This is a genomic window from Allobosea sp. 05T438 (assembly GCF_056396025.1).
Genome location: NZ_JBFTKQ010000002.1, coordinates 778763 through 833772, shown reverse-complemented (window position 1 = coordinate 833772; position 55010 = coordinate 778763). Strand labels below are relative to the sequence as shown.

The window sequence follows — 55010 nt, the reverse complement described above, 5'->3', positions numbered from 1 at the left end:
GCGAGCACGGAACTCGTCGCCTCGATCGGCGAGATCGGCCGCAACGCCGGCCATTCCGCCGATGGTGCGAAATCGGCCGCGTCACTGGCGCGCCACGCCAGCGACGAGATCGAGAACCTCGCCCATAGCAGCGAGAATGTCGGCGCCGTGGTCGAGATCATTCGCGGCATCGCGGCACAGACCAGCATGCTAGCGCTCAACGCCACGATCGAGGCGGCGCGCGCCGGCGAGATGGGGCGCGGTTTCGCAGTCGTCGCGAGCGAGGTGAAGACGCTCTCGGCCCAGACCGCCAAGGCGACGGACGAGGTCTCGCACCAGATCGGCGCGATGCAGCAGGCGTCACAGCGTTCGCTCAAGGCGATCCGCGAGATCGTCGAGGCAATCGGCGAGGTCGACAGTGTCGCCGACGCAATCGCGCGGTCCGTCGGCGAGCAAGGTCGGGCAACCGCCGAGATCGCACATCAGGTTCGCCTGTCCTTCGAGGGGGCGCAACGGAGCGCCGACGTCGCCGGTGGCTTCGAGGTCATGACGCAGCAGACCCATGGCGCAGCGCAACAGCTTCAGGGCGCTGCGAATGCGCTGGCTCAGCAGGCGCAGGAAATCCGCCGCGAGGTTGCGAGCTTCTGCAACCGGGTCGCGGCCACCTAGAGTATCGGACCGAAAGGTGGAAGCCAGCTTTCGGAAAAATCCGATGCCGAGACTAAGCGATCGATCGCTACTTCGCGTCGGCTAGGACGCGTGGCGTAAGCTACCAGTGGCGGCCGGGGCCGACCGGCCCGATGCCGAGGAAGATGCCGAGGCTCGCCGCGATGTCGGCGAAGCTTTCGCGCCGGCCGAGCGGCACGGGGGCAATTCCGGGGCCGAAGGCGAGGATCGGCACATGCTCGCGGGTATGGTCGGTGCCGCGCCAGCTCGGATCGTTGCCGTGATCGGCGGTGATGACGGCGATGTCGCCCGGCCTCAGTGCCGCTTCGATATGGGGCACAAGCCGGTCGAAGGCCTCCAGCGCCGCCGCGTAGCCCGGAATGTCGCGCCGATGGCCGTATTCGGTGTCGAAATCGACGAGGTTCACGAAGCAGAAGCCGCCGTCGTGCAGTCCCTCCCAGGCTTCGAGCATCGCCTCGACCATGGCGGCATTGCCGAAGGGCTTGATCTCGGTGCCGGTGGCGCGATGGGCGAAGATGTCGCCGATCTTGCCGACGGTGACGACCGTGCGTCCCTGCGCCGCCAGCCGGTCGAGGATCGTCTCGTCCGGCGGCGGGATGGCGAAGTCCTTGCGGTTGCCGGTGCGGGTAAAGCCCTCCTCCGGCGAGCCGACGAAGGGCCGCGCGATGACGCGGCCGATCCGCAGCGGATCGACGAGGCCGCGCACCGTCTTGCAGAGCGCATAGAGCCGATCGAGCCCGAAATGCTCTTCATGCGCGGCGATCTGGAGAACGGAATCGACCGAGGTGTAGCAGATCGGCTTGCCCGTCCGGATATGTTCCGCCCCGAGCTCCTCGATGATCACCGTGCCTGAGGCGTGCTTATTGCCGAGGATGCCGGGCAGGGCGCCTTCCTTGACGATGCCGGCGATCAGCTCCGGCGGAAAGGAGTTCTCAAGGTCGGTGAAATAGCCCCATTGGAACGGCACAGGGCAACCGGCGATCTCCCAATGGCCGGACGGCGTATCCTTGCCTTGGCTGACCTCGACGCCATAGCCCCAGCGCCCCTCCGGCCGCGCGGGCTTCGCGATGCCGGCGAGCGGCCGGCCGGTCGAAATCTCGCAGGCATGGGCGAGGCCAAGTCTCGCGAGGTTCGGCAGCTGTAGCGGCCCGCTGCGCACACCCTCGCGGTCACCGCGGCCTGCCGCGCAGGCCTCGGCGATGTGGCCGAGTGTGTCCGAACCCGCATCGCCATAGGCAGCCGCATCCGCGGCGGCGCCGCAGCCGACCGAATCCAGCACCATCAGGAGAGCGCGGGCCATGCTCAGTCCCTCACCGCTGTGGCGTTGGCGGTTTCGAGATTGAGCGCGGCCGCCAGCAGCGCCTGGGTATAGGCCTCGCGCGGCCGGGCGAAGATCGCCTCCGCCGGGCCTTCCTCGACCACCTTGCCGTTCTGCATCACCACCACCCGATGCGAGAGCGCCCGTACGACCTTGAGATCGTGGCTGATGAAGAGATAGCCCAGTTTGCGCCTGGTTTGCAGGCCGCGCAGCAATTCGACGATCTGCGCTTGCACGGACATGTCGAGTGCCGATGTGGGCTCGTCGAGCACCACGAATTTCGGATCGAGCGCCATCGCCCGTGCGATGGCAATGCGCTGGCGCTGGCCGCCTGAGAATTCGTGCGGATAGCGGTCCATCGCCGCCGGATCGAGCCCGACATCGGCGAGCGCCTGCGCCACGATCTCGCGGCGGCGCTGATAGGTGAGGTCGGGCTGCTGGATGGCGAGCCCTTCCGCCACGATCTCCGCCACGGACATGCGCGGCGAGAGCGAGCCGTAGGGGTCCTGGAAGACGACCTGGAGGTTCTTGCGCTTCGGCCGGACCTGCTTGCTGGAGAGTCCGTCGATGCGGTCGCCGAGGAAGACGATCGGCCCCTCAGAGGCGATCAGCCGGAGGATCGCCAGCCCGAGCGTGGTCTTGCCCGAGCCGGATTCCCCGACGATACCCAGCGTCTCACCCTCGCGGACCTTCACCGAGATGCCGTCGACGGCCTTCACATGCCCGGTGACGCGGCGCATCAGGCCGGACTTGATCGGGAACCAGACCTTGACCGGCCCGGCTTCGAGCAGCGTCGCAGCATCAGTCGGAACAGGGGAGGGTCGGCCCTTCGGCTCGGCGGCGAGCAGCCGCTTGGTATAGTCGTGCTGCGGATTGGCGAAGATCTCGCTGACCGGCCCCTGCTCGACGATCTTGCCCTTCAGCATCACGCAGACGCGGTCGGCGATGCGGTGGACAATGCCGAGGTCATGGGTGATGAACAGCATCGCCATGCCGAGCCGGGCCTGAAGCTCCTTGAGCAGCTTCAGGATCTGGGCCTGCACGGTGACGTCGAGGGCCGTGGTCGGCTCGTCGGCTATCAGCAGTTCCGGCTCATTGGCGAGCGCCATCGCGATCATCACGCGCTGGCGCTGGCCGCCCGAGAGCTGGTGCGGATAGGCATCGAGCCGGCTCGCGGCCTCGCGGATGCCGACGAGTTCCAGCAGCTCCAGCGTGCGGGCGCGCGCCTTCTCGCCGCGCAAGCCCTTGTGCAGTTCGAGGATCTCGCCGATCTGCCGCTCGATGCTGTGCAGCGGGTTGAGCGAGGTCATCGGCTCCTGGAACACCATTGTGATGTCGTTGCCGCGGACCTTGCGCATCGCGTCCTCGTCGGCGGCGATCAGGTCCTGCCCGTTGAACAGCACCTTGCCCGAGGGGTGATGCGCCGCCGGATAGTTCAGCAGCTTCAGGATCGACAGCGCCGAGACCGACTTGCCGGAGCCGGATTCCCCGACCAGCGCCAGCGTCTCGCCCTTGGCGATGGAGAAGGAGACATGATCGACCGCGAGCGTCTCCCGCCCGCCCTGGCGGAAGGCGACGGAGAGGTCTTCGACGGAGAGGAGCGGTGCTGAGGTCAAACGTCGAACTGCCGTGTCAGTGTCTCTATTGCGGCGGCTTCGAGTGGGACAAAGCTGAACTTGCCGCTGGCCGTTTGCCATGCTGGGTCTCGTTCAATCCCTTTTATCAGGCGCTGATCGCCGCTGATGAAATGAGTGCAGCTGGATTCGTAGGCGGTAGCCGCGTGGATCGCATCGGGAGACCGCAAGGATTTGACGCGTGCTCGCATGAGGGCGGCTCTGGTCAAGACCGATCTGGAGACGGAGAGGGTACGAATGAGGCGGCTGTTATCTGTCAGATTGGCCAGATACCAATCATGGTGGTCTCGGCTGAACGGAGCGCCTTCTTGCCAAGGCGTGATGTCCATCAAGCCGCGGATGGGTTCGACAAGGACTTCGGCGAGTGTCAGTTCGCTTGTGAGGAGACGTGTCGGATTGCCCGCTGTCACCTCCAGCAAGGAGCCCAGCGCCGACGATTCAGTCGTGCGCTTCTCAAGCAATTCAATGATCGCGCAGGCGTCGAGATACACGAGCTTGGGTTGCGTCACCGATCCCACTCGTCGCGTAGCTTGCTGATGCGCTCGACAGAGTCGGATGGAGTGATCGGCAGCCGTGCTCTGTAAGCCTTGAGCTCCTCGATCGCCTGCCGGACCGACGGATCGGTTTGGCGGGACGCGGCCTCCGGCTCGATCACGACGGTCACCGTCCGGGCAAGGCCCAACTCACCCCGGAGATCCTCGGGCAGCCGCTCGACGGGATAGCGCTCGCGCACGATCTTGTTCATCGCCTCTCTCCTCGCCACCGATATTATCACATTCGTCATGCGAAGGTCTTCCGCGGGTCGAAGGCGTCGCGCACGGCTTCGCCGATGAAGATCAGCAGCGACAGCATCAGCGCGATCACCATGAAGCCTGAGAGGCCGAGCCAGGGCGCCTGGAGGTTCGCCTTGCCTTGCGCCAGCAGCTCGCCCAGCGAAGGCGAGCCCGGCGGCAGGCCGAAGCCCAGGAAGTCGAGCGAGGTCAGCGTGGTGATCGAGCCGTTCAGGATGAAGGGCAGGAAGGTGAGTGTCGCCACCATCGCGTTCGGCAGCAGGTGCCGGATCATGATCGTGCGGTTGGAGAGACCCAGCGCGCGCGCCGCCCGCACATATTCGAAGTTGCGCGCCCGCAGGAACTCGGCGCGCACCACGCCGACGAGGGCCACCCAGGAAAACAGCAGGAGGATGCCGAGCAGCACGAAGAAGCTCGGTGTGATGATCGCGGCGACGATGATCAGCAGGTAGAGCGCCGGGATCGAGGTCCAGATCTCGATCAGGCGCTGGACGATCAGGTCGGTCCAGCCGCCGAAATAACCCTGGATGGCGCCGGCCGCGATGCCGATCACCGAGGAGAAGGCGCAGAGGATCAGCCCGAACAGCACGGAGATGCGGAAGCCGTAGATCAGCCGCGCAACCACGTCGCGCCCCTGATCGTCGGTGCCGAGCCAGTTCCATTCGAGGTCGCGGCAGGTCGATCCGCCGGTGCGCTCGGCGATCGGCTTGCACTGCGCGTCGCTGAGCATCCAGGTCGGCGGCGCCGGGGCTGGCACCGGCAGGTCGAGATTATGCGTGCGGTAGCTGTAGCGGATTGGCGGCCAGATCGCGAAGCCGTTGGCGGCGATCTCCTTGGCGATGACCGGGTCGCGGTAGTCGGTGGTCGCGAGGAAGCCGCCGAACTTCTCTTCGGGATAGTTCACCGCGATGGGGAACAGCCACTCGTCCTTGTAGCGCACGACGAGGGGGCGGTCGTTGGCGATGAACTCGGCGACGAGCGAGAGCAGGAACAGGGCGAGGAAGAGCCAGAGAGACCACCAGCCCCGCTTGTTCGCCTTGAAGTTGTTGAGCCGGCGCCGGTTGATCGGCGAGAGCTTGAGCCAGCCCTGCTTCGCCTCGGCCGGCGCGAGCAGAATGTCGCTGCGCAGGGCCGACGGCGGGGCGTCGATCAGCGTGTCCATGCTCACGCCTCCCGGCTCTCGAAATCGATGCGGGGATCGACCCAGCTATAGGTCAGGTCGGTGATCAGATGCACGACGAGGCCGATCAGCGAGAAGATGTAGAGATTGGCGAAGACGACGGGATAGTCGCGGTTGACGATCGCCTCGAAAGACAGCAGCCCAAGCCCGTCGAGCGAGAAGATCGTCTCGATCAGGAGCGCGCCGGCGAAAAGCGCATGCACGAAGGCGCCGGGGAAGCCGGCGATCACGATCAGCATCGCATTGCGGAAGACATGGCCGTAGAGCACGCCGCGCTCGCTGAGACCCTTCATCCGTGCGGTCAACACGTATTGCTTCCGGATCTCGTCGAGGAAGGAGTTCTTGGTCAGAAGCGTCGAGGTGGCGAAGGCTCCGAGCGCCATCGCCAGGACCGGCAGCGTGATGTGCCAGAGATAGTCCATCACCTTCCCGAAGAGGCTGAGTTCCCCCCAGTTGTCCGAGGTGAGGCCCCTGAGCGGGAAGATCTGCCAGAACGAGCCGCCGGCGAAGAGCACGATCAGCAGGATCGCGAAGAGGAAGCTCGGGATGGCGTAGCCGACGATGACGACGGCACTCGTCCAGGTGTCGAAGCGCGAGCCCTCCTTCACCGCTTTGCGGATGCCGAGCGGGATCGAGATCGCGTAGGACAGCAGCGTCATCCACAGGCCGAGCGTGATCGAGACCGGCAGCTTCTCCTTGATGAGCTGCAGCACCGGCGCGTCGCGGAAATAGCTGCGGCCGAAATCGAAGCGGGCGTAGTCGCCGAGCATCTTCAGGAAGCGCTCATGCGCCGGCTTGTCGAAGCCGAACTGCTTTTCCAGCTCCTTGATGAAGGCGGGGTCTAGCCCCTGCGCTCCGCGATAGGCTGATGCCTCGCCATGCGCCCCGGCATCGCCCATCTGGCCGCCGCCGACGCGATCGGCTGCGCCGCTGTTGGGATTCTGGAGCTGAGAGATCACGCGCTCGACCGGCCCGCCCGGCGCGAACTGCACGATGACGAAGGAGACGAGCAAGATGCCGAACAGCGTCGGTACCATCAGCGCGAGGCGCCGGGCGATGTAGCTCAGCATGCCCCGGTCACGCCTTTCCGATCCGTTTGGCCTTTTCGGCGTCGTACCACCAGATCGCAGGTGCGCCGGAGGAGTATTTCGGCTTGGTCGCCGGCCGGTCGTACATGTCCCAATAGGCTAGCCATTCCTCGTCGTTCCACCACATCGGGATCCAGTAGCGCCCGGCGCGCAGTAGCCGGTCGAGGCATTTCGCGGCGACGACGACCTCGGCATAGCTCTTGGCCTGGCCGATCTTCTCGATCATCGCATCGATGGCGGGATCGCTGATGCCGGCGGCATTGCGCGAGCCCTTGGTCCTGGCTGCTTCCGAGCCATAGATGATGCTGAGCGTATCGCTCGGGATCGCGCCGCCCGACATCGCACGGCTGATGATGTCGAAATCGAACTCGTCGAGGCGGCGCTGATACTGCGCGGGGTCGACGAGGCGCGAGGTGGCGTTGATGCCGAGGCGCTTGAGATTGGCCTGGAAGGGCTGCGTATGCGGCTGCAGGGCCGGGCTGGAATCGAGAAACTCGATCTCGAAGGGCTGGCCGTTCGGCAGCTTCAGAACATTGCCGTCGCGCCTGCAGCCGGCGGCGCGCAGCATCTCGTCGGCCTTGCGCAGCAGGGCGCGATCGCTGCCCGAGCCATCCGAGACCGGCGGCAGGAAGGGCTCGCCGAAGACCTCGTCCGGCACCTTGCCGCGCCAGGGCTCGAGCAGCGCCAGCTCCTCCGCCGAAGGCTTGCCGACTGCCTTGGAGTCCGAGTTCTCGAAATAGGACGTCATGCGCTCATATGAGCCGAACATGATGGTCTTGCGCGTCCATTCGAAGTCGAAGGCAAGTCCGAGCGCCTCGCGGATGCGCGGGTCGGCGAATTTCTCGCGCCGGGTGTTGTAGATCCAGCCCTGCGAGCCGACAGGCTCTGTCTTCGGCAGGGCTTCCTTCTTGACCTTGCCCTCGTGGACGGCAGGGAAGTCGTAGCCCGTCGCCCAGATGCGCGAGGTGAACTCCTCCTGGAACGTGATCACGCCGCTCTTGAAGGCCTCGAAGGCGACCTGCCGGTCGCGGAAATACTCCCAGCGTACCCGATCGAAATTGTTGGTGCCGATATTGACCGGCAGGTCCTTGGCCCAGTAGTCCGGCACGCGCTCGAACTCGATGAAGCGGCCCTGCTCGAGACGTCCGACCTTGTAGGGGCCGGAACCCAGCGGGGGCTCCAGGGTCGAGGCGGTGAAGTCCCGCGTCGACCAGTACTTTTCCGAGAAGACCGGCAATCCGGCGACGACGAGATGGAGGTCGCGCCCGCGCTTCGGCGATAGCTTCACGACCAAGAGGTCGTCGCCCTCGGCTTCCGACGAGACGAGTTCGTTGAGCAGGAGCCGGTAGGAGGGATGGCCCTTCGCCTTCAGGATGTTCATCGAGAAGGCGGCGTCGCGGGCGGTGACGCGCGAGCCGTCGTGGAAGCGTGCCTCCGGCCGCAGGCGAAAGCGATAGGTCAGCTTGTCGGCGGAGGCGGTGACGCTCTTCGCCAGCAGCCCGTAGAGCGAGCCCGGCTCGTCGCCGGAGCCGGCCATCAACGTGTCGAAGCAGGCATCCATGCCGGCGGCGCCGTCACCCTGCAGGACGAAGGTGTTGAGCGTATTGAAGGTGTCGAAGCTCTGGTTGCCGCCGCCGCGCTTGATCTGGACGGTAAGCAGGCCGCCCTTCGGCGCCTTGGGGTTCACATAGGCGAAATGCGGGAAATCCGGCGGCAGGGCGAGTTCGCCGAAGGTCGACAGTCCGTGCGATTCGACATCCTGCGCCAGCGCCGCTCCGGGAAGACCGGGCAGGGCGCCCGCCACCGCGGCAGTGCCTGCGGCTTCCAGCAATCTGCGGCGTGTGATGCGCATCGCCATCGTTTCGCGTCTCCGTCTGATTCGCCGCTTTTCTATCTCGCCTGCGCGGCGGGTTACGGCAATGGCCGGCGAGACCTGGCGGGGTCGGCAAGCGGCGATTGTGCGGGCAAGCCGAAGGCGGGAGCAAGGCGGTACCAAACAAAAAAGCCGGGCAAAGGCCCGGCTTTCTGAAGCAAATGGTCGCAGCTTCGGCCGATCAGGGCTTCGGCAGCGGCTGGGGCGCATCCGCCAGCGAATTCAGATAGGCGACGACGTCGGCGCGGGTCTCGGGCTTGCTGATGCCGGCGAAGGCCATCGCGGTGCCCGGCACATAGGCCTTCGGGTTCTTCAGGAAGTGGTCGAGCGCGTCGGCGTCCCAGGTCTTGTCGTTGCGGCCCTTCATCGCGGCCGAGTAGCCGAAGCCGTCGACAGAGCCCTCGTTGCGACCATAAACGCCGAACAGATGCGGGCCGACCTTGTTGGCGCCGCCCTTCTCGAAGGTGTGGCAGGCCTTGCAGGCGCCGGTGGCCTTCTCGCCCTTGGCGGGGTCGGCCTTGGCGAGGCGCACGCTGATCGGCTCTTCAGCAGCGGCTGCAGGGGCGCCACCGCCGGCAGCGGCCGGCTCTTCGCTCGGCAGGTCGAAGCCCGGAACGGCAGGCTTCTTCGGCGCGAAGACGATGCCCGCCGCCATGTTGAGGCTCATCACGACAAGCAGCGTGGAGAGAACCGCGCCGGCGATCTTGTTGGCTTCGATATTCATCGTATCCGAACCTTGGTGCCCTCCGCGGCCGAGGCCCGGGAGACGAGATAGCGCATAGCCGGAGTCTCGAAAGCCTCCAGCCTCCGCCGTTGCTTAACCGCTTTGCGCGCTTCATTGCAACTCGTATAAGCACGCACCGCTTTGAGACCTTTTGACGCCGCCCGCCGCACCCAACCGCATCCCTGCCGAGCCCGCCCGGAAACATGTCGAATCCGCTGATCCTGATCCCCGCCCGCATGCAGGCGACCCGCCTTCCAGGCAAGCCGCTCGCCGACATCAACGGCGAGCCGATGATCGTTCATGTCTGGCGCCGGGCTGTCGAATCCGGGGCCGGAGACGTCGCGGTGGCGACGGATGCGCCGGAAATCGCCGCCGCCATCGAGGCCGCTGGCGGCCGGGCGGTGATGACCAGCGTCAACCACCAGACCGGCTCGGACCGCATCAAGGAAGCCGCGGACATCCTCGATCCGCAGCGGCATTACGACATCATCGTCAATGTGCAGGGCGATTTCCCGACGCTGGAACCCTCGGCCATCGCCGCGGCGGTGAAGCCGCTCGCCGATCCGGCTGTGGATATCGCGACGCTTGCAGGCGTGATTACCGACGAAGAAGAGAAGATCGCGCCGAGCGTCGTGAAGCTTGTCGGGAGCGAGATCGCGCCCGGCCATATGCGTGCGCTCTATTTTACGCGCGCGGCGGCACCGGCGGGCGAGGGGCCGCTCTATCACCATGTCGGCCTCTACGCTTATCGCCGTGCCGCGCTCGATCGCTTCGTCAGCCTGCCGCAGTCGCCGCTGGAGCTGCGTGAGAAGCTGGAGCAGCTGCGCGCGCTCGAAGACGGCATGCGCATCGACGTCATGGTCATCGACCATGTGCCGCGTGGCGTCGACACGCCCCCCGATCTCGATCGCGCCCGCGCGATCCTGAAGTCCCGCTAAGCAGCTCCGAACGCAAAGCGGCATGGCGGCTTTGCGTTCGGAGCTGCGTTAAAGCAAGAAGCTGAGGAGCCTGAGAATCCCCATGTCCTTCGTCGTGTCCTACCAGGGTGAGCCCGGCGCTTTCTCTTCGCAGGCGGCTCTCCAGGTGTTTCCGGACTGCGAGCTGCTGCCCTGCCCCACCTTCGAGGATGCGCTCGCCGCCGTCAGCGACGGCAAGGCGCGCTACGGCATGATCCCGATCGACAACTCGATCGCCGGCCGCGTCGCCGACATCCACCATCTGCTGCCGCGCTCGGGCCTACACATCATCGGCGAGCATTTCCTGCCGATCCGCTTCCACCTGATGGGTGTCGCGGGCGCGACGCTGGCGACGGTGAAGACCGTGCAGAGCCACATCCATGCGCTCGGCCAGTGCCGCAAGATCATCCGCAAGCTCGGCCTCAAGGCCGAGGTTGCGGCCGATACGGCCGGCTCCGCCCGGCAGGTCGCCGAGGCCGGCGACGTGACCCGCGCGGCGATTGCCCCGCGTATCGCGGCGGATGTCTACGGCCTCAACATCCTGATGGAGGACATCGAGGACGAGAAGCACAACACCACGCGCTTCGTCGTGCTCTCGAAATATCCGGAATATGCCCGCCAGGGTGGGGCCAAGACCGTCACGACACTGATGTTCCGCGTCCGCAACATCCCGGCGGCGCTCTACAAGGCGATGGGCGGCTTCGCCACCAACGGCATCAACATGACCAAGCTGGAAAGCTACATGGTCGACGGCCTGTTCTCGGCGACGATGTTCTATGCCGATGTCGAGGGCCATCCCGATGATCCGGCGCTCCGGCGCGCGCTCGACGAGCTCTCCTACTTCTCCAAGGAGATGAAGATCATGGGCGTCTATCCCGCGAGCGAGTTCCGCTCCACCATCGAGGAGCCGGCGGAGTAGGATAGGCCGCCCCGTGAGCGCCCCATCCTCTGCGGGCGCTCACGTCACCGGGCTCTGCAGCGGCTCGGGCACGTCGTATCCCTCTGCGGTATAACTGTTGATCTTGTTGCGCAGAGTGCGGATGGCGATGCCAAGCAGATTGGCGGCATGCGTGCGGTTGCCACCGGTTTCCCGCAGCGTGGCGAGAATCAGGTCGCGTTCGACGTCGGCGACAGGCAGGCCGACGAGTTGCTCCACGATGGCCTGTTCGGGATCGAGGTCGTGCATGGTCGCGGTCCTTTCCGAGCCCCCGGAAGCCCCATCGACCCTGCAAGGGGACGCCCTCGATGGTTAAGGAGTGGTAAAGACGAGGCATGCCGGAACCGTCGTCGGCCGCCGCCGCGCGCCGCTTCGCTTGCGGCGACAGGCGTCAATACCGCTCTTTCGCCCTTACCAGGGGCGCGGACCCTCCATCGTCGAGACATGGGCCGAGACGACCTTCCAGCCGAGATCGGGGAAACGCACCCAGGTCTGGCTCTGGCGGCCGATGATCTCGCGTCCGCGCACCTTGAACTCGAGATTCACCGTGGCGAGGTCGCGGCCGAGCGTCAGGATCTCCAGGCGGATCCGCTTCTCCTTGATGCCCGGCCCCGGTGGGCGCGCGACGCGGTGCGCATGGATCTCGGAGAAACCGTAGCCGTTTTCGCCCAGCGCATAGCGGATGGTATGCGGGCTGTTCCAGAACGAGGCGTCGAGCACGTCGACATCCTTGTCGACCAGAGCCTGCTCATAAGCCTCGAACAGGGCGCTGATTTCGGCGACAACGTCGGGCAAGTTCGGGGTCAGGTCGGTCACGCGAGGGCCTCCATGGCTTGGGCGACGGCGATCAGGCTGGCATCGGTGCCGCGCCCGCCGATGATCGAGAGACCGACCGGCGCGCCGTCCACCGTCGCACCGGGCATGCTGACCTGCGGTGAGCCGGTGAGACCGCCCTGAGCGCAGAGGCAGGTGATGCGGTCGCGCATCGGCTGCAGCTCAGGGATCGGCAGGCCGCGCAGCGGCGCCGGGAAGGGCGTGGTCGGCAGGCACAGGATCGTGCCGGGCGGCAGCAGGTAGCGCAGTCGTGCCCGCGCCTCGTCGCGCATCAGCGCTGCCCAGTTGCGCTCGTTCGGCGGGACCTGGGAACCGGCGATCAGCCCGGCGGCGACGCTGAAGGCCATGCGCGGATTGTGCCCCTCGATCCAGGGCTTGAAGGTCTGCCAGGCCTCGACCGGTTGCAGGCTGCGCTGTGCCTGTGCCCAGACCGAAAGCCCCTGAGGCGCCATGATCTCCTCACGCGCCGGTCCGACGATCCGTTCGAGCTTGCGGACCATCGGAAGCAACGCATCGGCGACTTCCGGATCGGCGATGCCGAAGGCGTCGACGGCGAGCAGGAGCTTTGTCGGGAGCGGTCCAGGGACCTCGCCCAGCATGACGCTGCTCACTCGCGCGAAGGTCTCTGCATCCCGCGCGAACCAGCCCGCCGTGTCCGAGCTTGGAGCTTGCGGCATCAGCCCGGTCAGGTCGAGCCGGCCATGCGTCGGCCGGATGCCGTAGAGGCCGCAGAAACTCGACGGCACCCTCACCGAGCCGCCGGTGTCGGTGCCCAGCGCGGTGTCGCACAGGCCAGCGGCGACCGCGGCGGCCGAGCCCGAGGACGAGCCGCCGGGCACGCGCTCGGGCGCAGCGGTATTGGTCGGCGTGCCGTCGAATGCGTTTTCACCGAGGATGCCGAGCGAGACCTCGTCCGTGATCGTCTTGCCGACGAAATCCGCTCCTGCGTCCAGCAGTGCCTGCACCGCCCAGGCATTGCGCGTCGGGATGGGGTTCGCCTTGGCCCAGTCGTGGTTGCCGCCACCGGTCGGCAGGTCGGCGACGTCGAACAGGTCCTTGACCGCGAAGGTCAGCCCGGAAAGCGGCCCAGCGGGATTGCCGGCAATGCGGGCGCGGGGCCCGGGTACGAAGGCGTTGACCGGGTCCGTCATGGCAGGCTCCGCAAAGGCAGTTCGTCAGTGAGATCGTGCGCAGGGCTGCGTCAGATCCGCTCGCCCTCGAGCGCCCAGGCCCGCACCAGCGTGTTGGCGATGGCGATATGCTGGGGGCAGGCGAGGCCGTCCGGGTGGGCGCCGTCGAGCATTTGCAGCACCTCCTCGCGCGGGAACCAGCGTCCGGCCTCGAGCTCGGTCATGTCGAGGGTGATCTCGTCGCCGAGCGCCTCGGCGATGCAGCCGACCATGATCGAGGAGGGGAACGGCCAGGGCTGCGAGGCGACGTAGCGCACTGCACCGACGCGCAGACCGGCCTCTTCCCAGCTCTCGCGGCGCACCGCGTCCTCCAGCGTCTCGCCCGGCTCGACGAAGCCGGCGATGCAGGAATACATGCCGGGCGCGAAGCGGGCCTGGCGCGCCAGCAGGCAGTTCTCGCCGCGCGTCACCAGCATAATCACGACCGGGTCGGTACGCGGGAAATGCATCGCACCGCAGGCGGTGCATTCGCGTCGCCAGCCCGAGGCCCCGGCAACGGTCGGCCCGCCGCATTGCGCGCAGAAACGGTGACGGGCATGCCAATCCAGCACGGCCTTGGCCTCGCCGAGCGGCCCGACCTCGTCCTCCTGCACGATGCGCTTGAGCGCGACGGAGCGCAGATCGGTCAGGAAAAGCTCGGATCTCTCCTTCAGCGGCTCGATCAGCGCCTTGTCGAGCAGGCGCGCGAAGCGCGGCGTGCCGTCCTCGGCCATGCCGAGGAAGATTTCCTCGGCGGCGGGGCCGAGCATCTCGGTCTCGCCATGGGTGAACCAGACCGAAAACGCATCGCCGTCGAGCCGCTTCAGGACCGGCGTTTCGCCGGCCACCGCGACGATCCGGGTGTCCGAGCGGTGGCGGAGCGCCGTCACCGCGTCGGGTTTGCTGCGCAGATCCTCGCGCCGGTCGAGCCGATTGATCGCGAACCCGGTGAGGGAGGAGCGTTCGCGGCGGAGCGGGGCGTCGTTCATGCCTTGGGTCTAGACCCGCGACACCCTGCCGCGCAAGCGCCTCTCAGGCCTCTCCGCGACCGCGCAGCAGATGGATGATGCCGGAGAAATCGGTGCCGCCCTCGCCCCAGGCATTGTGCAGCCCGAAGAGTTGCGCCGCCGCCGCGCCGAGCGGGGTCGAGGCCCCGGCCGTCTGCGCGGCCTCCTGCGCCAGCTTCAGGTCCTTCAGCATCAGCGCCGAGGCGAATCCCGGCTTGTAGTCGTTGTTGGCGGGCGAGGTTGGCACCGGCCCCGGCACCGGGCAGTAGGTCGTCAGCGACCAGCACTGGCCGGAGGACGTCGAGGCGACGTCGAACAGCGCCTGGTGCGAGAGGCCGAGCTTCTCGGCGAGCACGAAGGCCTCGGAGACGCCGATCATCGAGATGCCGAGGATCATGTTGTTGCAGATCTTGGCGGCCTGCCCGTTCCCGGCGCCGCCGCAATGCACGATCTTGCGGCCCATCTTGGCGAGGATCGGCTCGCCCCTGTCGAAGGCGTCGGTCGCACCGCCGACCATGAAGGTCAGCGTCGCGCCCTTGGCGCCGCCGGTGCCGCCCGAGACCGGGGCATCGAGCGAGAGGCAGCCGCGCTCGGCCGCCAGCGCATGCGCCTTGCGGGCGCTCTCGACGTCGATGGTCGAGGAATCGATCAGCAGCGTGCCGGGCTTCACCGCCGGCAGGATATCGGCCCAGACTGCGAGCACATGCTTGCCGGCCGGCAGCATGGTCACGACGATCTCGGAATCCGCGACCGCGTCCCGGGCGGAAGCCGCAATGCCGACGCCGAGCTCTGCGGCAGCGTTGCGCGAGGCCTCGACCAGATCGAAGGCTTTGACGCTGTGCCCGGCCTTGACGAGGTTGCCGGCCATCGGGCCGCCCATATTGCCGAGGCCGATGAAGGCGATGTTGGTCATGCTGCGCTTCCTTCCATTCTTCTTGACGGAATACTCTTTGCGGAATATCTTGGTGACCGATGATACGATCCTTCGCGCAGCGCGATGCCGAGCTGCTCTTCAACGACAGGCCGGTCCGGCGCTTCGCGGCGATCGAACGTATCATTCGCCGCAAGCTTCTGCTGCTTCATGCAGCCGCCAGGCTGGACGATCTGCGCATTCCGCCGGGCAACAGGCTGGAGGCCTTGCGCGGCGATCGGGCGGGGCAGCATTCGATCCGCGTCAACGATCAATGGCGGGTCTGTTTCATCTGGAAGGACGGAGAGGCGCATGATGTCGAAATCGTCGACTATCACTGATCCGCAGGACCATGCCGATGAGGCGGCGCTCGCTCCGCTTCCACCCGGTGAGATTCTGCTGGAGGAGTTCATGAAGCCGCTCGGCATCACCCAGAACCGCCTGGCGCGGGACATCGATGTGCCGGTCAGCCGCATCGCCGGCGTGGTCAAGGGCGATCGGGCGATCACGGCCGACACGGCGTTGCGTCTCGCGCAGTTCTTCGCGACCTCGCCGGAGATGTGGATGACCCTGCAGAGCGATTACGACCTGCGCATCGCGCGACAGGCATCGGGCCGCGAGATCGAGAGCCGGGTGAGGCCGCTCGCCGCATAGGCTCAATTCCCCTTCGCGCGTCCCACCAGCCCGCGCGCGACGATCATCCGCATCACTTCGTTGGTGCCTTCGAGGATCTGGTGGACGCGCAGGTCGCGGACGATCTTCTCGATGCCGTAATCGGCGAGATAGCCGTAGCCGCCATGGATCTGCAGGGCATCGTTCGCGACCTCGAAGCCGGTGTCGGTGGCGACGCGCTTGGCCATGGCACAGAGCTTGGTCGCGTCCGGCGTCTTGGCGTCGAGCGCGGCGGCCGCACGCCACAGAAAGGTGCGGGCCGCCTCGAGCTCCGTCGCCATATCGGCGAGCTTGAACTGCATGGCCTGGAAATCGGCGATAGGGCTGCCGAAAGCCTTGCGCTCTTTGGCATAGGCTAGCGCCTTGTCGAGTGCGCCCTGCGCCCCGCCGATCGAGCAGGCGCCGATGTTGAGCCGCCCGCCGTCGAGGCCGGCCATGGCGATCTTGAAGCCGATGCCCTCCGGGCCGAGGCGGTTCGCCACCGGCACGCGGCAGTTCTCGAAGATCACGGCGCGCGTCGGCTGGGCGTTCCAGCCCATCTTCTTCTCGTTGGCGCCGAAGGAGAGGCCGGGCGTGTCCTTCTCGACGACGATGGTCGAGATGCCCGAAGGGCCGGGCTCGCCGGTGCGCGCCATCACGACATAGATGTCGGAGACGCCGGCGCCCGAGATGAACTGCTTCTGGCCGTCGAGGACGTAATGGTCGCCATCGAGCACGGCCTTCGTCTTCAGCGCGGCTGCGTCGGAGCCAGCACCGGGCTCGGTCAGGCAATAGCTGGCGAGGTGCTCCATGGTGCAGAGCTTCGGCAGGAAGCGCTGGCGCTGCTCGCCCTCACCGTAGCGGTCGATCATCCAGGCGCACATGTTGTGGATCGAGATATAGGCCGCCACCGTCGGACAGCCGGTCGAGAGCGCCTCGAAGATCAGCGCCGCGTCGAGCCGCGTGAGGCCGGAGCCGCCAACATCCTCCTGGATGTAGATGCCGCCCATGCCGAGCGCAGCGGCAGCGCGCATCTCTTCGACCGGGAAATGCTTCTCCTCGTCCCAGCGCGTGGCATGGGGCGCGAGCGTTTCGGCAGCGAAATCCTGCGCCATGTCGCGGATGGCGATCTGGTCTTCGGTGAGAGCGAAGGCGTTCAAGGCTGGCCCTCCTGATCAATGAGATAGTCCCGTCGCGCAGTCGCGCGCAATCGCGACGAAAGGCAGGGCCTGTTCGCGTCGTCGGATCGGAATGGGGAAGGGTGGCCGGCACATCGCGATGCGCCGGCAGCATTCATGGCAGGTCGGGCCGCGCGGGGAAGGCCGGAAGCGGCATTGCGATGATCCGCAGCGCTCGCTCCATGGCCTCCTCCGGCGGTTCCGTGTCAGTTCATCGTCGGGATGACGAAGCTGGCGCCGTCCTTGATGCCGCTCGGCCAGCGGGCCGTCACCGTTTTGGTCTTGGTGTAGAAGCGGATCGAATCCGGGCCGTGCTGGTTGAGGTCGCCGAAGGCGGACCGCTTCCAGCCGCCGAAGGTGTAATAGGCCAGCGGCACGGGGATCGGCACGTTGATGCCGACCATGCCGACCTGCACCTTCGACGCGAAGTCGCGCGCGGCGTCGCCGTCGCGGGTGTAGATCGCGGTGCCGTTGCCGTATTCGTGGTCGTTGGTGAGCTTCAGCGCCTCGTCATAGCTGTCGGCGCGGACGACCGAGAGCACCGGCCCGAAGATCTCTTCCTTGTAGATCCGCATGTCCTTGGTGACGTTGTCGAACAGGCAGCCGCCGACATAGAAGCCGTTCTCATAGCCCTGCATCTTGAAGCCGCGGCCGTCGACCACGAGCTTGGCGCCTTCCTCCACGCCGACATCGACGTAGTGTTTGATCTTCTCCATCGCCGCCTTGGTGACGACGGGGCCGTAATCGGCGGTGAGATCGGTCGAGGGACCGACCTTGAGGCTCTCGACGCGCGGGATCAGCCGCTTGACCAGTTCGTCGGCCGTCTTCTGGCCGACCGGGACCGCGACCGAGATCGCCATGCAGCGCTCGCCGGCCGAGCCGTAGCCGGCTCCGATCAGCGCATCGACGGCCTGATCCATATCGGCGTCGGGCATGATGACCATGTGGTTCTTGGCGCCGCCGAAGCACTGCACGCGCTTACCGTTCGCGCAGCCGCGAGCGTAGATGTACTCGGCGATCGGGGTCGAACCCACGAAGCCGACGGCCTTGATCTCGGGATGGTCGAGGATGGCGTCGACGGCTTCCTTGTCGCCGTTGACGACGTTGAGGATGCCGGGAGGCCCGCCTGCCTCGACGAAGAGCTCGGCGAGACGCATCGGTACGCCCGGATCGCGCTCGGACGGCTTCAGGATGAAGGCGTTGCCGCAGGCGATCGCGGGGCCGAGCTTCCAGAGCGGGATCATCGCCGGGAAGTTGAACGGGGTGATGCCGGCGACGACGCCGAGCGGCTGGCGCAGCGAATAGATGTCGATGCCCGGGCCGGCGCCGTCGGTGAACTCGCCCTTCATCAGGCCGGGCACGCCGAGGGAATACTCGATCACCTCGACGCCGCGCTGGATGTCGCCCTTGGCGTCGGGAATGGTCTTGCCGTGCTCGCGGGCGAGCAGCTCGGCAAGCTCCTCGTTGTTCTGGGCGATGAGGTCGAGGAACTTCATCAGCACGCGGGCGCGGCGCTGCGGGTTGACCGCTGCCCATTTCGGCTGCGCCTCGGCGGCGTTCTGCACGGCGGCGTCGAGTTCGGCGGCTGAGGCGAGCGCGACCTTGCCGATCACGCTGCCGTCCATCGGCTGGAAGATGTCGGAGCTGCGCCCCGACGTGCCCGCGACCTGCTTGCCGCCGATGAAATGTCCAACCTGACGCATGGCGCCCTCCCTACGAATTGCTGGTGTGTTGATCTTCCCAAGACCCTACCATTCTCGTTTGCGCACGGATATAGCGAGAGTAGAACGTTGGTCGTGCGAAAAAACAAATACGAGGAGGGGAGCCTTGGAGCGATTCGATTGGGACGATCTGCGCTTCTTTCTCGCCGTTGCGCGCTCCGGGCGCTTGACGGCTGCGGCCCGCAGGCTCGGAGCCGACCACGCCACCGTCTCGCGCCGCATCACCTCGCTGGAGGAAGCGCTCAAGGCCAAGCTCTTCGAGCGCCGGCCGCAGGGCTACACACTGACCGCGCATGGCGAGCGGCTGCTCGCCAAGGCGGAGAGCATGGAGACCGAGGCTCTCGCGATCCAGAGTGACATCGGCGGCGCTGACATGGCCTTGTCCGGCACGGTCAGGATCGGTGCGCCGGACGGTTTCGGCACCGCCTTCCTGGCGCCGCGGCTCGCAACCTTTGCGAGATCCTATCCCGGCCTCGAAATCCAGCTCATCGCGATGCCGCGACTCTTGTCGCTGTCGAAGCGCGAGGCCGATGTCGCGATCACGCTGGCCCCGCCCAAGGAGGGCAAGGTCGTCGCGCGCAAGCTCTCCGACTACCGCCTGGGTCTCTACGCGTCGCCGGAGTACCTCGCGTCGATGCCGCCGGTGACGCAGCCGGAGGATCTCTTCGAGCACCGCATCATCGGCTATATCGACGACCTCATCTTCTCGCCGGAGCTCGACTATCTCGACGAGGTCGCCAAGGGGCTGCGCGCCCATGTCCAGAGCTCCAGCGTCATCGCGCAGATGAATGCTGTGGTGGCGGGCGCCGGCATCGGCGTGATCCATCATTTCATGGCGGAGGGCGAGCCGCGCCTCGTCCCCGTTCTGCCGGAGACGGTGCAGATCACGCGCTCCTTCTGGCTGTTGGTCCATGCCGATCTGAAGGACGTTGCGCGGGTGCGCGCCATCGTCGACTTCATCGTGCGCGAGGCGAAAACGTCTCGGACCTTGCTGATGGGCGAGGGGAGGGTGGAGCATCGCGCAGCCGCCGAATAGCGCGAGCGGCGAGGCCGCGCGGATCTTTCAGCGCTCGTCCCGCGGATCGAGCGCACGGCCGCTGCGATAGGCGTCGAGGAAGCGATCGGACGCGATCAGGTCGGCAAGGGCCCGCAGACCCTTTGCGACATCGGGGCCGAGCGTGGTCTCGACGCGCCCATTGGCCGCTGCCCAGCGCGAAACGGCCTGCCGGAGGCGATCCCGGCCTGCTGCCGTCAGGCCTGCCCGCTTGCTGCGCCTATCCTCCAGATCGGGATGCAGTTCGACCAGCCCGTCCCGGACCAACGGGCGCAGAGCATGGGTGAGTGCCGAGATCTGGATGAGCTGGCGTGCCGCAACTTCGTTCAGTGTCGGGCCACTGCCGTCTTCGGTCAGGCCATCGATAGCAGCGAGCAGTCCGAACTGTGTCGCCTTCAGGCCGAGCGGTGCGATCGCATCGTCATAGAGCTGGCCCAGCCGCCGCGTGGCGCGTCGCAAGGCAGTATTGGTGCAGGCAAGCGCGAAGAACGCCTCCGGCACATCCTCCTGTCCCTCGCAGGCCTCCGGCGTCCTCTGATCGGATGTCATGTTCATACCCCTAAAATGGTTGAGCACCGCACTATTGAAAAGGGCTCGGGTGCTCCCATTTTATTGAGCGCTCAACAAAAAAGTTGAGTACTCAATTTAATAGGACGTTTCATCATGAGCACGCCTTCCCACCGCAAGCTCGCTGTCGTCACCGGCGCTTCCGCCGGCATCGGTGCCGTTTATGCCGACCGCCTCGCCGCGCGCGGATACGATCTTCTGCTGATTGCGCGCCGGCGCGACCGGCTGGAGGAGGTGGCCCGCCGTATCGCGGCCGTCCATGGCCGCGAGGCCGAGATTCTGGTTGCCGATCTCGCCGAAGAGGCCGACATCGCAGGTGTCGAGCGCGATCTCGCGGCGCGCGGAGACATCGAGCTTATCGTCAACAATGCCGGCATCGCCCGCTTCGCGCCGATCGCGAAGGCGCCTGCTTCCGACTCCGCCGCGCAGATCGCCCTGAATATCGGCGCGCTGACGCGGCTCACCCATGCCGTCCTGCCGGGCTTCGTCGCGCGGAACCGCGGGACGATCGTCAATATCGCCTCGATCCTCAGCCTGCACACACTGCCCTATAGCGCGGTCTATAGCGGTACGAAGGCCTATGTCCTCGCATTCTCGCGCGGTCTGCAGTCTGAACTTGAGGGGACGGCGGTGAAGGTCCAGAGCGTGCATCCGCCGGCGACGGCGACCGATATCTGGGAACTGGCGGGCGTGTCCCTGGAGAACTTCGACCCGGAGAAGGTGATGACCACGGAAGATCTGGTCGATGCCGCGCTTGCCGGGCTCGATCGCGACGAGGCGATCACCTGGCCTTCGGTCGCGGATGAAGCACTGTGGGCAGCGTTCGACGATGCCCGTACGGCGATCGTCACAGCGTCGCAGACCCGGAAGCCGGCGCCGCGTTACGCCGCCTGAAGCGAACCATCCCTCCGCAGGCCGCCCCGTTGTGAGATGGCCTGCCCGGGCTCAGAGTGCGTCGGCGCAGACCCGGTTCCGGCCGCTTTGCTTGGCGACGTAGAGCGCGCGGTCCGCGAGGCCGAGACAGGCGTCCAGCTCGTCCTCGGGGCCGATCTGGGCTACGCCCAGTGAAACCGTGAGGGCGAGCGTTTCGTTGTCCAGGACCAGTGGTTCCCGGGCAATCGCCTCCCGGATGTCGTCGCAAAGCCGGGTCGCCTCGGCGAGGTCCGCGCCCGGAAAGAGGATGGCGAATTCCTCGCCGCCGACGCGCGCCAGCAGGTTGAAGCCGCGCTCGGCGGCCGCGCTCAGGCCGCGTGCGACGGCTGCCAGAGCCTTGTCGCCCCCGTCATGGCCGTAGCGGTCGTTCAGGCGCTTGAAGTGGTCGACGTCGAGGATGGCGATCGAAACGGGCAACCCCATCTCGCGGGCTTCGCCCACCAGCTTCTGGCCGCGTTCGAAGAAGTGGCGGCGATTGAACAGGCCGGTGAGGAAGTCGCGCGCGGCGAGGTCCTGCAGCTGTTTGAGCTGCGTCAGCGTCTCGACATTGGACGCGATGCGGCACTGCAGTTCCTCGAGCACGAAGGGGCGCGAGACGAAGTCGTGCGCGCCGGCCTTGAGGAAGCCCGCCGAAGTCTTGCGGTCGGTCGAGGACGAGATGCCGAGAAGCCGGACATGCGGATGGAGACGCCTGATACGGCGCGCCAGCTCGAAACCATCCATGTCGGGCATGTAGTAGTCACTGACGACGAGCTGGATGTCGGGATTGCCCTCCAGGATCGTCAGCGCCTCCTGCCCGGAGCCGGCCTCGACCACGGCATATTGCTGGATCGCGAGCATGCGGGCGAGCACCTTGCGGGTGGTCCGGGTGTCGTCGACGACGAGGATCCGGGTGTTGCGGTTGTCCAGCGCCCGTTTGACCGTGTTGACGAGGTTGGGCAGCGCAAACTCGTTGTCTTTCAGGACGTAGTCGATCACCTCCCGTTCCATGATCCGCCCGCGCGTGGCGAGATCGAAGGTAGCGGTGAAGACGACGGAGGGGATGCCGTGGGTCACGGTCCAGTCCAGCGCCTCGCCGCGGGGGGCGTCGGGCAGGTTGAGATCGACGACCGCGATCGCGTAGGCGCCCGGCGCTGCGACGATGATCTCGCTCAGGTCCTTGAGCGAACCGCAGGTCGTGACGGGCAGCCCGGTCTCAGCTTCGAGGAACTGCCGTAACGCCAGCGAGAAGGTTCGGGAGTCCTCGATGACGAGAATCTTGCGGTCGTCGGCAATTGGATCTTGTCTTGTCTGAAGCATCGTAAGAGCACCCATGCTTCATCTAGGGCGCTCCCAAGCTTAATTTTTCGTCACGGCGGCGCTGCGACTGTGCCGCCGCCGGCGCGGCATCCTAGATGCGCCAGGGCAGGATGTTCTGCGGCAGGTGCCGGCCGAGCAGGTCGAGGATCAGCATCGCGACCAGGATGATGGCCGAGGCGCTGATGGCGACGGCCGCGGCCTCGCCGGCGAGGCCGGCTTCCTTCAGGCTGAACAGCACGACGCCCAGCGTCTCGGTGCCGGAGGACCACAGCAGCGCCGAGACTGTCAGCTCGTTGAACGCGACGAGGAAGACCATCAGCGCCGAGACGGCGGCTGCCGGCGCCAGGATCGGGGCGACGATGAAGCGCAGCATCTGCCAGAGGCTGGCGCCGTCGAGCTTTGCCGCCTCTTCGTGATGCGCCTCGATCTGGGCCATGGCCGCGACGGGGGCCTTCAGCGCCAGCGGCAGGAATCGGGCGAGATAGGCGAAGAGGATGATGAAGGGCGTGCCGTAGATGCTCACGCCGATCAGCGGCAGCGGCTTCAGGAAGATCAGGATGCAGGCGATGGCGAGGACCACGCCGGGCAGGGCATAGGGCAACTCGATCATGAGCTCGATCGGACGCCTCAGCTTGCCCATTCGCCGCTCCAGCCCATAGGCGAAAGCGATCGCGAGGAAGGCCAGGATCACGGCGGCGGCGCCGGCGAAGAGCAGCGAGTTGCGGAAGGCGCGCATGGTCACGGCTTGCCTGAGCAGAACTTCAGTGAACTTGTCGAAGGTCAGCGTTTGCCAGGATAGAGCGACGCCGAGCGCGGGCGTCAGCGCCTCGCTCAGCAGCGCCAGCAAGGGCAATCCGAGTTTCAGTGCCAGCAGCAGCCAGAGCCCGGCCGCGACGAAGGGGCGGGCAGAGCCCAGCAGCCAGTAGGGTTCGAGCGGCCGCTCGATCTCGACCTTGCCGCGTTGGCGCCGGGCGACCAGCGTGCCCGCGACGATGCCGAGCGCCGCCACGATGCCGACGAGCACGGCAAGCGCCGCCGTCTCGCCAAGGCTCGACGGGCCGAAGCTCGACAGCCGGCGATAGATCAGCGTCGGCAGCGTGAGATAGTTCACCGGCAGGCCGAGCAGCGCTGGGATGCCGAAATTGCCGACGCCCGCAACGAAGGCGATGAGGCCGGCTGCGACGATCTGCGGTCGCAGCACCGGGATGATGATGCGCGCGGTGATGGTGGCGTTCGACGCGCCCTCCATCTGCGCCGCCTCGACCAGCGATTGCGGTATGCTGCGCAGGCCGGTCCAGAGCGTGATCGCGACCAGCGGCGCATGGTGGAGCGCCATCACCAGGATGATGCCCCCGCGACCCAGCAATGGATTGGGGGTGCCCGGGGCGGGAGCGAGGCCGATGAGCGAAAGGATCTGCGAATTCGGCGCGAGCAGGCTGAGGAAGGCGAGCGCTGCGACCTGCGGCGCGATCATCATCGAGAAGACGAAGAAGAAGGCGAGGGGGCGTTTCCCGCGCACATCGGTGACGCCGAGAGCCAGAGCGACGATGCCGCCGACAATGAGAGCACCGAGCGCGGAAATGCAGGCGGTTTCCAGCGTATGCCAGGTCGCGGCGACGGCGGAACGGCTCGCCATCTCGGCGAAGGCGGCATCCGGCGCGAACTGCCAGCCGGGAGCGAAGGCCGCGGCGACGAGCCGGAAGAAGGGCAGCCCGCCGAGCAGCAGCGCGACCGCGACGACGAGCGCCGGCAGGCCGAGGCCGTCCGGCAGCCGCAGAGGCAGCAGAGGCGGTGCCGCGAGCGCGGGCTCCCGCTTCGTGTTCTGGTCGATGGCCAGCGTCATGGCGCCGGCGCCCCTAGCATGGAAGCGACCTTACTCGAAGATCGAGCTGAAGCGCTTGCGCGCCGCAGCCTCGTCGGCGAGCGCCTTGGCGGCGTCGAACGACATCAGCTTGATCGCGCTGCGCGCCGGGTAGCCCGCGGGCAGGGCGACATCGGGATGGGCCGCGACATAGCCCTGCTTCAGCGCGAGTTCCTGGCCCTCCTTCGACAGCAGGAAGTCGATGAAGGCCTTCGCGGCCTCCGGGTTCTTCGTGCTCTTCAGGATCGCCACGGGCTCGCTGACGGCGGAGACGCCCTCGCTCGGGAAGACGAACTCGACCGGCGCGCCCTTGGCCTTCTCGCGGATCGGCATGAAGTCGACGATCATGCCGTAGAGCTTCTCGCCCGTGGCGACCTGGCGCAGGATGTCGCCATTGGCGCCGGCGGCCAGCGTGCCGTTCTCCTTGAGCTTCTCGTAGAAGTCCCAGCCGTCCTTCAGATTCCCGGTTAGCGTGATCGTGTGGATCAGCGCGGCGCCCGAGTTCAGCGGGCTCGGCATGGCCAGCTGGTTCTTGGCTTCCGGCCTGGTGAGATCGGTCCAGCTCGCCGGCTTCATCGCCGCCTTGGTGTTGTAGACGATTCCGGTGGTGATCAGCTTGGTCGCGAACCACATCTTCTTGGGATCATGGACGCCGGCCGGGTAGGCGGCGACATCGGCCTTGTCGTGGGCGAGCAGCCTGTCGTCCTTCTTGAGGCCTTCCATCGTCACCGAATCGGCGATCAGGAGCACGTCGGCCTGCGGGGCGCCGGCCTCGAATTCCGCCTTGAGCTTCGCCATGATGCGCGGCGTTCCGTCGCGGACGAAGGAGACGTCGACCTTTGGGTATTTCGCCTTGAAGGCGTCGATCGTCTGCTGGGCGTCGGTGTTCGGCTGGCTGGTGTAGAGTACGAGCTTGCCTTCGGCCGCGAGCGCGCCGGACGCGGCGGCAAGGCCGGCCGCAATGATGAAGGCGTTCAAGGCCTTGGGCTGCATGGAACTCTCCGTCTCTGAATCGCGATTGCGAGATGGCGCTGCGCGTAGACCGCGTAGATGACGGTTCCATGAAACCGCTGCCGGAAGCTGTGCCCGGGCCGGTCCAGTTTGGAATTAAAAATACTATTTGCGGAGAGCCGGACCGTCTTGTTTCGTGCGGGGCTTTTCGACTAGGGTCGCGGCAAGGCGATCAAAAACGTCGAATTAAAACGGTTTAAAAGGGAGGTTATCTGATGAAATTGGCTCGAAATTTCGCGATGGGCACCGCCGTCGCCGCGGTCCTCGCGGGCTGGACCGGGGCTGCTTCGGCGCAGGAAGTCCTCACCGCCTGGTTCACCAAGGGCTTCTATAAGGGCGAGGACGACGCGCTGTTGGCGGTCGTCGACAAGTTCCAGAAGGCAACCGGCGTCAAGGTCGAGCTCTCGCTCTATGCGACCGAGGACTGCGTCACCAAGTCGGTCGGCGCCGTCGATGCCGGCACGCCGCCGGATGTCGGCTTCTGCACCACCTATGATTTCCGCACGACCGGAAAATGGGCCTATGACGGCAAGCTCGAGGACGTCTCGGACGTGCTTGAGCCGCTCAAGTCCGAGCTGCAGCCTATGGCGCTCTCGACCACCTTCCTGATGAACGGCAAGGCCGGCAAAAAGTCCTACTATGCCTTCCCGGTCGAGCAGCAGATGATGCACATCACCTACTGGAAGGACATGCTGGAGGAGGCCGGCTTCAAGGAGGCCGACATCCCGAAGACCTGGGACGGCTACTGGGACTTCTGGTGCGACAAGGTGCAGGGTTCGCTGCGCGCCAAGGGCAAGCGCATCTACGGCATCGGCCATCCGATGGGCATCGCCGCCTCCGACACCTTCTACTCCTTCCTGACTTTCGCCAACGCCTATAACGCCAAGGTCGTCGACGAGAACGGCAAGATCGTGCTCGACCAGCCCGAGAACAAGAAGGCGATGGTCGAGGCGGTGAAGTCCTACGCCAACATCTTCCAGCGCGGCTGCACGCCGCCGTCCTCCGTCAACTGGCTCGACCCGGACAACAACGTCGCCTTCCACAACCGCACGACTGTCGCCACGCACAACGCCACGATCTCGATCGCCGGCAAGCATATGGACGACATGAACAACCCCTCGCTCACGGCCGAGCAGCGGGCGCAGGCGAAGAAGAACTACGAGGACAACATTCGCACGGCCGAGTTCCCGCTCAAGGCCGACGGCAGCAAGATGACGAACCTTGCCGCGGTCAAGACGGCGGTGATCTTCGCCGATGCCAAGAACAAGAAGCGCGCCAAGGAATTCATGGCCTTCTTCATGAAGGACGAGAACCTGCGGCCGTTCGTCGAAGGCTCGGCCGGCCGCTGGGTCCCGACGACGCTGAAGGGCATCGAGGCGCCGTTCTGGTCTGACGGCAAGGACCCGCACCGCGCGGTCGTCTACAAGCAGTACAAGGACGGCACCGTGCCGTTCCAGTTCGTCTACAACTACAACTTCACGACCGTGAACGCCGAGAACGTCTGGGCCAAGGCCGTGAACCGCGTCGTTCAGGACAAGATCCCGGCCGAACAGGCCGTTGACGAGATGATCGCCCGCATCAAGCAGATCGCCGGGTAAGCATTGGACCGAAAGGTGGAAGCCGCCTTTCGGAAGAATCCGATGCAGGAACGAGAACATCGATCGTCGGAGCGGATCGGCGTATCCGCCCCGGCGATCTGAGGGCCCCGCGTCCCTTACGCTCGCATCCTCGATCCGCCGCGGCAATGCCTGCCGCGGCGGAGCTTTCACCGGGTGACAATTCCAGGGAGAGTCCATGAGCACTGCCGCCATGACAGCGCCGATTTCGGCACCGCGTGAGGATAAATCGGGCTTCACGCGCGACCGCGCGACCTGGGGTGCGATCATGCTGGCGCCCTATGTGCTCGTCTTCGCTGTGATGGTGGTCTACCCGGTTGGCTATGGCCTCTGGCTCGGCCTCAACTGGAACTCCTACAAGGCGCTCTTCGCCGACCCGATCTTCCTGCGCACCGTCGTCAATACGATCATCTTCCTGTTCGTGGCGGTGAACCTGAAGTTCCTCATCGCACTGGGGTTGTCCGGCTTTTTCGTGCAGCAGCGGGCCTGGATCCGCTTCGTGCTGGTGCTGTTCATCCTGCCCTGGGCGGTGCCTTCGATCCCGACCATCCTGTCGTTCCGGGTGATGTTGAACCCGGAGAACGGCATGGTGAACCAGCAGCTCTTCCAGTGGTTCGGCGTCATGGAGGGGCCGGGCTGGCTGACCGATCCGACGCTCGCCTTCGCCATGTCGATCATGGTCCACATCTGGAAGTCGCTGCCGTTCTGGACGCTGATCCTGATCACTGGCCGGCTCGCCATCGCGCAGGACCTCTACGAGGCGGCAAGCGTCGATGGTGCCAATCGCTGGCAGCAGTTCCGCTTCATCACCTGGCCCTCGCTGGCGACGCTCTACGTCACCTCGACCATGCTCTCGATGATCTGGACGCTGGGCGACTTCAACAGCGTCTATCTGCTCAACAGCGGCGGCCCCGGCGACCTCAATCACGTCCTCGCGACGCTGGGCATCCGCTATATGCGCAACAACAATCTCGATCTCGGCATCGCCTCGATCATCGTCGCCATGCCGCTGATCCTGCCGATGGTCTTCGTGATGGTGAAGCGCCTGTCGAAGGGAGCGGACGCATGAGGAAGTTCCTCGACGAAGGCAAGCTGATCCTGATCGCGATTCCCGTGCTGATCTGGACGCTGCTGCCGATCTACCACCTCTTCGTGCTGTCGATCTCGAACCAGGAGTCGATGCTGGCCGGCAAGCTCTGGCCGGACAACCCGACGCTGCAGAATTTCCAGATCGTCTTCAACCAGCAGCACTACTACCTGCATAATTTCTGGCGGCAGCTGTTCAACAGCTTCTTCATCGCGATCGCGACGGGGGGGATCACGCTGTTCGTCGCGACGCTCGCCGCCTTCGCCATCGCCCGGCTCAAGGTGAAGGGCGGGCGCACGATGATGAATCTCGCGCTCGCGACCTATCTCATCCCGGCCGCCTTCCTCGCCATCCCCATGTACAAGGCGATGGGCTCCTACGGGCTGCTCAATACGCAGGCCTCGCTGATCCTCGCCATGGTCGCGCTGGCCTCGCCCTATGCGATCTGGGTGCTCAAGCAGGCCTCGGACAAGCTGCCCAAGGAGCTCGACGAGGCGGCGGTGATGGACGGCGCCACCTCGCTCCAGCTCTTCCGGCTGGTCTATCTGCCGCTGATGAAGCCCTCGATGGTGGTGATCGGCATCTACGCGCTGCTGCTCGCCTGGAACGAGTATCTCTACGCCTTCCTGCTGCTCTCCTCGGAGAAGGCGGTGCCTCTGGCCGTCGGCCTCGGCCTCTTCCTTTCGGCCGACGATGCGCCCTGGAACCTGCTGATGGCGGCGGGTCTGCTCTATGCCATCCCGCCAGCCGTGATCTATTACGGCTTCCGCAAGAACATGGTCAGCGGCCTGACCTCGGGCGCGGTGAAGAGCTGATGAACTCGTCATTCTCGGGCGAAGCGAAGCTTCGACCCGAGAATCTAGGGCCAGAAGGAGCGCTTCTCCCTCCAGAGATGCCCGGGTCAAGCCCGGGCATGACGCGCGGGTGATTCCGCCGCATGGCAGAACTGCTTCATCGCTCTCGCAATGGCGGCGAACAGGCGTCACATTGCGTGCGTTATGACAAGAAGAATTGTCGAGGATAGATCAATGACCGCCTCCAAGCTCGACCAGCTCCGCGAAATGACCACTGTCGTCGCCGACACCGGCGATATAGAGGCCGTGCGCCGGTTGAAGCCGGTCGACTGCACCACGAATCCGACCCTGATCCTCAAGGCCGTCGAGGCCCCGGCCTATGCCCATCTCGTCGACGAAGCGATCGGCTGGGGCAAGAAGCAGGGTGGCGGCGAGAAGGCGGTCCATGCCGTCTGCGACCGCCTCGCGGTGAGCTTCGGCACCGAGCTGGCCAAGATCGTGCCCGGCCGTGTCTCGACCGAGGTCGATGCCGATCTCTCCTTCGATACGCAGGCAAGCATCGAGAAGGCCCGCGCCATCATCGCCGCCTACAAGGAGCGCGGCGTCGGCAAGGACCGCATCCTGATCAAGGTCGCCTCGACCTGGGAAGGGCTGCAGGCGGCCAAGGTGCTGCAGGCCGAGGGGATCGACTGCAACCTGACGCTGCTTTTCGCGCTGCCGCAGGCGGTCGCTGCGGCCGACGCCAGGGTCTTCCTGATCTCGCCCTTCGTCGGGCGCATCCTCGACTGGCACGTCAAGGCCGGCGGCGGCCCCTACACCGCCGAGACCGATCCCGGCGTCGTTTCGGTCCGGTCGATCTATGCCTATTACAAGACCTACGGCATCGACACGGTGGTGATGGGCGCCTCCTTCCGCAACACCGGCGAAATCGAGGCGCTGGCCGGCTGCGACCGGCTGACCATTGGCCCGGGCCTGCTCGACGAGCTCGCCGGCGCGACCGGGGAGCTGCCGCGCAAGCTCAAGCGCGAGGCGCCCGGCAAGGCTCCGGAAAAGCTCGTGCTCGACGAGAAGGCCTTCCGCTTCGCCATGAACGAGGACGCGATGGCGACGGAGAAGCTGGCGGAAGGCATCCGCGGCTTCGTCAAGGACCTGCGCAGCCTGCGCAAGCTCGTTGCCGAAAAGCTCGGCTAAAGCGGCCATGGCGGAGCGCCGGCCGCCATCGGGACCGATCTGCTGCAGCAGATGAGCGGAGACGGTCGCGGCCATGGTCGCCAAGAGCCCGCTGAAGCGGCTCGGCAAGGTCGCGGAGCTGGTCGAGCTGGTCGCCTGGCTMGCGAGCGAGTGTTGCAGCTTCTCGACGGGTGCGGTCTTCGATCTTTCGGGCAGGCGCGCCACTTACTGACGCCCGGCTTGCGTCAGATCATTGACGCAACCGCTGCGTGGGTTTCTCATGCGAGTCGTCGAACGAGGCGGCCCGGCTGTCGCGGCTGCCCGGAATGGAGTCTGCCGCCATGAGCACACCGTCTGGAGTCTCCACCCCTCCCTCTCTCGGTACGCATCTCATTCCGCTCCGGCGTAGTTGGGGCTGGCTGATGGCGGAGGGGATCGTCCTCATCATCCTCGGCGTTCTGGGTCTCGGCGCCGTGGCGCTGCTCAGCCTCGCCAGTGCGATCTGGTTCGGCGCCATGATCTTCGTCGGCGGCATCGTCGTGCTGATCGACGCCTTCCGCCATCAGGGCTGGAAAAGCCGCCTGTGGCACATCCTGATCGGCGTGCTCTACGTCGCGGTCGGCGTGATGACCTTCGTCAATCCGCTGGTCGCCACGGCCTCGCTGACCCTTCTGGTCGGTGCGGCCCTGGTCGCGACGGGCGTGCTGCGCCTCATCATGGCGTTCCAGAACCGGGAGCTGCCCTATTGGGGCTGGGTCGCGTTCTCCGGCGCGCTGTCGTTGCTGCTCGGCGGCATGATCCTGGCGCAATGGCCCGGCTCGAGCCTGTGGGTACTCGGCACTTTCCTGGCGATCGAGCTGATCTTTCAGGGCTGGGCGGCGATCGCGCTGGCGCGCGCCATCCGCTCGACCTTTGACGGTGTCCGGCCGGGGGGCTGACGCAGGAAGGCTAGGGCTGGGCGGATTCGCGTTGCGCCACCGGCTGGGCCAGCGAGATGTCGGCCGGGCTGGGTGGTGCGTCGCGGAAATCGCGGAAGAAGCTGCGGCCGCCGGCCGCGGCTGCTTGCAGTTGGCCCTTCCAGCTCTTCTCGCCGGGTTTGCCGCCTAGCGCGGTAAAGTCACCCTCGATCATGTGATCGCTGTCGCGGCCCTGATAGACCAGCACGCCCCGTGCTGTGACKACCACATCGCCGCGTCGCAATGTCGGGTCCTTCAGATACCAATCGGGGTCCCGCTGGGGATCGAGCTTGACCACGGGTGGCTTCGGCTTGGAGGCCGCCTCGGCCGAAGCGCGTTTCCGGTGAGGCTTAACGGTGACGCTGAGCGGGTCATAGGGCTCGAACTCGATCACCGGACGCGGTTGAGGCCGTCCGAACAGGGCATTGGCCAAATTGTCGAGGAAGCCGGCGGCACCCGCAGGCATGGTTGCCGCGATGCTCGCCATCGCCGCGATAAATACGACCTCGCGCAACCGTCTCGCCATCTCGCCGGCCTCCCTGCCGGGACAACAACTGACGACTCGATGCAAAGTTTCAACGACAGGACGCGGGCGCGCTTAACGACCGGTCAATCGACCGGGTCCGCGGGAAGGCGCCGTCAACCTTGATAGGTCTGCCTTGAATCACCTTTTCGTGTTTCGGCTCTGGCGGCCATGGCATTTCCTTCAAGTTGACGGATGGTTGCCGCTTCTCAGGCAGCTTCCGGGTGCCATCATGATCAGGATCGTTGGCTTCTGCCTCGCAGCCCTGCTGGCCGCATCGCAGGCGCAGGCCCAGTCTGCCTGGAGCTTCGATCGGGGTGCGACCGAGATCAGCTTCATCGGGCACCGTTTCGGGGCCGTGGTCACGAACGGCCGCTTCGAGCGATACGAAGGCAGCTTCGCCATCGATTTCGACCACCCCGAGCGAAGTCGTGTCCGTGTGACGCTGCAGACGGCGTCGATCAAGGCGGGTTCACCGCTGGTCGACGGCTTCATTGCCGGGGAGAGCATGCTCGATGCAGCGCACTATCCCGTGGCGAGCTTCGTTTCCGAAAACGTGTCGCGCACTGGCGAGCACAGCCTCGACATCCGCGGCAGGTTGACGATCAAGGGCGTGACACAGCCCTTCTCTGTGAAGGCGACCGTGGACGGAGACATCGAGCGGGCGAGGCGCGGCGACGTGCTGCCCTTCCAGGCCAACGGCAGTTTCCTGCGGCCAGCCTATGGCATCGGCCGGGACGTGAACATCGTCGACGACCAGATGGACATCGTCATCAAGGGGCGCCTGAAGCGATGAGCGATGGGGCGGGGCGGCCGGCGCGCTGGCATCCGGCCAGCGTCGTGCTGCACTGGCTGACGCTGCTGCTCGTGCTGTTCCAGTTCTGGATCGCAGGGCCGATGCGCGACGAGAGCCGCGACCTCATCTCCCGCTTCGAACTCTATCAGCGCCATAAATCCGTGGGGTTGACGATCGCGCTCTTCGTGGTGCTGCGGCTCTTGCTGCGTCTTGCCATTCCGCAACCGGGACCTTTCGAGAGCAATCCCTGGCTGCGGGGCGCGGCCGGCACCGTTCACGCCGGGCTCTATCTCTGCCTGCTGGCATTGCCGGTCACGGGGCTGCTGATGGCGGCGGCGGCGCCGATCCAAATCCCGACGCTCTATTTCGGGCTGTTTCCGGTGCCGCACCCGGTCGGTCCTAACCCTGCCATCTACCAGCGGATGCTGTGGCTGCACAATCAGCTCGGCAACATCCTGATCGCGCTCGGCGTCGCGCATGTGGCGGCGGTCGCCGTCCATATGCTGCTCTGGCGCGATGGCCTGCTCGGCCGGATGTGGTTCGGTCGGCGCTGGTCGTAACCGTCTTCAGCGACCGTTCGCCGCCTCGCCGCTTCGGTCGGCCTCCGCCGCCGCGGTGTCCGTCCTCCCTGGGGCGCTCTGGAACATGGTGCGGCCGCCCGCGGCTGCGGTCTGCAGATTTTGCTTCCAGCCCTTGGGATCGCTGCCGCCGAGCGCCACGAAATCGCTGGAGTGCGCCGCATCGCTGTCGCGCCCCTGATAGACCAGCACACCGCTCGCGGTGACGACAATATCGCCCCGTCGCAGCGTCGGGTCCTTCAAATACCAGTGACGGTCGGTCTGCGGGTCCAGCTTGGCGACCGGGAGCTTGGGCTTCGAGGAGGCTTCGGGTGCCCGCGGGCGTGGCCGCGCCCGGGGCCTGTCATCGTCGAACTCATAGATCGGCGAGGCCCGCAGGCGGGGCGCGCCGAAGATCGCCCGCGCCAGACTGTCGAAGAAGCCGGCCGCCTCCGCACCGGGCGCGGCTGCGACGGTCAGCAGAGCCGCCATCCCGAACCGGATCGCAAATCCGTGCCTCATCGCCGAGCCCTCCGCAGCGTCGTGTCCTCAACGACGTTTGGTCGCGGAAGGCGCGGCGCCGGTTCAGGGGCAACGGCGAGTTTTTTGCTTCGGCGCGATCAGTGCTTGCCCTTGGCCGCGAAAGCCTCGGCCCGGATCGTCGAGAGCGACTTCGCCGGCGTGATCGCCTCTGGGTCGAGCAGGCAGTGAATGATCGCGGGCTTGCCGCTCTTCACCGCGCGCTCGAAGGCCGGGGCGAACTCTTCGGTCTTCTCGACACGCTCGCCATGGCCGCCGAACGCCTTGGCATAGGCGGCGAAATCGGGGTTCTTCAGGGTCGTCGCCGAGACGCGGCCGGGATATTCGCGCTCCTGATGCATGCGGATCGTGCCGTACATGCCGTTATCGACGACGACGACGATCACCGGCAGGTCGTATTGCACGGCCGTCGCGAAGTCCTGGCCATTCATCAGGAAGCAGCCATCGCCGGCGAAGGCGATGACGGTGCGCTCCGGGAAGAGCCGCTTGGCGCCGATCGCGGCCGGCACGCCATAGCCCATCGAGCCGCAGGTCGGGGCGAGCTGCGTCGCGAACTTGTTGAAGCGGTGGAAGCGGTGCACCCAGGTCGCGTAATTGCCGGCGCCGTTGCACAAGATGGCGTCGTCGGGCAGCTGGCTGCGCAGCCAGCGCACCATCTCGCCGGGGTGGAACTCACCGGGCACGGGCGCCGGCTGCTCGCTCCAGGCGATATAGGCTTCGTGCGCGGCAGCGCCGGCGCCTTTCCAGGCCGGAGCCTTGGGGGGCTCGATCGCGGCCAATGCGGCGCAGAAGCCGGCGGGCGAAGCATTGATCGCGAGCGTCGGCCGGTAGACGCGACCCAGCTCCTCCGGATCGGCATGGACATGCACCAGCGGCCGGCCGGGATTGGGAATGCCGAACAGGGTGTAGGACTGGCTCGGCATCTCCGAGAGGCGTCCGCCGACGAGCAGGACGAGATCGCTCTCCTTGATCCGGGCGAGCAGCTTCGGGTTCGGGCCGATGCCGAGATCACCGGCGAAGTTCGGATGATCGGCCGGGAACAGCATCTGGCGGCGGAACGAGACAGCGACCGGCAGATCGAAACGCTCGGCGAAGGCCTGGAAGTCGGCGATCGCTTCCGGGCTCCAGCGCGAGCCGCCGAGGATCGCGATCGGCGACTTGGCCGCGGCGAAGCGCTTGGCGAGATCGGCCATCTGCACCGGCGAGGGATGCTGCTCAGTGACCTGATAGGGCTCCGCGTCGGCGACATCCGCGAGGTCGGTGAGCACGTCCTCGGGCAGCGCGATCACGACCGGGCCGGGCCGGCCCGAGGTCGCGACATGGAAGGCGCGGCTGATGATCTCCGGGATGCGCGCGGCATCGTCGATCTCGGTCGCCCACTTAGTCATCGTGCCGAAGACGGCGCGGTAATCGAGTTCCTGGAAGGCCTCGCGCTCGCGCATGCTGCCGTCGATCTGGCCGACGAAGAGGATCAGCGGGGTCGAGTCCTGGTCGGCGATATGGATGCCGGGCGAAGCGTTGGTCGCGCCGGGGCCGCGCGTCACGAAGCAGATGCCTGGCTTGCCGGTGAGCTTGCCGGCGGCTTCCGCCATCATGCAGGCGCCGCCCTCGGCCCGGCAGATGGTGACCTTCATCGAGGCGTCGTGCAGCGCGTCGAGCACGGCGAGATAGCTCTCACCGGGAACGCAGAAGGCGTCGGTGGCGCCATGGATCAGAAGCTGGTCGACGAGGATCTGCCCGCCGGTGCGATTAGCCATGTTCCCTGTCCCTTTCGCGAGCCCTCATCCTGAGGAGCGGGCAAAGCCCGCGTCTCGAAGGGTGCTCCAGAGCGCACTGGACCATCCTTCGAGACACTGCTTCGCAGCTCCTCAGGATGAGGGCTGAGTGTGTTATTCCGCCGCGGAGGCTCCGCCCCAGGCCGGATCGTTCAAAATGTCGTCTGCATGTTCGCCGAGCCGGGGGCTCGGCCGCTTTGCCACTTGCCGTACGCCGTTCATGACGATGGGCGAGGCGACGGTCGGGATATGGCCGGCCTTCGCGGCAGCGCTCGGCAACTCGACCTTGACGCCGCGCGCGACCACCTGTGGGTCGGCGAAGACCTCGCCGATGTCGTTGATCGGCCCTGCGGGTACGCCGACCTTTTCCAGCCCGGCCAGCAGATCGACTTTGGTCCGGCGCTTGCAAAGCTCGTGCAGCCGCGCCGTCAGCGCGACGCGGTTCTTCACCCGCGATTTGTTATCGAGATAGTCGGGATGGTCGGCCAGTGCCGGCTCGCCGAGCACGTCGCAGAGCTTGCGCCACTGCCCGTCGTTGCCGGTCGCGATGATGATATGGCCGTCGGCGACCGGGAACACGTCATAGGGCACGATGTTCGGATGGGCGTTGCCGAGCCGGGGCGGCGGGTTGCCGCCGACGAGATAGTTCATCGCCTGGTTGCCGAGCACGGCGACCTGCGAGTCGAGCAGGGCGAGATCGAGCGTGGCGCCTTCGCCGGTCGCATCGCGGTGGCGCAGCGCCGAGAGGATGCCGACCGAGGCATAGAGCCCGGTGTAGATGTCGGCGACCGCATAGCCGGCCTTCATCGGCGCGCCCGCCGGCTCGCCGGTGATCGACATGGCCCCGCCCATGCCCTGGACCAGGAAGTCGTAGCCGGCGCGCGGCGCATAGGGGCCGTCCTGGCCGAAGCCGGTGACCGAGCAATAGATCAGGCGGGGGAATTCCTTGCGCAGCGAGGCGGAGTCGAGCCCGTATTTGCTGAGGCCGCCCACCTTGAAGTTCTCGATGACGACATCGGCATGGGCGGCCAGTCGCCTGACCAGCGCCTGCCCCTCCGCCGTGCGGAAATCGGCCGTGATCGAGCGCTTGCCGCGATTGGCGGCATGGAAATAGGCCGCCGAGAGGTGCTCTTCGCCGGTGCCCTCGACGAAGGGCGGGCCCCATTTGCGGGTGTCGTCGCCCTCGGGCGCCTCGACCTTGACGACATCGGCGCCGAGATCGGCCAGGAGCTGGCCGATCCAGGGACCTGCAAGGATGCGCGCCAGTTCGAGGACGCGCAGGCCGGCGAGGGGAGGGGTCGTCATGGCGGGTTCGACTCGGGGGTCATGGTCGGGCTTGGCCCGACCATCTCCGGGGAGGTTCGCGTGGGACGAGATGCCCGGGTCAAGCCCGGGCATGACGCCTGATTGCGCTCAGAAGAACGCCTGCAGGCCGGTAATCGCCCGGCCGAGGATCAGCGCGTGGACGTCATGCGTGCCCTCATAGGTGTTCACCGTCTCGAGGTTCGCCGCATGGCGCATCACCTGATACTCGATCTGGATGCCGTTGCCGCCGTGCATGTCGCGAGCCTGGCGGGCGATGTCGAGTGCCTTGCCGCAGTTGTTGCGCTTGACCAGCGAGATCATCTCGGGGGCCATCTTGCCCTCGTCGAGCAGGCGCCCGACGCGCAATGAACCCTGCAGGCCGAGGGTGATCTCGGTCAGCATGTCCGCGAGCTTCTTCTGATAAAGCTGGGTCTGGGCGAGCGGCTTGTTGAACTGCTTGCGGTCGAGCCCGTACTGGCGGGCGCGGTGGAAGCAATCCTCGGCGGCGCCCATCACGCCCCAAGAGATGCCGTAGCGCGCGCGGTTCAGGCAGCCGAACGGACCCGACAGGCCCGAGACGTTCGGCAGCAGGTTCTCTTCCGGCACGATGACGCCGTCCATGACGACTTCGCCGGTGATCGAGGCGCGCAGCGAAAGCTTGCCGCCGATCTTCGGCGCGGAGAGGCCCTTCATGCCCTTGTCGAGGATGAAGCCGCGGATCTGGTTGTCATGCGCGGCCGACTTCGCCCAGACGACGAAGACGTCGGCGATCGGCGAGTTCGAGATCCACATCTTCGATCCCGTCAGCTTGTAGCCGTCGGCGACCTTCTCGGCGCGGGTCTTCATGCCGCCTGGGTCGGAGCCGGCATCCGGCTCGGTCAGGCCGAAGCAGCCGACCCACTCGCCGCTGGCGAGCTTCGGCAGGTACTTCTTGCGCTGCTCCTCGCTGCCATAGGCATAGATGGGATACATCACGAGCGAGGACTGCACCGACATCATTGAGCGGTAGCCGGAATCGACGCGCTCGACCTCGCGGGCGACCAGCCCGTAGGAGACGTAGTTCGCGCCGGCGCAGCCATATTCTTCGGGGACGGTGACGCCGAGCAGGCCGAGCTCGCCCATTTCGTTGAAGATCGAGCGATCGGTCTTCTCGTCGAGATAGGCGTCATGGATGCGGGGAGCGAGCTTCTCCTGCGCATAGGCGCGGGCCGTGTCGCGGATCAGCCGCTCGTCTTCCGTGAGCTGCTCGTCGAGCAGATAGGCGTCGTCCCAGGTGAACTTCGCGAGCTTGTGGCTGCCGGCCATGGTGTTCGTCTCCCGTCCTGTTTCCACTTACCGTCATTGCGAGGAGCGGAGCGACGAAGCAATCCAGGGGGGACGTAGAGCGCTGCCGCTCCTGGATTGCTTCGCTTCGCTCGCAATGACGGGTGCTGTTCAGCTCAATCCGTCACGCATCCACGTCGAAGCTGACGCCCTGCGCCAACGGCAGCGTGGTGCCGTAGTTCAGCGTGTTGGTGGCGCGGCGCATATAAGCCTTCCAGGCGTCGGAGCCGGCCTCGCGACCGCCACCCGTCTCCTTCTCGCCGCCGAAGGCCCCGCCGATCTCGGCGCCCGAGGGGCCGATATTGACGTTGGCGATGCCGCAGTCCGAACCCTCGTCCGAGACGAAGAGCTCGGCCTCGCGCATGTTCAGTGTGAAGATCGAGGAGGACAGGCCGGCGCCGACGGCGTTCTGGATCGCGATCGCCTCGTCGATGGAGTTGTACTTCATCACATAGAGGATCGGGGCGAAGGTCTCGCGCTCGACCGGGCCGCACTGCTTGGGCATCTCGACCAGCGCCGGACGGACGTAGAAGCCGCCCGCGCCGACATCGACCTTCTCGCCGCCATGGACCTTGCCGCCTTCGGCCTTGGCCTCGGAGAGCGCCTTCTGCATCCCCTGATAGGCGGCCTCGTCGACCAGCGGGCCGACCAGCACGCCGGCCTCGCGCGGATCGCCGATCTTCACCGAGCCGTAGACCTTGGCGAGCTTCGGCACGAGCGCGTCATAGACGCTTTCATGCACGATCAGGCGGCGCAGCGTGGTGCAGCGCTGGCCGGCGGTGCCCATCGCAGCGAAGGCGATGCCGCGCAGCGCGATGTCGAGATCCGCCGACGGCGCCACGATCGCGGCGTTGTTGCCGCCGAGCTCGAGGATGGCGCGGGCGAAGCGCGACGCCAGCTTCTGGCCGACTTCCTTGCCCATGCGGGTCGAGCCGGTGGCCGAGACGACAGGGACGCGGTGGTCGGAAACCAGGATGTCGCCGATCTCGCGAGCGCCGATCAGCACCTCGGAAAGGCCGACCGGAGCCTCGGGGCCGAAGCGCTTCATGGCCTTCTCGACGATGGCCTGCACGGCGAGCGCGGTCAGCGGGGTCTTCTCGGAGGGCTTCCAGACGACGCTGTCGCCGCAGACGAAGGCGAGCGCCGCGTTCCAGCACCAGACCGCGACCGGGAAGTTGAAGGCCGAGATCACGCCGACGACGCCGATCGGATGCCAGGTCTCCATCATGCGATGGTTCGGGCGCTCGGTGGCGATGGTCAGGCCGTAGAGCTGGCGCGACAGACCGACAGCGAAATCACAGATGTCGATCATCTCCTGAACCTCGCCGAGGCCCTCGGAGGTCACCTTGCCGGCTTCGAGCGTCACCAGCAGACCGAGATCGGTCTTGGCGGCGCGCAGCTCTTCGCCGAGCAGGCGAACGAACTCGCCGCGCCGCGGCGCCGGCACCTTGCGCCAGGCGAGATAGGCTGACTGCGCCCGGCCGATCGCGGCCTCGGCCTCGGCGGGGTTCGTCTCGCGCAGGGTCACGACGGTCTCGCCGGTGATCGGCGAGCGCGCCGACAGGCCGGCATCGGCATAGGCTGCCTCGGAAACCCCGAGGCGCTTGAGCAGGGCGAGCGTGTCTTTCGGCAGAGGTGTGGCCATCGTTGTCTTCCAGCGGTCGCGGGCGGATGCCAAAGGGCTGATAACCCCGAGGCGCATGAAGCAATGGCGCGGAAACCGGAGCCGCCGCGCTTTGGGCCGGGAGAATGCCCTCTTTCATAGGGGGGCGGCAACCGATATGTTCTCACCACTTGGTGAGAAATTCTCATGGATGATGCACTCGTTCCCGGCCGCCTCTCGGTGCCCTCGCTCTCCGCGCTCGCCGCCTTCGAGGCGGCTGCCCGGCATGGCAGCTTCACCCGTGCGGCGGAGGAGCTCAACCTGACGCAGGGCGCGGTCAGTCGCCAGGTCGCGCATCTGGAGAAAGTGCTCGGCGTCAGCCTGTTCGAGCGCGTCAAGAAGCGGGTGAGTCTGACCGCGGCCGGCGCCGCCTATGCTGCCGAGATCCGGGACGGACTCTCGCGGCTTGCCGCCGCGACCGTCTCGGCCATGGCTTTTCGCGGGGCAGCAGGGGTGTTGAACCTCGCGACGCTGCCGACCTTCGGCACGCGCTGGCTGATCCCGCGCCTGCCGCGCTTCATCGAGGCGCATCCCGGCATCACCATCAACTTCACCACGCGGCTGGTGCCGTTCGATTTCGCCCGCGAGCAGGTCGATGCTGCCGTGCATTTCGGGGCGGAGAGCTGGCCGGGCGCGCGGCTGCACCGGCTGATGGGCGAGGAGGTTGTGCCCGTCGCCGCGCCGTCCCTGCTTGTGCGCGCCGGTATCGCCGCCCCGGCCGACATGCTGCGCGTGCCGCTGCTCCAGCAATCGACGCGTCCGCGCGCCTGGGCCAACTGGCTGGAACAACAGGGGCTGGCGCCTGAACGCGCGCTGATGGGGCCGCGCTTCGAGCAGTTCGCCATGATCGCACAGGCGGCGGTGGCGGGGCTCGGGCTCGCCATCGTGCCACGCTTTCTGGTCGAGGAGGAGTTGCGCTCGGGCTCGCTCGTCATCCCTATCGACAGGCCGGTGACGGGCAAGGACGGCTATTACCTTGTCTATCCCGAGGAGAAGGCCAATCTGCCGACGGTCGTCGCCTTCCGAGACTGGCTGCTCGGAGAATGTGCGCCGACGAGTTGAGGCGCCTCTCGACAAGCGCGGCGTGCTCAGTCATTCATGCGCGAAATTCACCAACCCGGCTTCCCGCCCGAAGCCGGCCGCGCGAGGCCTGCCATGCCGCCCGTCTCCGAAAGCGCCGATGTCGTGATCTGCGGTGGAGCCGCGATCGGTTCCTCCGTCGCCTATCATCTCGCCGCCGATCCCGGCTTCACCGGCAAGGTCGTGGTGCTCGAGAAGGACCCGACCTATCGCTTTTCCGCCTCTGCGCTTTCCGCCGCCTCGATCCGCCAGCAGTTTTCGAGCGCGGTGAATATCCGCATCTCGCTCTTCGGCGTCGATTTCCTGCGCAATATCGGCCAGCACCTCGCCGTCGACGGCGAAGTCCCGGCGATCGACCTGCATGAGGGAGGCTATCTCTATCTCGCGAGCGAGGCAGGGGCGCCCGTCCTTCACGCCAACCAGAAGCTGCAGGCGGCCGAGGGTGCCGACATCGCCCTCTACGATCCCGCCGCGCTGAAGCAGCGCTTCCCCTGGCTCAATGTCGAGGATCTCGCCTGCGGCACCTTCGGCGTCAGCGGCGAGGGCTGGTTCGACGGCTGGGCGCTGCTCCAGGCCTTCCGCAAGAAGGCGCGCAGCCTCGGCGTCGAGTACAGGCAGGGCGAGATCGCCAGCTACGTCACCGAGGGCGGCCGGGTTACTGCGGTCGAGCTTGCAGACGGCAGCCGCATCGCCTGCGGCGCCGTAGTCAACGCCAGCGGCACCCATGGCGCGAAGCTCGCCGCTACTGCAGGCATTTCCATCCCGGTGAAGTCAATGAAGCGCTATGTCTTCACCTTCACCTGCAAGGGCGATGTCGACGGCTGCCCGCTGTTGATCGACACCACCGGCGCCTGGTGCCGGCAGGAGGGCAAGCGCACCGCGGAAGGCCAGCTCTTCATCGGCAGCTGCTCGCCGCTGACGCCCGAGCAGGACGTGGAATGGATCGAGTCCGATCCCTCCGCCGAGGATGTCGACTGGGGCTTCTTCGAGGAGGTGGTCTGGCCCTCCCTCGCCAACCGCATCCCGGCCTTCGAGCAGATCAAGCCCGGACGCGCCTGGGCCGGGCCCTATGACATGTGCGGCCTGGACCACAACGCCATCGTCGGCCCTGCGGTTGGCTTGCCCAACCTCTATCTCGCCAACGGCTTCTCCGGCCATGGCCTGCAGCAGTCGCCGGCGGTTGGGCGCGGACTTGCCGAGCATCTTGCGCATGGCGGCTATCGCTCGCTCGACCTTGCCGATCTCGGCCACGAGCGCATCGTTGCGGGCAGGCCGCTCAAGGAGGCCAACGTCATCTGACGAGGAGGCACCGCCATGGTCGATCCCGCTTTCGTCCGGACCATGGCCCGCTACAATGCCTGGCAGAACCGCAGCCTGATGGCTGCGGCCGACGGGCTGAGCGACGAGGCCCGCAAGCTCGACCGCGGCGCCTTTTTCAAGTCGATCCACGGCACCTTCAACCACATCCTCTGGGCCGACGAGGTCTGGCTCAGTCGCCTGATCGGCAGCGAGAAGCCGTCCGTCGGCGGTCGTGATTCTGCTGTCTATTTCGAGGGCTGGGCGCAGTGCTGCGCGCGCCGCCGCCTGCGTGACCAGGCCATTCTCGACTGGGCGGAGAGCGTCGAGGCCGATTGGCTGCGCGGAACGCTGATCTGGTATTCTGGCGCGGCCGGCCGCGAGATGGGCAGGCAGCGCGCCTTCGTGATCGCGCATTTCTTCAACCACCAGACTCATCATCGCGGCCAGATCCACGCCATGCTCACGGCGGCGGGAGCAAAGCCGGATGATACCGACCTCTTCCTCGTCGACGAGGTGCGGTGAGGGGCGCCCGGCAATTCAAGTGCGGTCATCCCGGGCGACCGTAGGGAGACCCGGGATCCATGCCTGAGCTTTTATCGGGTGGGTTCAGGCATGGATCCCGGCTCTTTGCTTCGCTCCGGCCGGGATGACGCGCGTTTGGGTCTGCGCGTTTTGAGCCTCGGTTAAACGTCCGCAGGATCGCCGTCTTCCTCATCGCGATCCGGCGGCACCGCCGCCGTCGCGTTCTGGCTGAGCTTCTGGAACAGGCCGAGCCCGACCAGCGCCAGCACGGCGAGCAGCATCAACAGGCCGGGATAGACGACGTCCCCCATCGTCTCGCGCGAGGTCTTGGCGATCAGCACCAGCGATTCCAGCGAGAGCGCCACGATCATGATCGACATGAACTTGGTCAGCGATCCCCGCGCCTCGGCCGGCCGGCGCATCTCGCGATCGGCGACGACCTCCTCCTCGAACAGGAACTTCCCGACATCGGCCACGGCGACTGCGATGATGACGAGTCCAATCGCGTCGAGCATCGTGTCGAGCGCGCCGTCGCCGGTCCAGAAACCGTGCGAGGTGCGCCAGACCGCGACGCCGATCAGGATGATCGAGGCTCCCAGCAGCGCGAAGGCGATGATGGTGTAGAGCAGCCGGCTGAACAGCGTCATATCTTCCCCCCGATCCGATTGCTGGCGACAACCGCCCGCACAGCGGCGGGTTCCGTCACAGCGCCCCGCGGCGCTTGTCTCGATGTATCGACAGCATGCATGGCGGCTCCTGCAGCGGAGCCGATTGCCGGCTATCGCGTTCCATGCTCCAAGCGCGAAGTTCCGCCGGAGCGCTTGCCGATGCCCGAGACGACGACCCTCATCACCTTCGCCCTGATCGCGCTCGGCATGGTGCTGACGCCCGGCCCAAACATGATCTACCTGATCTCGCGCTCGATCGCGCAGGGCAGGGGCGCGGGCCTGATCTCGCTCGGCGGCGTGATCCTCGGCTTCTTCGTCTACATGTTCTGCGCCGCCTTCGGCATCACGGCGCTGCTCTTCGCCGTTCCCTATGCCTATGACGCGCTGCGGCTGGGCGGCGCGGCCTATCTGCTCTGGCTCGCCTGGCAGGCGGTGCGCCCTGGCGGACGCTCGCCCTTCCATGTCCGTGACCTGCCGCATGACGGGCCGCGCAAGCTCTTCGCCATGGGCTTCCTGACCAGCCTGCTCAATCCCAAGATCGCGATGTTCTATCTTGCGCTGCTGCCGCAGTTCATCGACCCGGCCGCCGGCGACGTGCTGGCCCAGTCGGTCGTGCTCGGCTTCATCCAGATCGCGATCAGCGGCAGCGTCAACGCCCTGATCGCGACGGCTGCCGGCAGCATCGCGCTGTTCCTGAAGACGCGCCCGTTCTGGTCGCTGGTGCAGCGCTGGCTGATGGGCACCGTGCTCGCCGGCTTCGCACTGCGCATGGCTATGGAGGCGCGGCGCTAGCCGTCCCGGATGTCAGCTCTCGAACCCGCGACGGACGCTGCCCGGCCGAGCCTGCCGAACCTTTTCACTGGCTTTCTCAAGATCGGGATGATGGGGTTCGGCGGGGTCGGACCGGTGGCGCGCCATATCATCGTCGCCGAGCGCAGCTGGCTCGACGATCGCGGCTATGCCGACATGATGGGCATCTGCCAGGCATTGCCCGGCGCGAACACCGTCAACGCCGCCGTTATGCTGGGCGACCGCTTTCGCGGCGCGGCCGGCGCTTTGACCTGCGTCTTCGCTCTGATGGCGATGCCGCTGCTTTCGCTCGTGGCAATCGCTAACATCTACGGCGCTGTTTCCGATCATCCGCTGGCGCGGGTCGCGCTGACCGGCGCTGCCGCCAGCGCTGCCGGGCTGATCCTCGGCACGGCCGCACGGCTGCTCACGAAAGCCGGCCTCGCCCGCTGGGCCTGGGTGATGGCGGCCGCCGCCTTTATCGCGGTCGGGCTTCTGCGGCTGCCGATGCTGCCGACTCTGCTGGTGCTCGTCCCCCTTGGACTGGCAGCTGCCTCTCTGGGCGCGCGGCGGGTCTGATGGAGCGCGGCATCTTCGGCCAGCTGGTCATCACCTTCGGCACGATCTCCCTGATGGCGATCGGCGGCGCCAATGCCGTGGTGCCGGAAATCCACCGCCAGGTCGTCGAGATCCTCGGCTGGATGGATGCGCCGACCTTCGCGCGGCTCTTCGCCATCGCGCAGACGGCGCCCGGCCCCAATATCATGCTCGGCAGCATCGTCGGCTGGCATGTCGCCGGGATAAGCGGTCTGCTGGTCGCCACGGTGGCGATGCTGCTGCCGTCCTCGCTGCTCGCGCTCGCCTGCAACCGCGGACTGCAGCGCTATAGCGACAACCGCATTGTTCGGATTGTGACGCTCGCTCTGGTGCCGATCGCGCTCGGCCTGATGCTCGCGAGCGGGGCCGTCGCGACGCTCGCAGCCGATGCCGGCCTTTTCGGCTTCGCGATCACGGCGGCGACCACCTTGGTGACCTATCGCTCCAAGTTGAATCCGCTGGTGCCGATGGCTGCCGGGACGGTCATCTATGTCGCGGGTTGGTACGCGGGCCTCGTCTGACCGCTCCGGTGGCCCGAGCCGGGCGGACCCTTCGCGAATTGGCGCTCCGCCCGTCGGATGTGTAGGATCGGCCGCCGGCCGCGGTCGAGGGGGCCTTTCGTGCAGACCGAGCAAAGCGTCCTGCGTCTCTCGATCGCCGTCACCTTCCTGCTCGCCGCAGCGGGCATCGTCTTCGGCCTTCTCTCCGGCTCCTTCGCGATCGTCTTCGATGGCGTCTACGCTTTGACGGATGCGGCGATGACGATCGTCGCGCTGCTGGTAGCGAATCTGATCACGTCCTCGACCGCGCAAGGCGCCGTCAGCGGCAGGTTGGTCAAGCACTTCACCATGGGTTTCTGGCATCTGGAGCCCATGGTCCTCGGGCTCAACGGCGTCCTTCTGACCGGAGCCGCGGTCTATGCGCTGATCAACGCGATCGGCAGCATCATGGCCGGCGGCCGGCACCTCGCCTTCGATTATGCGATTGTCTATGCGGTCCTGACGATGCTGATCGCCTTCGCTATGGCGGTCTACGGCAAGCAGGCCAACCGGGATCTCCATTCGAACTTCGTCGCGCTGGATGCCAAGGCCTGGGCGATGTCGGGCGGCCTCAGCGGTGCCCTGCTCGTCGCCTTCGTCTTCGGTTACGCGATCCAGGGGACGCGGTTCGCCTGGATGCTGCCCTATGTCGATCCGGTCGCGCTCGCGCTGGTCTGCATCGTCGTGATCCCCATGCCGATCGGCACGATCAAGCAGGCCCTGGCCGACATCTTGCTCGTGACGCCTGCCGATCTGAAGCGCCATGCCGACAACGTCGCGGAAGACATCGTCCGTCGCTACGGCTTTGCTACCTACCGCTCCTATGTCGCGCGGGTCGGCCGCGGACGACAGATCGAGCTATATTTCATCGTGCCCAAGGACGAGCCGGCGAAGAAGCTGGAGGAATGGGATCGCATTCGCGACGAGATCGGCGAGGCGATCGGCGACGATACGCCCGACCGCTGGCTCACCATCGTTTTCACCACGGATCCCGAATGGGCCGATTGAGCCCGGCCTCGGCGCCGCTCCGACTGGTATGCGCACGGTGAATGGGGTCTCCGCCGCCGTTTCCCGTTGCCGCGAAAGGCCCAGCCTATAAGCTGCCCGGCATTGTCCCATCCGGAACGAATGCGAGTGAGCCGATGAGCGCTTTGACCCCCGAGGAACAGAAGGTCACCGAGTGGCTGGCGAGCCGCAAGGAAGGCATGGTCGCGCTGCTCCGCGAACTGGTCGACACCGACTCGGGCTCCTACGACAAGGCCGGCGTCGACCGGGCAGGGGAGGTCGTGGCGCGCTTCCACAAGGCGAACGGGCTCGATGTCGAAATCGTGCCCGACACCCGCTTCGGCGATGCGGTCAAGGCGCGCCTGCGCAATCCGACGGCCAACGACCAGCGTCCCGTGCTGCTCCTCGGCCATCGCGATACCGTCTTCCCGCAGGGCGAACCCACGCGGCGGCCTTTCACGATCAAGGGCTCGCGCGCCTATGGGCCGGGCGTCGCCGACATGAAGGGCGGCATCGTGATCTCGGCCTTCGTCGCCGCGGCTTTCTCCGAATGCGGCGGCTTGGCCTCGCCGTTGCTGATGCTCACGACCAGCGACGAGGAGATCGGCTCGCCGTCCTCCCGGCCGGTGATCGAGGAGGCGGCGCGTGAGTCGCGCTGCGTCTTCAATGCCGAGCCCAGCCGCCTGCCGGGCGGTACCGATTTCGCCAGGGATCACAAGCAGTCGGTCACCAGCGGGCGCAAGGGTGGCGTTTTCATGCGGGCCGAATTCACCGGCAAACCGGCCCATTCCGGCGCCAATTACGAGAAGGGCGCCTCGGCCATCGTCGATCTCGGCCACAAGATCCCCAAGCTGCAGGGTCTCACCGATCTGGAGAAGGGCATCACCGTCAATGTCGGGCTGATCGGCGGCGGCCAGACGGTCAACACCATCGCTCCGAGCGCCTGGTGCGAGATCGACCTGCGCTATGTCACCGCCGCCCAGCGCGACGAGATGGTCGGCAGGATCAAGGCGATCGTCGAGGTGCCGGAAGTGCAGGGCACCAGCGCCGTGCTCTCCATCAAGGGCGAGTTCCTGCCGCTCGAGCGCTCGCCGGAATCGGCGGCCCTGTACGACACCTATCGCGAGGCGGCGGCCGCCTTCGGCATCGGCGTCACGGCGGAGTTCACCGGCGGCTGCGCCGATTCCGGCTTCACCGCCGCGCAGGGCACGCCGACGCTGTGCAGCGTCGGCCCGATCGGCGGCATGGCGCATACGCCGGACGAGTTCCTCGAGGTCGAGAGCCTCGTGCCGGCGGCGCAGGTGCTGGCGCTTGCCGTGATGCGTGCCGCCGCGAAGGTCGGCTGAGAGCGGTTCAGCGGCAGAGCAGATCGATCTTGCGGCTGAGCGAGGGCTCGTCCTCGCTCAGCCGGTCGGTCAGCACGTGCAGCCAGTTGAAGCCGACCCAGAGCTCGAGCCGGTCGTCGATCTCCTCCGCTGCGAACTCGCCGCGCTCGGCGGCGCGCATGAACATCTGCCGTGGCGCCGCCAGCCTCTCCGGCATGAACTTGAAGCGCAGCGCGGCGAGCGCGCTTTCGCTGCTCTGAGCCTCGGCGATCAATCCCCGGAAGACGCGCCCCGCCGTATCCTCGCGCCAGAACCGCCAGAGGTCTCTGGTGTAGCGCAGAAGGTCGGCGCGCAACGAGCCCTCGTCCGGCACGGGGATCGCGGCGTCCTTTTCCGCGCCGTAGACGTCAATGAACAGATCGGCCTTGTTCGGCCACCAGCGGTAGATCGTCGGCTTGCCGGCACCGGCACGGCGGGCGACCTCCTCGATCGAGAAGCCGGCATAGCCCTTCTCCGCCAGCAGATCCCGCGCCGCCGCCTTCACGGCCGCCTCCGTCTCGGGGCTGCGCCGCGCGCCGATCGAGGCGCGGCGCTTCATGCGCGGTTCCATAGCATTCCCGTCCCTGTCGGTTCGCGGTCTCGCCTTGACATAACGAAACGGGCCGTTTAGTTCAACCAATCGAAACGGTCCGTTTCGTTATGAATAAGGCCATCACATGGGCACGCCTTCTTCCCTCTCGCGCCTTGCGGCACGCCTGCGCTTCCTGGCGGTTGCGACTGCCGGTGCCTATGGCGCCATCAATCTCCTGCTGGCTCTCCTCGCGCCGTTGACGCAGGGATGGCCGACGCTCGGCGTCACGGCCTTGGCCGTGCCGCCGATGGTGCTGGCGATGGTCTACGGGGTGATCCCGATCGCGTTCCGTTTCGGTTCGCCCCGCTGATGCGCGGCGCGCTCAGAACGCCTCCTCCCAGTCGCGGCTGAGGCGCATCGCGCAGTTGATCAGCCCGACCATCGAATAGGTCTGCGGGAAATTGCCCCAGAGCTCGCCGGTTTCGAGATCGGCATCCTCCGAAAGCAGGCCGAAGCTGTTGCGTCGCTTCAGGATGCGCTCGAACAGCTCCTTGGCCTCCTCGCTGCGCCCGATCGTGTTCAGCGCGTCGACATACCAGAAGGCACAGATCAGGAAGCCGGTGTGCATGTAGCCGAAATCGTCCTGCGTCGCGTAGCGCAGCAGCAGGTCGCCGCGCCTCAGGTCGCGGCCGATCGCCTCGACGGTGGCAATGAAGCGGGCGTCATCCGGCGTGACGAAGCCGATCTCGGCGAGGAGCAGCAGCGTCGCGTCGAGATCCTGGCCGTTGAAGGTCGAGACAAAATGGCCCTTCTCGCCGTTCCAGATGCGCTCGGTGATGGTCGTCTTGAGCCGCTTCGCCTCGCCCTTCCAATATTCCTTGCGATCTGCACGCCCGAGCGTGCCGGCGATGCGCGCGAGCCGGTCGCAGGCCGCCCAGCACATCACGCTGGAGAAGGAGTGCACTGCTTCCTTCTCCCGCAGCTCCCAGGGGCCGGCGTCGGGCTTGTCGAACACCGAGATCGCCAGCTCGCCCATGCGCTCGAGCTGGCTGAACAGCGTATCCTTGCCGGGCTGGATCAGGCGGCGGTCGAAGAAGGAATGCGTCGCCGCCAGCACGACCGCGCCATAGCCATCATTCTGGATCTGCACTGCCGCGCCGTTGCCGAAGCGCACTGGCTGATGCCCGCGATAGCCTGAAAGGTTCGTGGCCTCGAATTCGATTAGCGTGCCGCCGCGCGTGATCGGATAGAGCGGCGGCAGGTGCTCGGCGCCGCTCTCCGAGAAGGTGTCGACGATGTTGGTGATGAAGCCGAGATAGTCCTCCATCGTCCGCGTCGTGCCGAGCCGGTTGAGCGCATGGACGACGAAATAGGCGTCGCGCAGCCAGCAATAGCGGTAGTCCCAGTTGCGCTGGGTGCCCGGCGCCTCCGGAATCGAGGTCGTTAGCGCCGCGACGATCGCGCCGGTTTCCTCGAAGGAGCAGAGCTTGAGCGTGATCGCCGCGCGGATCACCTCCCGCTGGTACTCGAACGGGATCGACAGGGAGCGCACCCAGTCGCGCCAGAAATCGGTGGTCTTGTCGAGAAACTCGCGGGAAGTCGTCTCGATCTCGGCGCGCAGCGCCTCATCCGTGCCGATGAAGAAGGAATAGGTCTGGTCGACGGCGAAGGGAACGCCGTCGACGATATAGGAGATCGGCGCGTTCGTGGTCAGCCTGATCGTCTGGTCGGCGCCGACGAAGCGCACATGGTTGGAGCCGCGCGTGATCTCGTCGGGCTCTTCTCCGATGCCGAGGCAGGGCTTGACGAGGACGCGGATACGCGGCCTGCCCGAGATGCGGCGCACGCGGCGTACGAGCTGCGGCGGCCGGAAGAAGCGCTCGTAGCGCACGAAGCGTGGCGCGAAATCGAGGATCTCGATGGCGTTGCCCTGATCGTCCGACAGCACGGAGGAGAGGATGGCGGTATTGTCGAGATAGCCCTGCTCGCAGCGCGTCATGCCGACGAGCTCGATGGCGAAGAAGCCCTTGTCGAGCTCGTCATTGCCGTCATCGGCCTTGTTGTTGATCAGCGAGCAGAACACCGGATCGCGGTCGAAACGCGGGAAGCAGCCCCAGACGATGCGGGCACGCCGGTCGATGAGCGCGGCGATCGAGCAATTGCCGATCACGCCGAGATCGAGCGAGGCGGAGCGTTGCCCCGCGGCCGTGGTCGTTACGGTCATGGCCAGACCCTTAGTCCTGGGAGAAGCTGGAAGCGGCGAGGCCGCCATTCTCGGCGGCTGCGAGAAGGATATGCCGCAAGGCGGTCGGCGAGGCGAGGCGGATCGTCGCCAGGCTTTCCCGATCTGCGCCGATCCGGATCGAAAGCCCATCCATGGCGTTGACCGTCTCGAAGCCGTCCTCGTCGGTGATGTCATCGCCGATGAATACGGGGCGGCGGCCTGCATAGGCCGGCGTCGCCATCAGCATAGCGATGGCGCTGCCCTTGCTCGCGTTGGCCGGCACCAGCTCGGCGACAGACTTGCCCTCCTGCAGGCGCACGGACGGCCCGAGCTTCGCGGCCGCCTTGCGCATCAGATCCAGCGCCTCGTCCTTGAGTTCGGGCGCGAGCCGCCAGTGCAGTGCGGTCGATATCCGCTTGTCCTCGACGATGATGCCGACATGGCTGTTGGCGAAGCGCACGAGGTCCCGCACCGCCTCGCGCATGTGTTCGGGGGGGGCGGATTGGGACCGGAGCTCGCCGCCCATCCGAATCTGTGCGCCGTGCAAACCGGCGATGTCGAAGCTGTAAGGTGCCAGCATCTCGTCGAGAAAGGCGATCGGGCGTCCCGACACCAGGGCCAGCGCGCCGCCAAGCTGGCTGCGCAGGCTTTCCAGCGCCGGGGCGACGCGCCGGTCGAGCTGGACATCCTCGGGTGAGGGCGCGATCTCGACCAGCGTTCCGTCAAAATCCAGGAACAGCGCGATCTGCTCCCCCTCCGCAGCGATATCGCGGGTGCTCGGGACAGTTTCCGGTTCGATCAATGTCGTCATCGCTTTCTATTTGGGCAGGGAAGACGGCAGAAGAACGGCTGTCCTCGCTGACAATCCTTTCTCATCGTCCGCACGCGGCTATCGGCGCGGAAAAATCGTCATCGGGGTTGTCTCATTCTACTGTTCGCCCGATAGTGGCGATCACGATTTCACCGCAGCACTGCCACCGCTTCGCCATGCGGCCAGCGCTGCACCCTGGAAACATTACGCCTGCCTGGGCGTTCTGTTCCTGCCGCCGGTGGCAAAAATCGGGCGGCCGTCCTGGAGAAATTCGTCGCTATGCGCCTCATCGTCGTTTCGAACCGCGTCACCATCCCCGATCGTCAGGAAAAGGCAACGGCGGGCGGACTGGCGGTGGCGCTGCGCGAGGCGCTCGAGCAGCATGGCGGCCTCTGGTTCGGCTGGAGCGGCGGCGTCAGCGACGCGGCGGTCCATGACGTCCGGCAGGTCCAGCGCGGCAACGTGACCTATGCCGTAACCGACCTCAGCGAGGCCGAACGGCAGAGCTATTATCTCGGCTTTTCGAACCGGGCTCTCTGGCCGCTGATGCATTACCGGCTGGGGCTGACCGATTTCCAGCGCAGCGACTATATGGGCTATCTCGGCGTCAATCGCCGCTTCGCGCGGGCGCTGGCGAGCCTCATCCAGCCCGACGACGTCATCTGGATCCACGATTATCATCTGATCCCGCTGGCAGCGGAACTGCGCCGGCGCGGTGTCAGCAACCGTATCGGCTATTTCCATCATATCCCCTGGCCCTCCGCCGATGTGATGGGGGCCTTGCCGTTCAGCGGGACACTGATCCGCACCATAGCCGCCTATGATCTGGTCGGCATGCAGACGGAGCTCGATGTCCGCAACCTGATCGGCGGGCTGGAGGCGCTGTGCGGCGGCCGTAGCGACGGGCGGCGCGTGCGTGTCGGTACGCGCGAGACCGAGGTGCAAGCCTTCCCGATCGGCATCGACGTCGAGGGTTTCCGCCGCCTTGCCACGGCCTCGACGCGTCAGGCGCCGACACCGCTTCGGGCCACGCGGGAATCGCTCGGTGAGCGCAAACTGGTCGTCGGCGTCGATCGGCTTGATTATTCCAAGGGCATCGTGCAGCGCCTCGAAGCCTTCGGCGAGTTCCTGCGCAGCCATCCCGAGCACCGCGGCAATGTGAGCCTCCTGCAGATCGCCCCGCCTTCGCGCAGCGACGTGCCCGAATATGCCGAGCTCGACCGTCTTTCCGACGAGGTTGCGGGCAGGCTGAACGCTCAGCTCGGCGAGTTCGACTGGACGCCGATCCGGGTGGTCAAAAAGGCATACTCGCGCAGTGCGCTCGCCGGCTTCTATCGCCGCGCGGAGGTCGGGCTCGTCACCCCGATGCGGGACGGGATGAATTTGGTCGCCAAGGAATATGTCGCGGCGCAGAATCCTGCAGATCCGGGTGTCCTTGTCCTGTCGCGCTTCGCTGGCGCTGCCCAGCAGATGCGCGAAGCCCTGATCGTCAATCCCTACGATGCCCATGAGGTGGCGGATGCGATCCGTACCGCGCTCGCTATGCCCAAGGCTGAGCGTATCCGCCGTTTCGAGACGCTTTACGCCACGATCACCGCGACGGACATCGATTGGTGGACGCAGCGATATCTCGACGCGTTGGCGGGCAGTGGTGCCATGCCGGGCGCCGAAGCTGAGCACATGAAACCGAGAACCGGGACCCGGCGCCCCGCGCGGGCCGCCGCCAGCGCGAAGCGGCCGTCGCAGGATGCGAAGAGCCGCAAGGTCTCGAAAGAATCACCGCGGAAGCAAGGGCCCCGCGCAGTGTCTCATTTGGCGGTGGTTCAGCCATGAGACCTTGTCACAATCGCGACGAAGACGGTCGAAATCTTGGGGGGATGTTTCACAGCCTGCTCACAGCCCTTGCCGAATAAGGTCTTTGGTCGCTAGAAGGCAGCATGGCCGGGGCGGGCGACTCGGGTCGGACAGGCATCGTATCGTCGATGGCTGAGGAGGCGGGCGGAGGGCTGAGATCGATGCGAGGTGCTCTCGGAGGACCGGGCGTTCTGTTGCGCCGCCTCCGCGAGGTCATGGCCGCATCGATCAGCCCGCAGGAGCGGCTCGATCGGCTCGTCGTCCTGATCGCGGGCAATCTCGTCGCGGAAGTCTGTTCCGTCTACGTCCTGCGCGAGGACGGCTCGCTCGAGCTCTACGCCACCGAGGGCCTCAACCGCGAGGCGGTTCACCTCACGACCATGCGTGCCGGGGAGGGCCTCGTCGGCCTGATCGCGAGCGAGGCCGAGCCGCTGGCACTTTCGGATGCGCAGGCGCATCCCTCCTTCTCCTACCGGCCCGAGACGGGCGAAGAGGTCTATCGCTCCTTCCTCGGCGTGCCGATCCTGCGTGGCGGCGCCGTGATGGGCGTGCTCGTCATCCAGAACCGGGCCTCGCGCATCTACTCCGAAGAGGAGATCGAGAGCCTCCAGACCACCGCCATGCTGATGGCGGAGATGATCGCGGCCGGCGGATTGAAGTCGCTGGCGGCACCCGGCGCATCCATCGGTCTCGATCGGCCGATCCATGGCGTCGGCGTTATCTTGGCTGATGGCGTCGGTCTCGGTCATGCCGTGCTGCACGAACCGCGCGTCGCGATCAGCAACCTCATCGCTGAAAACCCGGCTGCCGAGGTCAGCCGCCTCGAAGCCGCGATCGGCGAGATGCGTGCCTCGATCGACGAGCTGATCGAGCGTGGCGACGTCGCCCATACCGGCGAGCACCGGGACGTGCTCGAGACTTTCCGCATGTTCGCTCACGATCAGGGCTGGCTGCGCCGGATGCGCGAGGTCGTGCTCACGGGCCTGACCGCGGAGGCGGCGGTCGAGCGCGTCCAGTCCGACACCCGTGCGAAGATGCTGCGCCAGACCGATCCCTATCTGCGGGAGCGGCTGCACGATCTGGACGATCTCGCCAACCGGCTCCAGCGCACCCTGCTCGGCAAAGCCAATGGCGTCGCGCATGAGAAGTTGCCCGAGAATGCGATTCTCGTCGCTCGCTCCATGGGACCGGCCGCTCTGCTCGACTATGAGCGCGCGCATCTGCGCGGCCTCGTTCTGGAGGAAGGCGGCCCGACGAGCCACATCGCCATCGTCGCCCGAGCCCTCGGCATTCCCGCAGTCGGCGAGGTCGCCAATGCGACCGCGCTCATCCAGGCGGGTGACGCCATCATCGTGGATGGCCAGGCCGGCGAGGTGCAGATCCGCCCCCAGCCCGACGTCGAGAACGCCTACAAGGACAAGGCTCGGCTGCGCGCCCGCAAGCAGAAGCAGTATGAGAAGCTGAAGGAGCTTCCGGCGGCGACCAAGGATGGTGTTGCGATCACACTGCAGATCAATGCCGGCCTGATCGTCGACATGCCGAACATCGAGGCGACGGCGGCGTCGGGTATCGGGCTCTTCCGCACCGAGCTGCAGTTCATGGTGGCACAGCACATGCCCACCACCTCCGAGCAGCAGGCGCTCTATGCGGCCGTGCTGGACGCGGCGGGCGAACGGCCCGTGACCTTCCGCACCCTCGATATCGGCGGCGACAAGGTGTTGCCCTATATGGAGCGGGTCGAGGAGGAGAACCCTGCGCTCGGCTGGCGGGCGATCCGCATCGGGCTCGACAAGCCGCGCCTGCTCCGGGCGCAGCTGCGCGCGATGCTGCGTGCAGGGGCCGGGCGCGATCTCAAGATCATGCTGCCGATGGTCGCGACCACGGACGAGTTCCGTCGCGCCCGCATGATCATCCGCCGCGAGCAGGCGATGCTGGAGAAGCAGGGCGTCGCCCCGCCGCGGGATCTGCGCGTGGGCGTGATGGTGGAAGTGCCTTCGCTCCTGTTCGAGCTGCCGGAAATCTCGCGCGAGGCGGATTTCCTCTCGATCGGGACGAACGACCTGATGCAATTCCTGTTCGCGGCCGACCGCGAGAACAAGCGTGTGGCGGACCGGTTCGATCCGCTCGGCGTCGGTGCCTTGAGGGCGCTGCGCCGGATCGTCGACGCGGCCTCGGAAGCCGGCTGCCCGGTGACCGTTTGCGGCGAGATGGGCGGCAAGCCGCTGGAGACCATGGCTCTGATCGGCCTGGGTTATTGCG

Annotated in this window: 55 protein-coding genes (2 of these 55 running past the window's edge); 26 read left to right on the top strand and 29 right to left on the bottom strand. The window is 66.4% G+C overall.

Translation table 11 applies throughout. The features are described from left to right. Positions 1-648: the 3' end of a methyl-accepting chemotaxis protein gene (locus AC1DIN_RS07765; RefSeq protein ID WP_476809282.1), read on the top strand. Its footprint begins 810 nt before the window's first position; 648 of the gene's 1458 nt are visible here — the last part of the coding sequence; the start codon falls outside the window, past its left edge; it ends in the stop codon at positions 646-648. A 100-nt stretch (positions 649-748) separates the two neighbouring features. Here the strand turns inward: AC1DIN_RS07765 and AC1DIN_RS07760 are convergent, their stop codons facing one another. The 8 genes from AC1DIN_RS07760 to AC1DIN_RS07725 form a co-directional block, all read right to left on the bottom strand. Continuing rightward, positions 749-1966, bottom strand: coding sequence for a phosphopentomutase (locus tag AC1DIN_RS07760; protein WP_476809281.1), 1218 nt, complete (start codon positions 1964-1966; stop codon positions 749-751). A 2-nt stretch (positions 1967-1968) separates the two neighbouring features. Further along, a complete protein-coding gene (locus AC1DIN_RS07755; protein WP_476809280.1) occupies positions 1969-3600 on the bottom strand; it encodes an ABC transporter ATP-binding protein in 1632 nt (543 codons plus the stop codon). Then, the gene (locus AC1DIN_RS07750; RefSeq protein ID WP_476809279.1) at positions 3597-4127 is read right to left on the bottom strand and encodes a type II toxin-antitoxin system VapC family toxin; all 531 of its coding nucleotides are present in this window, start codon (positions 4125-4127) and stop codon (positions 3597-3599) included. The genes AC1DIN_RS07755 and AC1DIN_RS07750 overlap by 4 nt, the downstream gene beginning before the upstream one ends. Next, positions 4124-4363: a hypothetical protein gene (locus tag AC1DIN_RS07745; RefSeq protein ID WP_476809278.1), complete on the bottom strand. Its 240-nt coding sequence runs from the start codon at positions 4361-4363 to the stop codon at positions 4124-4126. Before AC1DIN_RS07745 ends, AC1DIN_RS07750 begins: the two co-directional genes overlap by 4 nt. Positions 4364-4398: 35 nt before the next feature. Further along, on the bottom strand, positions 4399-5571 hold the full coding sequence (locus AC1DIN_RS07740) for an ABC transporter permease (protein WP_476809277.1): 1173 nt from the start codon (positions 5569-5571) through the stop codon (positions 4399-4401). 2 nt (positions 5572-5573) lie between these two features. Next, positions 5574-6659 carry a microcin C ABC transporter permease YejB gene (locus AC1DIN_RS07735; protein ID WP_476809276.1) on the bottom strand — a complete coding sequence of 362 codons (1086 nt, stop codon included), beginning with the start codon at positions 6657-6659 and terminating at the stop codon, positions 5574-5576. 7 nt (positions 6660-6666) lie between these two features. Next, the gene (locus AC1DIN_RS07730) at positions 6667-8535 is read right to left on the bottom strand and encodes an extracellular solute-binding protein (RefSeq protein WP_476809275.1); all 1869 of its coding nucleotides are present in this window, start codon (positions 8533-8535) and stop codon (positions 6667-6669) included. Between the two features lie 196 nt (positions 8536-8731). Beyond that, a complete protein-coding gene (locus AC1DIN_RS07725) occupies positions 8732-9274 on the bottom strand; it encodes a c-type cytochrome (RefSeq protein WP_476809274.1) in 543 nt (180 codons plus the stop codon). Positions 9275-9477: 203 nt separating this feature from the next. Between AC1DIN_RS07725 and AC1DIN_RS07720 the strand changes: the two genes are divergently transcribed. Together AC1DIN_RS07720 and AC1DIN_RS07715 are read left to right on the top strand one after the other, a co-directional pair. After that, positions 9478-10212, top strand: coding sequence for a 3-deoxy-manno-octulosonate cytidylyltransferase (locus AC1DIN_RS07720; protein ID WP_476809273.1), 735 nt, complete (start codon positions 9478-9480; stop codon positions 10210-10212). 82 nt (positions 10213-10294) lie between these two features. Next, entirely contained in the window at positions 10295-11149 is an 855-nt protein-coding gene (locus tag AC1DIN_RS07715) for a prephenate dehydratase (protein ID WP_441471452.1), read from the top strand. A gap of 39 nt (positions 11150-11188) precedes the next feature. Here the strand turns inward: AC1DIN_RS07715 and AC1DIN_RS07710 are convergent, their stop codons facing one another. From AC1DIN_RS07710 to mmsB, 5 genes are all read right to left on the bottom strand, one after another. Then, positions 11189-11416: a helix-turn-helix domain-containing protein gene (locus AC1DIN_RS07710; protein ID WP_441471451.1), complete on the bottom strand. Its 228-nt coding sequence runs from the start codon at positions 11414-11416 to the stop codon at positions 11189-11191. A 162-nt stretch (positions 11417-11578) separates the two neighbouring features. After that, positions 11579-11983 (bottom strand): oxalurate catabolism protein HpxZ, encoded by a 405-nt coding sequence (gene hpxZ, locus AC1DIN_RS07705; RefSeq protein WP_476766116.1) that lies wholly within the window; start codon positions 11981-11983, stop codon positions 11579-11581. Then, positions 11980-13152 (bottom strand): amidase, encoded by a 1173-nt coding sequence (locus AC1DIN_RS07700; RefSeq protein WP_476809272.1) that lies wholly within the window; start codon positions 13150-13152, stop codon positions 11980-11982. Before AC1DIN_RS07700 ends, hpxZ begins: the two co-directional genes overlap by 4 nt. Positions 13153-13202: 50 nt before the next feature. Beyond that, entirely contained in the window at positions 13203-14159 is a 957-nt protein-coding gene (gene nudC, locus AC1DIN_RS07695) for an NAD(+) diphosphatase (RefSeq protein ID WP_476809271.1), read from the bottom strand. A gap of 43 nt (positions 14160-14202) precedes the next feature. Next, a complete protein-coding gene (gene mmsB, locus AC1DIN_RS07690; RefSeq protein ID WP_476809270.1) occupies positions 14203-15090 on the bottom strand; it encodes a 3-hydroxyisobutyrate dehydrogenase in 888 nt (295 codons plus the stop codon). Positions 15091-15149: 59 nt separating this feature from the next. On the opposite strand from mmsB, the gene AC1DIN_RS07685 reads away from it, so the two are divergent. Together AC1DIN_RS07685 and AC1DIN_RS07680 are read left to right on the top strand one after the other, a co-directional pair. Continuing rightward, positions 15150-15428, top strand: coding sequence for a type II toxin-antitoxin system RelE/ParE family toxin (locus tag AC1DIN_RS07685; RefSeq protein WP_441471446.1), 279 nt, complete (start codon positions 15150-15152; stop codon positions 15426-15428). Further along, the gene (locus AC1DIN_RS07680) at positions 15403-15741 is read left to right on the top strand and encodes a HigA family addiction module antitoxin (RefSeq protein ID WP_441471586.1); all 339 of its coding nucleotides are present in this window, start codon (positions 15403-15405) and stop codon (positions 15739-15741) included. Before AC1DIN_RS07685 ends, AC1DIN_RS07680 begins: the two co-directional genes overlap by 26 nt. A 2-nt stretch (positions 15742-15743) precedes the next feature. Here AC1DIN_RS07680 and AC1DIN_RS07675 read toward each other — a convergent pair whose 3' ends face one another. Continuing rightward, the gene (locus tag AC1DIN_RS07675; RefSeq protein WP_476809269.1) at positions 15744-16898 is read right to left on the bottom strand and encodes an isobutyryl-CoA dehydrogenase; all 1155 of its coding nucleotides are present in this window, start codon (positions 16896-16898) and stop codon (positions 15744-15746) included. A gap of 224 nt (positions 16899-17122) precedes the next feature. After that, positions 17123-18619, bottom strand: coding sequence for a CoA-acylating methylmalonate-semialdehyde dehydrogenase (locus tag AC1DIN_RS07670; protein WP_441471444.1), 1497 nt, complete (start codon positions 18617-18619; stop codon positions 17123-17125). 124 nt (positions 18620-18743) lie between these two features. On the opposite strand from AC1DIN_RS07670, the gene AC1DIN_RS07665 reads away from it, so the two are divergent. Further along, entirely contained in the window at positions 18744-19673 is a 930-nt protein-coding gene (locus tag AC1DIN_RS07665; RefSeq protein ID WP_441471443.1) for a LysR family transcriptional regulator, read from the top strand. A 27-nt stretch (positions 19674-19700) separates the two neighbouring features. Here AC1DIN_RS07665 and AC1DIN_RS07660 read toward each other — a convergent pair whose 3' ends face one another. Next, on the bottom strand, positions 19701-20240 hold the full coding sequence (locus AC1DIN_RS07660; RefSeq protein ID WP_476809268.1) for a MarR family winged helix-turn-helix transcriptional regulator: 540 nt from the start codon (positions 20238-20240) through the stop codon (positions 19701-19703). A gap of 114 nt (positions 20241-20354) precedes the next feature. Between AC1DIN_RS07660 and AC1DIN_RS07655 the strand changes: the two genes are divergently transcribed. Then, positions 20355-21152: an SDR family NAD(P)-dependent oxidoreductase gene (locus AC1DIN_RS07655; protein ID WP_476809267.1), complete on the top strand. Its 798-nt coding sequence runs from the start codon at positions 20355-20357 to the stop codon at positions 21150-21152. 51 nt (positions 21153-21203) lie between these two features. Here the strand turns inward: AC1DIN_RS07655 and AC1DIN_RS07650 are convergent, their stop codons facing one another. The 3 genes from AC1DIN_RS07650 to AC1DIN_RS07640 all read right to left on the bottom strand — a co-directional run bounded on the left by AC1DIN_RS07650 (position 21204) and on the right by AC1DIN_RS07640 (position 25344). After that, the gene (locus AC1DIN_RS07650) at positions 21204-22490 is read right to left on the bottom strand and encodes a GGDEF domain-containing response regulator (protein ID WP_476809266.1); all 1287 of its coding nucleotides are present in this window, start codon (positions 22488-22490) and stop codon (positions 21204-21206) included. Positions 22491-22581: 91 nt separating this feature from the next. Further along, positions 22582-24333 (bottom strand): ABC transporter permease, encoded by a 1752-nt coding sequence (locus tag AC1DIN_RS07645; protein ID WP_476809265.1) that lies wholly within the window; start codon positions 24331-24333, stop codon positions 22582-22584. 30 nt (positions 24334-24363) lie between these two features. Then, the gene (locus tag AC1DIN_RS07640; RefSeq protein ID WP_476809264.1) at positions 24364-25344 is read right to left on the bottom strand and encodes an ABC transporter substrate-binding protein; all 981 of its coding nucleotides are present in this window, start codon (positions 25342-25344) and stop codon (positions 24364-24366) included. Between the two features lie 233 nt (positions 25345-25577). Here AC1DIN_RS07640 and AC1DIN_RS07635 point away from each other — a divergent pair, with 233 nt between their 5' ends. From AC1DIN_RS07635 to AC1DIN_RS07610, 6 genes are all read left to right on the top strand, one after another. Next, a complete protein-coding gene (locus AC1DIN_RS07635; RefSeq protein WP_441471437.1) occupies positions 25578-26960 on the top strand; it encodes an ABC transporter substrate-binding protein in 1383 nt (460 codons plus the stop codon). A gap of 286 nt (positions 26961-27246) precedes the next feature. Further along, the gene (locus tag AC1DIN_RS07630) at positions 27247-28047 is read left to right on the top strand and encodes a carbohydrate ABC transporter permease (protein ID WP_441471585.1); all 801 of its coding nucleotides are present in this window, start codon (positions 27247-27249) and stop codon (positions 28045-28047) included. After that, on the top strand, positions 28044-28880 hold the full coding sequence (locus AC1DIN_RS07625) for a carbohydrate ABC transporter permease (RefSeq protein ID WP_441471436.1): 837 nt from the start codon (positions 28044-28046) through the stop codon (positions 28878-28880). The genes AC1DIN_RS07630 and AC1DIN_RS07625 overlap by 4 nt, the downstream gene beginning before the upstream one ends. Positions 28881-29093: 213 nt before the next feature. After that, entirely contained in the window at positions 29094-30050 is a 957-nt protein-coding gene (tal, locus tag AC1DIN_RS07620; protein WP_476809263.1) for a transaldolase, read from the top strand. Between the two features lie 73 nt (positions 30051-30123). Continuing rightward, the gene (locus tag AC1DIN_RS07615) at positions 30124-30261 is read left to right on the top strand and encodes a hypothetical protein (RefSeq protein ID WP_476809262.1); all 138 of its coding nucleotides are present in this window, start codon (positions 30124-30126) and stop codon (positions 30259-30261) included. A gap of 109 nt (positions 30262-30370) precedes the next feature. Beyond that, positions 30371-30967, top strand: a complete 597-nt coding sequence (locus AC1DIN_RS07610; protein WP_441471433.1) for an HdeD family acid-resistance protein — start codon at positions 30371-30373, stop codon at positions 30965-30967. Between the two features lie 10 nt (positions 30968-30977). On the opposite strand, the gene AC1DIN_RS07605 is transcribed toward AC1DIN_RS07610, so the two are convergent. After that, a complete protein-coding gene (locus AC1DIN_RS07605; RefSeq protein WP_441471432.1) occupies positions 30978-31511 on the bottom strand; it encodes a hypothetical protein in 534 nt (177 codons plus the stop codon). 229 nt (positions 31512-31740) lie between these two features. Between AC1DIN_RS07605 and AC1DIN_RS07600 the strand changes: the two genes are divergently transcribed. Together AC1DIN_RS07600 and AC1DIN_RS07595 are read left to right on the top strand one after the other, a co-directional pair. Then, the gene (locus AC1DIN_RS07600; protein ID WP_476809261.1) at positions 31741-32304 is read left to right on the top strand and encodes a YceI family protein; all 564 of its coding nucleotides are present in this window, start codon (positions 31741-31743) and stop codon (positions 32302-32304) included. Beyond that, a complete protein-coding gene (locus tag AC1DIN_RS07595; protein WP_441471430.1) occupies positions 32301-32864 on the top strand; it encodes a cytochrome b in 564 nt (187 codons plus the stop codon). The genes AC1DIN_RS07600 and AC1DIN_RS07595 overlap by 4 nt, the downstream gene beginning before the upstream one ends. Before the next feature lie 6 nt (positions 32865-32870). On the opposite strand, the gene AC1DIN_RS07590 is transcribed toward AC1DIN_RS07595, so the two are convergent. The 5 genes from AC1DIN_RS07590 to amaB all read right to left on the bottom strand — a co-directional run bounded on the left by AC1DIN_RS07590 (position 32871) and on the right by amaB (position 39449). After that, a complete protein-coding gene (locus tag AC1DIN_RS07590; protein WP_476809260.1) occupies positions 32871-33353 on the bottom strand; it encodes a hypothetical protein in 483 nt (160 codons plus the stop codon). Positions 33354-33481: 128 nt separating this feature from the next. Next, complete coding sequence (locus tag AC1DIN_RS07585; protein WP_476809259.1) at positions 33482-35158, bottom strand: thiamine pyrophosphate-binding protein; 1677 nt, start codon at positions 35156-35158, stop codon at positions 33482-33484. A 132-nt stretch (positions 35159-35290) separates the two neighbouring features. Beyond that, the gene (locus tag AC1DIN_RS07580) at positions 35291-36481 is read right to left on the bottom strand and encodes a CaiB/BaiF CoA transferase family protein (protein ID WP_476809258.1); all 1191 of its coding nucleotides are present in this window, start codon (positions 36479-36481) and stop codon (positions 35291-35293) included. Between the two features lie 108 nt (positions 36482-36589). Further along, positions 36590-37786, bottom strand: a complete 1197-nt coding sequence (locus AC1DIN_RS07575; RefSeq protein WP_476809257.1) for an acyl-CoA dehydrogenase — start codon at positions 37784-37786, stop codon at positions 36590-36592. A gap of 142 nt (positions 37787-37928) precedes the next feature. Beyond that, entirely contained in the window at positions 37929-39449 is a 1521-nt protein-coding gene (gene amaB, locus AC1DIN_RS07570; RefSeq protein ID WP_476809256.1) for an L-piperidine-6-carboxylate dehydrogenase, read from the bottom strand. A 165-nt stretch (positions 39450-39614) separates the two neighbouring features. Here amaB and AC1DIN_RS07565 point away from each other — a divergent pair, with 165 nt between their 5' ends. From AC1DIN_RS07565 to AC1DIN_RS07555, 3 genes are all read left to right on the top strand, one after another. Next, positions 39615-40529, top strand: coding sequence for a LysR family transcriptional regulator (locus AC1DIN_RS07565; protein WP_441471424.1), 915 nt, complete (start codon positions 39615-39617; stop codon positions 40527-40529). A gap of 93 nt (positions 40530-40622) precedes the next feature. Next, positions 40623-41846, top strand: a complete 1224-nt coding sequence (locus AC1DIN_RS07560; RefSeq protein WP_476809255.1) for an NAD(P)/FAD-dependent oxidoreductase — start codon at positions 40623-40625, stop codon at positions 41844-41846. 15 nt (positions 41847-41861) lie between these two features. Beyond that, positions 41862-42368 carry a DinB family protein gene (locus AC1DIN_RS07555; RefSeq protein ID WP_476809254.1) on the top strand — a complete coding sequence of 169 codons (507 nt, stop codon included), beginning with the start codon at positions 41862-41864 and terminating at the stop codon, positions 42366-42368. A gap of 161 nt (positions 42369-42529) precedes the next feature. Here the strand turns inward: AC1DIN_RS07555 and AC1DIN_RS07550 are convergent, their stop codons facing one another. Next, positions 42530-43015, bottom strand: a complete 486-nt coding sequence (locus AC1DIN_RS07550) for a GNAT family acetyltransferase (RefSeq protein WP_476809253.1) — start codon at positions 43013-43015, stop codon at positions 42530-42532. Between the two features lie 180 nt (positions 43016-43195). On the opposite strand from AC1DIN_RS07550, the gene AC1DIN_RS07545 reads away from it, so the two are divergent. The 5 genes from AC1DIN_RS07545 to AC1DIN_RS07525 all read left to right on the top strand — a co-directional run bounded on the left by AC1DIN_RS07545 (position 43196) and on the right by AC1DIN_RS07525 (position 47312). After that, a complete protein-coding gene (locus tag AC1DIN_RS07545) occupies positions 43196-43828 on the top strand; it encodes a LysE family translocator (protein ID WP_476766106.1) in 633 nt (210 codons plus the stop codon). 9 nt (positions 43829-43837) lie between these two features. Beyond that, complete coding sequence (locus AC1DIN_RS07540; RefSeq protein ID WP_476809252.1) at positions 43838-44404, top strand: chromate transporter; 567 nt, start codon at positions 43838-43840, stop codon at positions 44402-44404. Continuing rightward, the gene (locus AC1DIN_RS07535; protein ID WP_441471418.1) at positions 44404-44943 is read left to right on the top strand and encodes a chromate transporter; all 540 of its coding nucleotides are present in this window, start codon (positions 44404-44406) and stop codon (positions 44941-44943) included. The genes AC1DIN_RS07540 and AC1DIN_RS07535 overlap by 1 nt, the downstream gene beginning before the upstream one ends. Before the next feature lie 99 nt (positions 44944-45042). Continuing rightward, positions 45043-45969: a cation diffusion facilitator family transporter gene (locus tag AC1DIN_RS07530; protein WP_476809251.1), complete on the top strand. Its 927-nt coding sequence runs from the start codon at positions 45043-45045 to the stop codon at positions 45967-45969. A gap of 134 nt (positions 45970-46103) precedes the next feature. Further along, positions 46104-47312: a M20 family metallopeptidase gene (locus tag AC1DIN_RS07525; RefSeq protein ID WP_476809250.1), complete on the top strand. Its 1209-nt coding sequence runs from the start codon at positions 46104-46106 to the stop codon at positions 47310-47312. 7 nt (positions 47313-47319) lie between these two features. On the opposite strand, the gene AC1DIN_RS07520 is transcribed toward AC1DIN_RS07525, so the two are convergent. After that, entirely contained in the window at positions 47320-47889 is a 570-nt protein-coding gene (locus AC1DIN_RS07520; protein ID WP_476809249.1) for a TetR/AcrR family transcriptional regulator, read from the bottom strand. A 118-nt stretch (positions 47890-48007) separates the two neighbouring features. Here AC1DIN_RS07520 and AC1DIN_RS07515 point away from each other — a divergent pair, with 118 nt between their 5' ends. Beyond that, positions 48008-48232: a hypothetical protein gene (locus AC1DIN_RS07515; protein WP_476809248.1), complete on the top strand. Its 225-nt coding sequence runs from the start codon at positions 48008-48010 to the stop codon at positions 48230-48232. A gap of 12 nt (positions 48233-48244) precedes the next feature. Here AC1DIN_RS07515 and AC1DIN_RS07510 read toward each other — a convergent pair whose 3' ends face one another. Beyond that, positions 48245-50086 (bottom strand): glycoside hydrolase family 15 protein, encoded by a 1842-nt coding sequence (locus AC1DIN_RS07510; protein ID WP_476809247.1) that lies wholly within the window; start codon positions 50084-50086, stop codon positions 48245-48247. A gap of 10 nt (positions 50087-50096) precedes the next feature. Further along, a complete protein-coding gene (otsB, locus tag AC1DIN_RS07505) occupies positions 50097-50897 on the bottom strand; it encodes a trehalose-phosphatase (RefSeq protein WP_476809246.1) in 801 nt (266 codons plus the stop codon). A 279-nt stretch (positions 50898-51176) separates the two neighbouring features. Here otsB and otsA point away from each other — a divergent pair, with 279 nt between their 5' ends. Both otsA and ptsP read left to right on the top strand, forming a co-directional pair. After that, positions 51177-52730: an alpha,alpha-trehalose-phosphate synthase (UDP-forming) gene (gene otsA, locus AC1DIN_RS07500; RefSeq protein ID WP_476809245.1), complete on the top strand. Its 1554-nt coding sequence runs from the start codon at positions 51177-51179 to the stop codon at positions 52728-52730. A 182-nt stretch (positions 52731-52912) separates the two neighbouring features. Then, a protein-coding gene (gene ptsP, locus AC1DIN_RS07495; RefSeq protein WP_441471410.1) for a phosphoenolpyruvate--protein phosphotransferase crosses the window boundary here: on the top strand, positions 52913-55010 show its 5' portion. Its footprint extends 170 nt past the window's final position; 2098 of the gene's 2268 nt are visible here — the first part of the coding sequence; the start codon lies at positions 52913-52915; the stop codon falls past the right edge of the window.

Coding starts and splice junctions, on each gene's coding strand:
- AC1DIN_RS07760 (WP_476809281.1), bottom strand. CDS start 1,966: ATGGCCCGCGCTCTCCTGATGGTGCTGGATTCGGTCGGCTGCGGCGCC.
- AC1DIN_RS07745 (WP_476809278.1), bottom strand. CDS start 4,363: ATGAACAAGATCGTGCGCGAGCGCTATCCCGTCGAGCGGCTGCCCGAG.
- AC1DIN_RS07740 (WP_476809277.1), bottom strand. CDS start 5,571: ATGGACACGCTGATCGACGCCCCGCCGTCGGCCCTGCGCAGCGACATT.
- AC1DIN_RS07735 (WP_476809276.1), bottom strand. CDS start 6,659: ATGCTGAGCTACATCGCCCGGCGCCTCGCGCTGATGGTACCGACGCTG.
- AC1DIN_RS07730 (WP_476809275.1), bottom strand. CDS start 8,535: ATGGCGATGCGCATCACACGCCGCAGATTGCTGGAAGCCGCAGGCACT.
- AC1DIN_RS07725 (WP_476809274.1), bottom strand. CDS start 9,274: ATGAATATCGAAGCCAACAAGATCGCCGGCGCGGTTCTCTCCACGCTG.
- AC1DIN_RS07720 (WP_476809273.1), top strand. CDS start 9,478: ATGTCGAATCCGCTGATCCTGATCCCCGCCCGCATGCAGGCGACCCGC.
- AC1DIN_RS07715 (WP_441471452.1), top strand. CDS start 10,295: ATGTCCTTCGTCGTGTCCTACCAGGGTGAGCCCGGCGCTTTCTCTTCG.
- AC1DIN_RS07710 (WP_441471451.1), bottom strand. CDS start 11,416: ATGCACGACCTCGATCCCGAACAGGCCATCGTGGAGCAACTCGTCGGC.
- AC1DIN_RS07700 (WP_476809272.1), bottom strand. CDS start 13,152: ATGACGGACCCGGTCAACGCCTTCGTACCCGGGCCCCGCGCCCGCATT.
- nudC (WP_476809271.1), bottom strand. CDS start 14,159: ATGAACGACGCCCCGCTCCGCCGCGAACGCTCCTCCCTCACCGGGTTC.
- mmsB (WP_476809270.1), bottom strand. CDS start 15,090: ATGACCAACATCGCCTTCATCGGCCTCGGCAATATGGGCGGCCCGATG.
- AC1DIN_RS07685 (WP_441471446.1), top strand. CDS start 15,150: ATGATACGATCCTTCGCGCAGCGCGATGCCGAGCTGCTCTTCAACGAC.
- AC1DIN_RS07680 (WP_441471586.1), top strand. CDS start 15,403: ATGTCGAAATCGTCGACTATCACTGATCCGCAGGACCATGCCGATGAG.
- AC1DIN_RS07670 (WP_441471444.1), bottom strand. CDS start 18,619: ATGCGTCAGGTTGGACATTTCATCGGCGGCAAGCAGGTCGCGGGCACG.
- AC1DIN_RS07660 (WP_476809268.1), bottom strand. CDS start 20,240: ATGACATCCGATCAGAGGACGCCGGAGGCCTGCGAGGGACAGGAGGAT.
- AC1DIN_RS07655 (WP_476809267.1), top strand. CDS start 20,355: ATGAGCACGCCTTCCCACCGCAAGCTCGCTGTCGTCACCGGCGCTTCC.
- AC1DIN_RS07650 (WP_476809266.1), bottom strand. CDS start 22,490: ATGCTTCAGACAAGACAAGATCCAATTGCCGACGACCGCAAGATTCTC.
- AC1DIN_RS07645 (WP_476809265.1), bottom strand. CDS start 24,333: ATGACGCTGGCCATCGACCAGAACACGAAGCGGGAGCCCGCGCTCGCG.
- AC1DIN_RS07640 (WP_476809264.1), bottom strand. CDS start 25,344: ATGCAGCCCAAGGCCTTGAACGCCTTCATCATTGCGGCCGGCCTTGCC.
- AC1DIN_RS07635 (WP_441471437.1), top strand. CDS start 25,578: ATGAAATTGGCTCGAAATTTCGCGATGGGCACCGCCGTCGCCGCGGTC.
- AC1DIN_RS07630 (WP_441471585.1), top strand. CDS start 27,247: ATGCTGGCGCCCTATGTGCTCGTCTTCGCTGTGATGGTGGTCTACCCG.
- AC1DIN_RS07625 (WP_441471436.1), top strand. CDS start 28,044: ATGAGGAAGTTCCTCGACGAAGGCAAGCTGATCCTGATCGCGATTCCC.
- tal (WP_476809263.1), top strand. CDS start 29,094: ATGACCGCCTCCAAGCTCGACCAGCTCCGCGAAATGACCACTGTCGTC.
- AC1DIN_RS07610 (WP_441471433.1), top strand. CDS start 30,371: ATGAGCACACCGTCTGGAGTCTCCACCCCTCCCTCTCTCGGTACGCAT.
- AC1DIN_RS07600 (WP_476809261.1), top strand. CDS start 31,741: ATGATCAGGATCGTTGGCTTCTGCCTCGCAGCCCTGCTGGCCGCATCG.
- AC1DIN_RS07595 (WP_441471430.1), top strand. CDS start 32,301: ATGAGCGATGGGGCGGGGCGGCCGGCGCGCTGGCATCCGGCCAGCGTC.
- AC1DIN_RS07590 (WP_476809260.1), bottom strand. CDS start 33,353: ATGGCGGCTCTGCTGACCGTCGCAGCCGCGCCCGGTGCGGAGGCGGCC.
- AC1DIN_RS07585 (WP_476809259.1), bottom strand. CDS start 35,158: ATGGCTAATCGCACCGGCGGGCAGATCCTCGTCGACCAGCTTCTGATC.
- AC1DIN_RS07580 (WP_476809258.1), bottom strand. CDS start 36,481: ATGACGACCCCTCCCCTCGCCGGCCTGCGCGTCCTCGAACTGGCGCGC.
- AC1DIN_RS07575 (WP_476809257.1), bottom strand. CDS start 37,786: ATGGCCGGCAGCCACAAGCTCGCGAAGTTCACCTGGGACGACGCCTAT.
- amaB (WP_476809256.1), bottom strand. CDS start 39,449: ATGGCCACACCTCTGCCGAAAGACACGCTCGCCCTGCTCAAGCGCCTC.
- AC1DIN_RS07565 (WP_441471424.1), top strand. CDS start 39,615: ATGGATGATGCACTCGTTCCCGGCCGCCTCTCGGTGCCCTCGCTCTCC.
- AC1DIN_RS07560 (WP_476809255.1), top strand. CDS start 40,623: ATGCCGCCCGTCTCCGAAAGCGCCGATGTCGTGATCTGCGGTGGAGCC.
- AC1DIN_RS07555 (WP_476809254.1), top strand. CDS start 41,862: ATGGTCGATCCCGCTTTCGTCCGGACCATGGCCCGCTACAATGCCTGG.
- AC1DIN_RS07550 (WP_476809253.1), bottom strand. CDS start 43,015: ATGACGCTGTTCAGCCGGCTGCTCTACACCATCATCGCCTTCGCGCTG.
- AC1DIN_RS07545 (WP_476766106.1), top strand. CDS start 43,196: ATGCCCGAGACGACGACCCTCATCACCTTCGCCCTGATCGCGCTCGGC.
- AC1DIN_RS07540 (WP_476809252.1), top strand. CDS start 43,838: ATGTCAGCTCTCGAACCCGCGACGGACGCTGCCCGGCCGAGCCTGCCG.
- AC1DIN_RS07535 (WP_441471418.1), top strand. CDS start 44,404: ATGGAGCGCGGCATCTTCGGCCAGCTGGTCATCACCTTCGGCACGATC.
- AC1DIN_RS07525 (WP_476809250.1), top strand. CDS start 46,104: ATGAGCGCTTTGACCCCCGAGGAACAGAAGGTCACCGAGTGGCTGGCG.
- AC1DIN_RS07520 (WP_476809249.1), bottom strand. CDS start 47,889: ATGAAGCGCCGCGCCTCGATCGGCGCGCGGCGCAGCCCCGAGACGGAG.
- AC1DIN_RS07515 (WP_476809248.1), top strand. CDS start 48,008: ATGGGCACGCCTTCTTCCCTCTCGCGCCTTGCGGCACGCCTGCGCTTC.
- AC1DIN_RS07510 (WP_476809247.1), bottom strand. CDS start 50,086: ATGACCGTAACGACCACGGCCGCGGGGCAACGCTCCGCCTCGCTCGAT.
- otsB (WP_476809246.1), bottom strand. CDS start 50,897: ATGACGACATTGATCGAACCGGAAACTGTCCCGAGCACCCGCGATATC.
- otsA (WP_476809245.1), top strand. CDS start 51,177: ATGCGCCTCATCGTCGTTTCGAACCGCGTCACCATCCCCGATCGTCAG.